This window comes from Streptomyces sp. MBT65 (assembly GCF_016612545.1).
Lineage (GTDB): Bacteria > Actinomycetota > Actinomycetes > Streptomycetales > Streptomycetaceae > Streptomyces.
The window spans coordinates 1-46,046 of the sequence record NZ_JAENRY010000026.1 but is presented as its reverse complement, the minus strand read 5'-3'; the positions used below and the strand labels follow the sequence as shown (position 1 = coordinate 46,046).

Genomic DNA, 46,046 nt, shown 5'->3' with positions numbered 1-46,046 from the left:
TCACGTCACATACCGCCCTCTCAGTCGACAACTGCTGGCTCGATCATTGCTCGTTTGTGGAGGGCGGCTGCTTCGGGAGCGTGGTCTGCCGGGCCACGGCGTTGGCGATGGCGGCTATCAGCTCCTCGTTGTTGGCCCACAGCCAGCGCTTGAACTCCTCGCCGACAGCAGCCCCAAGGGTTTCCGGCACGCTCACCTCGTGCAGGTAGAGCCAGTCGGCGAAGGCTTTCGTCACGCCCTGTTCAACAGCGCGCGTCTCCTTGAAGGAGGCCGCTGCCGATTGCGATGGCCCAGGCTGGGCGGGCTGGCGTACGCGCTCCTTCGCTTCTTGCTGTGTGGCGGAGATCGGTGTGTCCGACGGGACAGGAAGTGGGCCGCCCCAGGCCCGTTCTGTGACCTCACCCCAGACTCCGGGGGCGACGGTTCGGGGGTCCACACCCTCGCTGGGAGTGGCGTCCTTGTAGACCCCGTCGGGGCGTTCGGAGCGGTCGTGCTCTTTGATCCAGAAGATTCGTCTGGTGAACCTGCCAGCCATGTCGTTGCTTGGGGCGTCGCGCTTGAGGGTCGAGTATCCGACTCGGCGACCGGCTCCGTGCCAGGAAACCGGGCGTGCCCGCGTGCCGGCGTCGGTGGTGAGGGACTCACGCACGTAGTCGAATCTGGCGATGTCCTCTGTCCAGACGATGCGTTCCTCGTGCTGGAGGTCGGCTGGGTCCTTGCTCATTCGGATTCTCCCCGGGTGTCTGCTGGTCGTGGTCGGGTTGGTGGGGAACCTCGGCGCTACGGCTTCTGATTCCGGCCTGCGCTGCGTAGATGCAGGCGGAACTGGTCACGCAACTGTCGGAGCGGAGCGTCGCCGCCGAGCCGTCGGAGAAACTCACCCACCTCCCACGTGATCAGGCCGCCCTGGCGGGAAAGGTAGAGGCCGACGTGGTCGATGCCGTACTGGTCGTCGTAGTCGAGGAGCAGGTATCCGGCGATCTGGTAGATCTCGTCGCGGCCCAGACGGCGAGGGTCTTTGGTGGCTTTGCAGTCCAGCAGGAGGCCGTCGAGGATGTAGTCGGCGTCGGCTCCTCCGATGTCGCGGCTGCCGGTGAACACCGGACCGCAGACGCGGGCCTTGGGCGGCAGACCGCGGAAGTCGGCGAAGGGGCTGGTGGCGAGCCGCATTTGCTGGCCGATATCGTCGAGTACGTACGTGGGGACAGCACCTGTGAGGTCGTCCAGGTTGGTCGCGGGGCTGGCCCCGGCGAGCATGCTGAATCGGCGGATCTGACCGGTGCGGGCGATGTCCTCGAAGAACCCGGCGACGAAGCACAGCCGGGTAAGTGCGTCGTCGTCCATGCTTCGCGGGGCGGCGAGGTAGGCGTCGACGGCGGCCAGAAGCTGCTGTCCCGCAGCGTGCAGGGCCTTCCGGCTCTCCGGCCCAGGGGCCCCGCGAAGAGACTCAGCGCCGTCAAGAGCCCAGACGCCAAGGGTCACAGCGGGCCCGAGCCGTCCACCGAGCGACAGACGCAGTCGGTAGTCGATGGCGTGGCCGAGTGCCGACCAGTTCGGATGCTGTACGTCGATGGGCTGGACGGGCTGCGGAAGGCGAGCGATGCGGCCCAGGTAGTCGCGCACCAGGTTTTCGCTGTAGGGGAGGCGGTGCGCCATGAACTCCGAGATGGGCGAGGTGTCGTACTTCAACTGGCCGGTCAGGCTCAGCTCGATCATCGGTCGCCCGGCCACGGTGCCGTCCTGGCCTGCGCCGGCCATGGAGGTCTCGTACGCGTCGATCCAGGTGATCCCGTCGATGTCCAACTGGTGGCGGGCGCGGGTGACCGCGACGTAGATCAGGCGGGCCTCGCTGGAGTTCAGCGGACGCTGCAGGCCGTCGTCGTCGACAGAGGGAGCCATGAAGCCCTTGCCGATCCGGACTGAAGACCACTCACGGCCCTTGGCCTTGTGGGCGGTGGACACGGTGACCTTCGCGTCCTGCTCGGGGGAAAGCCGGTCCACCGCGGAGATGATCTGGTCAGGACCGTAGGTGTCCACCAGCTGCACGATGGCTTTGAGGTCTTGGGCGGCCTTGTCCTGCTCGGCGTACTCCTGCACCTCGCCCCAGGAGCTGAACAGGAACAGCTCGGGGTGGCTGGTGCGCTTTCCGGCCTTCAACTCCATAGCGGCTTCCGCGATGCGGTGGAGTGCGCTGCCGCCGCCGGTCAGTGCCACTGGGATGCCCAGCTCCAGGAAGGCCAGGACCTCTTGCATGGCGTCGGCGTTGCCTCGGCACAACACCGCGTCCGGGTGCGCCAGCTTGTCGATGCGGGAGGAGCTGGGGCCGTGCCCGGTGAGCTGCATCTCGGACTCGGCGTGCCTGAGCCAGCGGTTGGCCACCGTGGCGATTACCGGACCGAAGCGGAAGGACTGGGTGAGGTGGAGGTGATCGGCGGGAAAGCCGGTCATCACGTCCCGCGCGCTGCGCCATCCGTAGATCTGCTGGGCCGGGTCACCGACGCAGATCCGCTGTGCCTCCTGGGCGAGGAAGACCTCCTCCAGGACGGGGTTGGTGTCCTGGGCCTCGTCGAGCAGGACGAAGTCGGTGGGCAGCACCGGCTCGGTCATCGCCCACAACTTCATGTAGTGATCGTGCTCGAACCGCAGCTTGCCCGAGACGGAGCAGATGTCCTGCCAGGCCCGATGCGCATAGGGCAGCAGAGTGCGCGCGAGGAACTCTTGTGCCTGGTCGTCGAGGCCGTTGACCCACTCCATGTGGCGCGCCATGACCTGTCGGTCGGTCGTGTAGCAGAACCTCCGGATCATGCCCATCACGAGGCGTGCCTGGTGATTGACTTTGATACGGCGGGAATTGACGTCCAAGTCGCGGGTGATGCCCAGCATCTGGGCGGTGTACTTGGCGGGGATGCGCGCCGAGTTGTTGAGGCGCTCGCGATAGTGATGCCCCACTGCCTGGAAGGCGAGGGAATGCGCGGTGCGGCATTCCACGTTCGGCCCGAAACGTCCGCGCGCGTCGTCGGCGATCGACCGGTTGAAGGCGACGTACAGCCCACGTTTACGTGTGGCGGCGCCCATCAGGATCAGCGTGGAAGTCTTGCCGGTTCCGGCCCCAGCGACCAAGGCCAGATCCCGGCCCGAGGCGAATAACTCGCGGGCGGCCTGCTGCTCTTGGGTCGGCGCAATGGCCACAGGAGTCCTCTCTGGGAAGCGCGGCCTCATGTACCGCATCCCGCAGGCTGCCCTCTCTCGTGACCAAACGTCAATATGGTCTTACGTTCAGTGCTCGGTGGTGTGTCCTGTGGATGGAGGCCAATAGCCAAGCGGGGTAGAGACGTGGGTCGGGGAGCGCGCGGTCAATTTCGGAGGATCGTCTCTCTTGCCGCGTGTGCCCAGATGGCTTGTTGGCGGGTGGTAAAGCCCATGCGATTCCAGTGGAAGAGGATGTGCCGGGCCAGGATGCTGCGTGTTCCGAGGGTGAGTTGTCCTTCCCGTCCGCAGTGGCCGAGGGCACGGCCACCGCGTTCAAATCCGGCGATCCATTCGGCCGTAGGGGCGAGCGGACCACCGGGCGCGAGGGCGGGCACGGCATCGATTGTGAGGAGCCGGTGCATTGCGCCGGTCATGGCGGTGACACGCTCGACAGGGACGTCGTCGGGGAGGGGGCGCGCTGCTTCGACGCGTGCCCAGACATCGCCCTGCTCGCTCCATTCCTGGTGGGCGGCGCGGAGGAGGAGGCTGATGACGAGGAGCGAGGTTGCCTTAGAATCGAGACGTCCGCGGTCGTCTGTGTTGTCGCGGTGGAGGTAGTCAAGGACGCCGACGCTGTCCGTGTGGAACATGTCATGGGCTATGTCCATGCCGATCGGACCTCCGAAGGCAGTGGTTTCGGGCTCGTACAGGGACGGCCACCAGCGCGTGACCACGCCTTGCGAGACCGCGTTGTCGAGGGCCGTGCTGATCGGCTTCGTCCCACCGTCGATGGTCGTGGGCGGGCCGGGGGTAACGCGAAGGCGCCAGCAGGGGTGCTTGCGGACGAACCACCACGCGACGAGCGTCCCGGTCTCAGTCTCTTGCTGCAAGAGCGGTAGGAGGTAGGCGCCGAAGACGCGCTCGGCAGTCGAGTAGTCGGCGAACTCGATGTTCACCTGGTGCCCCCGGGACAGTTCGGGTTGTGCGTCGAGGGCGGCTCGCCCGGCCGCGCGGTATCGCGCGGCGGCCTCCGTAAGGCGATCCGCGGACGAGCCCACTCGTGCGGCGGCCTCTGCGATCGAAGCGCCGGTGAGAACGGCCAGGATGGCTTGCTCGACGGCACTGTTGCCATGCGGTGGATCCATCCAGAACCCTTCAGCAGCGGGCATCAGATGAGAAGCAGACAGGCGTCCCAGTCGCCCATGGGTGTGCCTGCTTCGGCGTCTTGGAGGGCGAGGTCCGCGCCGGTTGCGCCTTCGAGGAACCCGGACTCTGTGGGAGGACCTACAGAGAGGAAACGGCGGGTGAGCCGGGGCAGGTGGTCGGTGAAGAGGTGTGGTTCGTCGGCGTCCATGGCTACGCGTTGGACGGTACGTAGGAGGCCGCCGACGCCGTGACACAGACCGCGGTTGGTGAGGTGGTCGAGTTGGAGGGGGTCGGACAAGCAGTGAAGGAGTGTTCGTTCGGCCATGCGTTGGCGCTCGGTGTTGCCCAGGGCGAGGGCGGCGAGTTGCTGGGCGCGGGCGAGGCCGGGGGTGCCGTAGCACCAGGAGGGCGCCGCTGGGTGCGCGGGGCTCGCGGTGGTATCGGTGATCCAGCGTGGCCATTGGGTTCCTCGGTGGTCGCTGACGCGTATCCGGTCCAGCCAGTGGCAGATGCGGATCATGGCCTCCTGGTGGCCGGGCACGGTGATGCCGCGCAGGTGGGCGAGTGCGAGGAGAGCCAGGGGTCCGGTGATGCCGTGGGCGAGTCCGGCGTTGGCGTGGCCGCCGGGGGTGGGGGTGCCGAGGTCGACGGGGCTGTGGCCCACCCACCAGCCGGGCCGGGGGCGCCCGTTGGGGCCGGGGAGCGGCTCGGCCAGGCGCACGAGGTATTCCAGGACGGCTTTGATCTCTGCGCCGTCGGGAGCGCGGCGCAGGAGGAGGGCGCCGAGGCCGGTGAGGCCGCGCAGTAGGTCGTACTCGGCGAAGCTGGTGGGTTGGCCGTGGTCGATGCGGGTGTGGGCTGTTTTCAGTCGGCGGCGCGTGTGGGTGGTCACGATCCGGTCGAGGGCGTTCAGGGCGCTGACATACTGGTTGCTGCCGGCGCTGGCTAAGTGCAGGACGTACGTCATCGCGGGTGCGCCGAGAAACAGTCCCGCTGTGTCTCCGTCGAACAGCGGTCCGACGGCCGTGAGTTGGCGGTGGACGTCCTGCCACGATCCATGGCCCCGGCAGGCGTGCTCGATGTGGAGCAGGGTGCCGCCGAGAGAGCCGTGGGCGAGCGACTGCCGGAAGGCGGTGTCCCGCTCGGCGTTGGGTGTGACGGCGGCGGTCACTGCGGTACTCCTTCGGTGCGTGCGTTCCAGGACAGGGCGGCGGTGCGGGCGAGGCGGCGGCAGGTGGCCTCGCTGTCGGGATCGATGCCGGCTGCCCGGTTGTGGTGCATGTGCAGCAGGGAGGGCAGGACGTCGGTGGGTTCGGCGCCGTGGTCGGCGAGGGCGGTCCGGTACGTCTTCAGCGCACGGCGGCGGTGGGCCCAGGCGGCGGCGACGTGTTCGCCGCCTGGCAGGGCTCGCAGGGCGGCGAAGTCGCCGTCTGGGGTGGTCAGTTGTATGGCCTGTGCTTGGAGATCGCGCGAAGGCATCTCGCCCTCTCCCTTGAGCAGGTGCTCGGTCAGCCAGCGGTTCCCGGCCGCCGGGCTGTTGGTGAAGGCGGCGGTGATGTCGACGAAGCTGGCAGCCGTGACGGCCGACTGCAGGTGGGGAGGAAGGCCGAGCCTCAGTTGGGCGACCGCGGCGGTGGAATCAGCGGCGAAGGCTCGTTCGGCGATGGCCAGGGTGTCGCCGGTGCCGTAGCGGCCGGTCTCCGGTTCGTCGGTGTCCCACTGGATGCGGCGGATCAGCCCATCGTTGCGGAGTTCTGCCGCCCAGTCTCCGATCTGCTGCGCGGTGGTGCCAAAGGCGTCCGGGGTCGGCAGCCGGAGCCGTAGGCGCAGGTGGGTGTCCGGATCGCTGTAGCGCGTGTACCACCACAACGGTTCGCCGCTCGCCTGGTCTTGGAACAGGATGGGCAGGTGCGTGGTGAGGATCTCCGGGGCACGTTCGGGGTGGCAGTAGATCTTCAGGTACGCCCATGCGGAGGTGCCCGGCAGACGGCCGCTGTCGCGCCGTACAACCGCCGTCGTTCGGGGGCGGTGAACCGCCGGTGCAACTGTGGAGGCAAACGGCATGGTGATCTCGTGGGCGCGGCCCAGCCAGCCGTACGCCCCCTCCTCGGGCGCCTCGTGCAGCGTCACCCTGCCGGTGCGCCTCAGTTCCATGCGCAGGAGCTGTTGGTGGGTGGGGTGGTCGAGGTCGAGGCGGAGACGCTGGTCGTCGGAGCCGAGGAACACGGTGCGGGTCACGCCGTAGCGACAGCGCCAGGTGGTGAAGTGGCGTAGCCAGTCGGGATGGTCGTCGTGAACGAGGTCGCGCGTCCGGAGGCGCCAGCAGGCGGGCGAGAGGATGGTGCGGCCTATGCGGACCTCGGGCAGGAACGGCAGTCGGGCGGCTGCTCCCCACGCGAAGGGGGCCAGTACCGCGGTGTGCGAGCGGTGCACTTCGGTGAGGAAGCGGACCAACGGGTGGGTGGCGTTGGTGAGTTCGACGGCATTCATCACCGACGGTTCGACGAGCCGGCCGGTGGACAGCGAGACCAGATAGAGGCGCTGGGAGTCCGCGGTCACGGCGAGGTCGTCCAGGTCGAGCGTGGCGGCGGGGTTGTGCTCGCCCAGCGAGAGTACGTGCCGTACGACGGCGGGGGCTCGGCTGACGTTCTGGGTGCGCAGCCGGAGCGGCGGGCTGGAGATCTGTACGCGTTCCGCGGCGGTGGTGAGGGTCGGCAGGAACGCGTACGCGGATGTCATGCGGTCGCGGTCGGCCGACTCCAGCATGGTCAGGAACCGGCCGGTCGTGGTGCCCGCCGCCTGGGAGAGACCCGCGAGGCTTAGCCTGTATCGGCCCTGGGTCAGGGCGCTCAGGGAGGTGGCGAGCACGGAGAAGCACAGCTCGACATGGGCGGGGACCTGGGAGACCTCGCCGACGGCGAGCGCGGCGAGGTCCTCTTCGGTCAGCGTGATCTCGCGTGCCTGATTGATCGCGGCGTCCTGGGCGAGGGCGAGAAGGTGTTCGTCCCGGCGGGTGGTGGCCTGGACGGGACGCTTGAGGAGGGAACCGCGGTAGCCGGCCGGGAATCCGAGGCCGATGTCGGGGTCGGTGAGGTCGCGGACGGGTACGAGGGCGCCCATGCTGTAGCGCTCCAGGAAGCGGACGCGGTAGTCCTGCCAGGCCGGAGGCCCGGCAGGGTAGGGCGAGATACGGGCCATGACCTGGAGGGCTCGTTCTGCTTCCCGTGCGACCTCGGCGGGCAGGACGACATCGCAGTCGGGCCGCAGATTCACCACCAGGGTCCGCCCGTTCACGCCGGTCGCGGCTGTCATGCGCTTCGTGGCCTCGGTGCGGAGGGTCCGCTGCTCGTCGGCCGGAGCGTGGTTGTGGCGGATCAGGAGCTGGTGGATCCGGCGGAGGTGCCCGGCTGTCTCCGTCTGGGGATCTGTGCTGAAAGAGTCGAGTTGGGCCACCAGGTGGCCGAGTGCGTCGTCGCAGGTCATGGGAGCCCGCAGGCTGGTGATGAGGATCCGGTGGGCGACGAGGTCCCGAACCATGTCCTCGATCACCGGTGTGGGTGTGCTGGGGTAGCTCGCGTGCAGCTTGGCGACGATGTCCTCGACGGTGATCGGCGCGCGGGCGAGTTCGAGGACTGCGTCGGCAGCGGGGGTGCGGCGCAGGGTGACCTTGGCAGGACCGTCCCTACCCGGTTGGTGCGGTACGGCGATTCTGGTGCCCCGGACGACGCACGTGTGATCGGCGATCACGGGCAGGTGCCGCAGCAGGTCGGTGTTCTGCTCCAGGGCGGTGACGATCTCCGTGAGCCACTCGGCGTCCGCTCGGACGGACGCCCGGTGTTCGGTACCCCATCGCACCTGGGCGCGGTCTCCGAGTTGTACGGGCGTGGGGCCGGCGAACAGACCGAAGGGCGTGGCACGGTGCTGCATCCGCAACAGGTAGCGCATCAGCGAGATGACAGCGCGCCGGACGGTGCGCGGTCGCTGGTTACGGCCGTCGAGTACGCCGTGCACGGCCTCGACCAGCAGAGGGCTGGCGACCTCGATGGCCGCCACTATGGCCTCGTCCGCCCAGACCTCGCCGATCCACTCCCGCCAACGCTCGACGTCGCCGGAGGTGTTGCCGCCGAGGTCCGGCCAGGGAGGCTGTGGGGCATCCAACGGCCGTGCGGCTGCTCTGATCAGAACCGCGTCGACGGCGTCGTACATCGCAATGCCTCCTTCGTTCGTCGTCTTGTGTGGCGAGGGGCGGGACCGGTGACCCCGGCCCCGCCCCTCAGCGGTTGATCAGCCGCCGATGCAGGTGCTGTTGGAGCAGGCGGACTGGCAGGTGGAGGTGCAGCCGTCGCCGGTGTCGTTCAGCAGGCCGGGCACGACCGGAGCGGACGCGATGGTCTCGATGTCGAGGTCGAAGTCCGTATCGGTGCCGGACGTGAAGTCCGTCGCGGCCTTGAGCGTGGTGCTGCCCTGTGGTGCCATCTCGATTCCTCCTGAGTGAGTGGGATGTGCCTTGCTGTCCTGGCCGGTGGGCGCTCTCAGCTCTACGGCCAGGTGATCAGGACCCGCGTGTGCGGGCGGTCGACGACGCGGCCCGAGGGAAGCTGCCCGTCCGGTGCGCCCGTCGGGTGGATCTCGATCCGTGCTCGGTCGCTGCGGTGCTCGCGGTCCCAGACCTGGATCTCCTCGACCAGGCGCTCGGCGACCTTCTGGCCCTGCGGCCCGTGGCCGATGGCGCCGAGCTCGAACCGGTCCGGGTTTTCGGTACGTCGAACAGTTCGATAGGCGAAGCTGTCGCCGTCGACGAGCGTGGGTACCCCGAGCGGCGAGGCCGAGGCAACCAGGCCGCGCTCGCGGGCGGCCGGGGTCGCGGCCAGGAGCGGCAGATTGTCCAGTGCGGTCGTCAGCCAGAGGTCCAAGTGCTCGCTGGACTCGTCGCCGGCGAGTGTCACTCCGGACCATGCTTTGACGCTGGGGCTGCGAAGGGCGGCCCGCAGTCCGTCGGCGTCCGGCTCAGGGTGACCGTCCAGACGCAGGCCCACTTCTTCGCCTTCGGCGTCGTGCAGGAGGACCAGGCGAACGCGGTTCTCGCCGACGCCCTGCATGGGCACGAAGCCGCACAACTCGACGCTGTCGCTCATCAGTTGGCCGCCGTGGCGGACCAGCGCGACGGTGCGGGTCATGCCACGCATCCGCAGGGGCACGACGATGCGGCCGCCGTCGACGAGCTGCTCGGTCCACGCCGGCGGGATGTCGGCGGCCTGGACGGTGACGAGAATGCGGTCGTACGGAGCGTGGTCGGCCACGCCGTATTCGCCGTCGGCGGTGACGACGCGCACCCGCTGGTCGTAGCCGGTCTCTGCCAGGAACTCCTCGGCGCGTGCGGTGACATCGTGGTCGATGTCCACGGTGACGACGAGGCCCTCGGGGCCGACGATCTCGGCCAGATAGGCGGCGTTGACGCCGCCGGAGCCGATCTCCAGTACCCGCATACCGGGCCGCAGGTCGGCCTGTTCGATCTGCATGGCCTGGATGCGGGCGGCGGACACCGAGCTGATGGCCACACCGTCGGCGTCCTTCTTCGTGATCGCGGCGAACTCCGTCTGATAGGCCGTGGCCAGGTCTAGTTCGGGGGTGGCCAGATGCCGGGGGACCTTGCGGAACGCGGCCACGACGTGCGGGCTACGGGCGGCGTCGACTTCGATCAGTTCTCGGACCATCGCGTCGCGCAATTGCTCAGCGGATGCGGGGGCTTCCTCTTGGTGGGTCGTCATGTCGAGGACGTTATTCACGAGCTCTCTCTTTCTCGGCTGTCTCTGCCGAGCCGGTCGCGACGTGGAGGAGATGTGGGTTGTGTCGGCTGGGGCTAGGGGATGGTTGCGTCGAGGGGTGCCAGCTCGGGGGGCGCGGGTTGGCCCACCTGCGAGGTAGCCACGGGGCTCAGTGATCGGCTGCACCAGACCCACTTGCCCCCACGCCTTCGTCGCGTACGGCATCCCCAGTCGTCGGAGAACGCTTCCACCAGGGATAACCCGCGGCCGGACTCGCCCTCGGTGGACTGGGTGCGGGGCACCGGCAGACTGGGAGAGGCGTCGGCGATCTCGGCCAGGATGGTGTCGTCGCGCTGCTGCAGAACCATCACGATGGGGCCCTCGCCGTGTTGCACGGCGTTCGTGACAAGCTCCGACACGATCAGGACCATGTCGTCGGCCAAGTTGCCCAGGCCCCAAGAGGTCAGGGTGTCGCGCGTCGACCTACGTGCCTTGGACGCCGCGTGCGGATCGGACTCCAACGGGATGGCGATCGCTCTCAGAACGCGGCCGGCGTTCGTGCTCTGTCGGGGAATCGCCATCATGCCCACCTGCGCAGAGCGTCCCGGACCCGCCGTACCGTCGACGTACTGTTGTCGAAGGCGCCCAGAGCAGCATGAACGTGTGCTCCACCGGCCGGAGTTGTCCATGGCTTCGCGGGCAACCGCACGGGCCAGGTCTGGCCGCACGTCCGGTGGGAGAGCGGCCGTCTGTCCTGGAGGGCCGGTGGGGGGCTTTCCTGCTTCACGGCGGTGCTCCTTGGGAAGAGACGGACTGTCCGGGCGGAGACGCCTCCAGCGGCGGGTACGTCGCAGGAGATGGTGTCCTCGCACTAGGTGACGGCGATCAGAGTGAGGCCGGGACGGATGTCGTCACCATGGCCCAGCGGGTAGCGTCTGCCGCTCTTCCAGGTGACGCACGTGGCACGCGGGTAGCTTCGAAGTGTCGTCTGCACCAAGGCGGTTGCGGCTCCCTCGTATGCCGGGGTCCCCTGAATGCGAGGGAGCCGCAGGCCAAAGGCCGACGATGGTTGGTCAGTGGTCTTCTTTGGCCGAGAGGGGCCGATGATGGATGAACGTCCCAGGACGCTGCTCAAGGCCCTGGTGGCCCAACGTCACTGGCGCTACGGCGACTTCGTGGGCCACTTCACCCGCACCGCCGAGAAGGTCATCAGGAAGGGCACCGCGAACCCGACGATCTCCGAGGCGCAGTTCCGCCGTTGGACCGCGGGCACCATCCGGACCCTGCCCGGCCCGGATGCCTGCCGGGTACTGGAGGAGATGTTCGGCGTCAGCGCAACTGCCCTGTTTCAGGCGCCTCCCTCAGCCGAGTCACCCGCACCCGCGTTCAGCCTGAAAGACGAGATCGACATGACCGCACGCGACGCGTCCAACGAGGCCGGTGCTGCCGCCTCCGCGTCCATCTCCGACACCACACTCGACCAGCTGCGCGACGACGTCGCCGAACTCGCCCGCCGCTACCACTTCTTCTCGGCATTCGAAATCCTCCAGACCGCACGGAAGTTGAGGGAGGAAGCCGAACAGCACCGCGACCGCACCCAGGTACCCGCCCAGCAGCAGGACCTGCTGGTCATCGCCGGACAAGCCTGCGCGCTGCTGTCCGCCGCAGCCTTCGACCTCGGCTCGCTCGACGGCGCCACCCGTCTCGCCAGGGCCGCCGCCCTGTACGGCGAGACCGCCCGCTTCACCCCGCTGCGGGCCTTCGCCGGCGGTGCCCTCGCCTATATCGCCTACTTCTCCGGTCGGCCCGCCGAAGCGGCCCAGATCGCCCAGCGCGCGCAGATGTTCACCGGGCTAGGCGATGTCGCACACCGTCGCCTGGCGGCCATCGAGGCACGCGCGCACGGCCACCGAGGCGACGCGGCCTCGGCCCAGCAGGCGCTCAACGCCTCTCGCCAGGAAGGGCCTGGAGACATCGACGACCTGCATGACGGCGCGGCGGGCGAGTTCGGCTTCCCCGACGACCGACTGGCCATGTCCAACGCCTCGACCTGTCTGCTGCTCGGCGACGGCGAACAGGCCGAGGCCGCTGCCCGGACGGCGCTCGACCTGGTGGCCGGCAAGCCCGAGGCCCTCCGCTCCGCACGCGTCGTGGGTGGGGCTGCTGCGGACCTGGCCGCGGCCCGGCTCCTGTGCGGTGACCTCGACGGCGCCGCCGATGCTCTCGAACGCGTCTGGATCGTGCCCGGTGAGCAGCGCGCCACCGGTCTCTTGACCCGTACCGCGCGCGTCCGCCGCGCATTGACCGACGAGCGGTTCCGACGGGCGCCCCTCGCCGACGAAATGGGCGAGCGCCTGGAACACTTCAGTCGCCTCGCCGCTCAGCACCAACTGGGCGTGGGGGTCGGCGCGTTGGCCGTTCTGGAGGGATGAGCCGACTCAGGAGGTGGAGGCCAGAGCAGCGAGGATCTTGGCCTCCTTTTCAGGTGCGATTCCGTGCTCCGCCCAGCGAGGGTGATCCACCGGACGCCCGTCGGCCCGCAGCCAGGCCCACGTGTCCGTGATCGTCTCGGTCAGCGGCCGGCACCGCAGCCCGGCCGCCACCGCCTTGGTGGAGTCCACCGACCACACGCCTGCGTGGGTACGCCAGAGCGGCAACTCGGTCCACTGTCGGACCTTGTGCTCGATGAGCACCTCGGGCTCCACCCACACCGGGTGACCCTTCGACTCGGTGACGGCAAGGCAGGCGAGCAGGAAGTCGCCGAACCCCATTCCCTCCGGATGGGCCAGGTTGTAGGCGCCGCCGGCGCTGGCAGCCGCCTGGTCCAGGGCGAAGGCCGCGACATCGCGCACGTCGACCGGCTGGATGATCCGGTCGGCCGGAGCAGGCGCCAGCATCGGTCCGCCCCGGCTGGCCCGGTTCAGCCACCATGGCAGCCTGCCCACGTATTCACCCGGCCCGAGGATGACCCCTGGCCGCAGGAACACCGCCCCATCGCCGAACGCCTCGGCGACCGCCCGCTCCCCGCCGGCCTTCTGGAACCCGTACTTGGTGGGCGACCCGTCCGCGCCGGTGTAACCGAAGGACTCGTCCGCGTCCGACGGGCACTCCAGCACCTCGGACTCCTCGGTCAACGTGTGGTGCGGCCACCCCGTGTACACCGACACTGTGGACACGTGCACCCACCGCGCCACCGCGTTGCGCAGGGCCTGTGCGGCCAGCCGCACGTCGCGTGGCGGAAACTCGGAACTCGACGTATCGATCACCGCGTCCCAAGGGCCCTGGGTAGCAAGCCGGTTGAGATCCGCCGCCTCCGTACGATCACCGCGGACCGTACGCACCCCCGGCACATCCCGACCGGACCGGCCGCGACTGAACGTCGTCACATCCCAGCCACGGAGCAGCGCTCCTTCGACGACGCACTTGCCCAGGAACCAGGTGCCACCCAAGACCAGAATCCTCATACCCAAGATCCTGCCCTCCCGCAGGACAAAGGGAGAAGAGGGGCGCCCGTTGTCTGTTGTCATCGAACCCAGTCGGCGTGCTATCGAAGACAGTCGATGGGTCGATCTGGTCCCGTAGTAGCCGCAGCGGCATGAGCAAGGCGGTCTGTCGCTCGGCCAGTTGGGATCTCTACGCTCTGCCCATGTCGAAGCAGAAGCGAGGCAGGAAGCACCGCACGCCGCAGAAGCGGGCACCGCGCCGTCCCTCGGCACCGCACTCCCGCGCGGCAGGTCCGGTGTTACCGGGCGGCGGATCGCCGCTGAGGGGGAGTTTGGACATGACCGCGACATTGTTGCAGCACGCGAAGCCGGACCAGTTGGTGGAGCTGTTGTTGCCGCACCTGTGGGTGTCGATCGTTGACGGCAGCGTCCCGGCGAACGTCTGCGTGGACGCGTGCCTGACGTTGCGGAACGCCTACGGGCAGCTGGGGGTACGGGCCGAACTACAGCCGGTAGACCTGGTGATCCGGAGCAGAAACGGCGACCGGATCCGCTACGGCTCGCTGAAACCGTCCTGGACGGGCACATCCTGGAACGGGCACTGCGTGCTGGTCCTGCCCGATTCCGAGCGGATCGTGGACGCCACCGTGGAGCAGTTTGATGAGGTACGTGAGATCGGCGCGGGCCCGATGATCGGCAAGGTGGCCTTGTCGGTGGATGCGACGCAAGACGGCGGGCTCATGGAGCCGGGCGCCCAGGTAGTACTACAGCGCGGGGACCTGGTGCTGACCTACACCGTCGCCGGGCCGGAAGCACTGGCCTCCATCCTGGACCACCCGGAAGTGGTGGCTCATGCGGATGGCCACCGGCGAACCGGGGTGAACGTCGCTTCGCTGGCGCTGGCTGCCTTGCGCGGTGAGGGCGTGCATGAACGGGCGGTGCAGGCTCCCTATCCGAGGTTGCGGGCCCTGCTGCGGGCGGTCGGGGATACCGCGTACGAGCCGGACGAAGGCAGGGACATCCGGTTCCGCCTGCCCGACACTGACGGGCACGAGCGATGGCTGAGGCTGGACGAGATCCCGCTGCCGCCAGGCACCCCGGCCGCCTGGCCACGCTCCTAGGCGGCACCGGCGGCAGGACGGCACGGCGACACGGAGCCTCCGGTGGTATGCCGGGAATGCCAGGGGCTCTGCGTCGTCATCAAATCCAGTCGTCGCAGGTCAAGAGGCTGCAGTCGGCTAACTACGGTGACAAAGGACACCAGTTCGCTCGGGGCAGACAGGAAAGCCCCTGATAGGACTGGTGTGCTGCTGCAGACCATGTCACCGTACAACGCTCTGCCAGAGCACCTACCCCCGAACCCATGGAGGCGCCCCTGTACCCGCACCACTCCAGCGACTCTCTCCACCCCGACTCGCATCAGCCGTTGTACTGGGTCACCCCGTGCCACCTGGCCGGTGACGACGGTGTTCTCGCCGAGCAGGTCGGGGCCATCTTGACCGGCCTCGGCTGGGGCATGTGGCCCACCTCCCGCAACACCTTGATGTACGTCAGTCCGGATGGGCTGTACGGCGCTGAGTGGATCCTCGCGGCCTACCCGTTCGAGTTGGGCGGCCTGCCTGTTGCGTGGCAGCTGAGCTCCCGCTCGCACGCCACGTCCGTGATGACGGAGTGGAACGCCTACTTCACCGCCGGCCTCCCGTACGAGGTCCTTGCTGACCTCCTCGTGGCGATCGACGCCCGTGAGACCCCCGACATCAGCTACGAGGGACCCGCGGCAGTCCTTGATGCGCTGGGTGCTCAGGGCTGGGTCCGTGACGTCGACTGCCCCCACACCACCGCCATGGACCCCGGGTTCTCCGCCACGGTCTCGCTGGGACTGCAGCCACCGCTTGTCCAGGACGCGAATCCGCGCCCTGACTCGGTGGGATGGCAGGCATGGGCGGAACCCGTTCTCGGCGCCCCCTATCTGTGGTGCGCCAGCTTCAGCGCCAGCGTCCCCCATGACATGGTCGCCACCTTCGCATCCTCCCTGGCCTCTCCGGCCCTGGTGTCGCGCCGCACCCTGCCCCAGGGCGCAGAGAACCGGCTCACGGTGGTTCGCCGTAGTTGAGGGCCCGTACCTCGGCAGTACCTGTCGTACTGCTTCTCGCCGATCGCCGATTCCCCCTGAGCGGTTTGTTCGCTGCACCCGCCAGGCGAGAGAGATGGAGACCATATGTTCCGAATATTCACACGGCGTCGTCGCGCCGATCGTGAGTTCCGTGATGCCCAGCGCGCGAGCTACGCGTTGCTCCTGCAGCTACAGGTCACGCGGCCGTGGCCCGAGTTCACCGAGCCGACCACACCGGCTCCGGCTGCGGAGGAAGCGGTGGCACCCGACTTCCTGCCACCGGACTTGCGGGTGCTGTCTCGGCAGGAGGTGGCCGGGTTGATGATGCGCTGGCAGCAGCCGCTCGTCGTCGGCGGAGAGGTCCGTTCGTGCCCTGGGTGCGGCGCGTACCGGGACTGGATCGTTTTCTGCATGAGCGACGACTCGGTGTGGTTGCGCTGCAAGGCCGGCCACGAGACGAAGGAGAGCGGCCTGGATGCGGCCTGGTACAACCGCAACTCCGGTCCGGTGGACGGGTTCCACCCCACCCTCGAAGAGGGCCTGCGCCACCTCGGCCACTGAACCCCGGAATCCCCTTGGCTCCCTTCTCCCTGTCGGCGCTTGGAGGGCCGGCTTGGTCAACCTGTCCGTTTCGCAGATCACCAAGGGGTTCGAATGCGCCTTCACACCACGACCGTCCTCAGCCTCACCGCCCTTGCCCTGACAGGCTGTTCGACCAGCAGTGCTGGTTCCAGCGACCCGACTCCCTCGACGGCTGTCTCGGCACACACGGACGGCGACAATGCCCCGGCGTCCGCTCCGCTGTCCTCGGCCGCGCTGGCCGAGCGGCTCCTGGACGAGAGGGATCTGGGTGAGGACTACATCCGGCAGCCGCAGCGCGCAGAGCGGCACGATGACATCTCCGTGATCGGCTGCCCGGCGCTGGAGAAGCTCGGCGGCGAGGCTGCGGTCGGTGGCAGCCTCGCCTTCTCCCACAAGGCGAAGGTGTCCTTCACCTACGCCGGTGGCGGTGGTTCCCAGGTGAGCGAGGAGCTGTACAGCGACACCGAGGCAAAGCTTTCGAAGGGCGTGGGCCGGATCTTCGACGCTATGACCTCCTGCCCCACGTACCAGGTCCTCGGCGGCAGTACCTCCGTCACTGTCACGGCTCAGAAGGTGCTCGCCGCCCGGTTGGGCGACGAGCAGTGGAGTCAGTGGCTGACCTTCTTCTCTGGAGGGCACAACAGCATCGTCAAGCAGACAGCCGTCCGCACCGGGACGGTGGTCGTCGTGGTCTCCGGTAGCCCCGGTCTTGTCGATGCTTACGTGCGCACGGCGGTCGCCAAGGCCAGGGTGGTGAGGTCTACCGGGCGATGAGGAGGGATCGGCAGGCGAAGCAGCGGCGTGCCACCGGAGTTGATCACGGGCGGGTAACTCCCGCCCGTGGTCACACCCCCCAGTGCAGGTGGTCGACACAGAAACGGCAGAAGCCCATACACGTCGTGCTTGTACTCGGTCACTGATTCAGAACGGGACCTTGATGGAGAAGGTGCCGGGCCGTCCTTGCCGGGCTGTGACCTCGGATGCCCTCTTCTTCATGTCGTCGCGGTTTGTGTCGTAGACCAAGGACAGGGCCTGGTCCAAGAACTCGACTCCCTCCAGGACGTCAGGGATGCGGAGAACGTCCTCGTGGCTGCCGACGTTTCCGATCCACTTGACGGCAAGGAGCAGGTCAGCGGCGTCCGCGTGCTGCGGTAGCGCGGTCTTGAAAGTAGCGATCCGGTTGTCGAGGCTAAGCCTGACGGCCTTCGCCGCGCGATTGAGCTTCGTACGGATGACTCCCTGGTCGTCCATCAGGGCCTCGACCGCCGCCCGGATCCTGTTCGCGGCAGCGTTGGGGTCGAGCCAAAGGATCTTGGCTGCGGCGTCCACGCGCTCCCCGACCTCCGAGGGGCAAAGGCCGCGACTTTCGAGCAGGGGCAGCGCAGGGAAAAACATGGTCGGCGTCCAGTGCTGCTCGTACTGGACGTCGTCCCGGCCTCCCCAGCCGACAGTCATCTCCCCGATGACGCGCACGTGGTCGCAGGTCTCTTTCCTGCACGTGAGCAGGCAGTGGAAAGTACCCCGAATCCACTCGGGTTCCCACGCATCGTGGTCGTGCAAGGACTTGCTGGTTACCGACTCCTCTGCCACGAACGAGTCGGGGACTGGGAGCAAGACCCCTCGCGTGCACGTGGGGCACGGGACGTGGGGCCAGTCATCCAGGCTCTCGGGGAAGCCTTTAGCGATTTCCCGTAGATCCTTAATTAAGAGGTTTGCCATGGTGCCGTATCTTGCCAGCGCCAACGACCCCACGGGAGAGGTTTTCGAGTAGGTCGAATGCGGCTCGCAGGGTGCAGCTGAGCCGCAAGGGCATGATCGTTCTCGTCGGCATTTTCTGTACCGGAAAGACTCACGTCCGGGGCAGGTCAGCAGACAGCAGGTCAGCCGTGAATGGCCCACGGTTGACCTCTCGACTGCCCCTTCGATCACGCGCTCGCTGTTGACCCAGAACGCAACTGGGCAGCGAGCCGGAGTCCCGGCGGCTCCAAATGATCGAACGTCAGATCACCCTGTGGGGCGTGCTGAAGTTGGCGCGTGGCCCAGCTGACATCGACCTCTGCCTGGCCGAAGGAGCGGCGACGAGGTGCCTACCGTCCTCGTGAACATTGACCACGGCCGGGGCGCCTCCCGAAATTGTCCACATATGCCGTGGGAACTCGTGAACAGAACCACCTCGGCGGCAACGCCACCCCAGCGAGGCGGAGCGTGCCGGGTGGCGCTGGAGTGGTCGGCAGCTCGGACCCGACGTCGATCCGACATCGGTCGTGATATTCCGACACGAAATTCGAGATCCAACTGGGTCCCAGGCTATGGCTGCGCCATATCGACGAAGCGCGAGTAGTGACCCTGAAAGGCGACCGTGAGTGTGGCCGTCGGACCGTGCCGGTGCTTCGCAACGATCAGATCGGCCTCGCCGGCGCGGGGCGACTCCTTCTCGTAGGCGTCCTCGCGGTGGAGCAGGATGACCACGTCGGCGTTGTCTTCAAGCGCTCCGGAGTCTCGCAGGTCGTTGATCATGGGCTTCTTGTCCGTGCGCTGCTCCGGTCCCCGGTTGAGAGTGGAGATGGCGACAATCGGCAGCCGCAGCTCCTTGGCGAGCAGTTTCAGGCACCGGGCGATCTCGGAGATTTCCTCGTAGCGCGAGCCGAGCTGCCTCGTACCGAAGGTGAGCATGTGGATGGCGTCGACCACGATGAGCTGGACGCCCATACGGCCGTGCAGGTATCGGCAGTGGGCTCGAAGGTCGTGCAGGTTGGCGTAGGCGCCGTCCTGGATGTAGATGGGCGCGGCGCTGACTTCCGGCATCCGGCGAGCCATCCGGGTCCAGTCCTCATCGGTGCACGTGCCGGAGCGGAGGTGGTGCAGGGCGACCCGGGCTTCGGCTGACAGGATCCGCATGCCGACTTCCTTGCGGTCGGCTTCGAGCGTGAACAGAGCCGTGGGCAGGTTGTGTTGGATGCTGGCTGTGCGTAGGAAGTCCAGCGCGAGTGTGGACTTGCCCATGGCCGGTCGGGCCGCGACGACGATGAGTTGGCCGGGGTGGAGTCCGCCAGTCAGAGCGTCCAGATCGGTGAAGCCCGTGGGGACTCCTGGCAGCGGGGCGTTGCGGCTGCCGGCGGCTTCGATCCAGTCGAGAGTGCCTTCGATGACGTCACTCAGTGGACTTGCTGGGGGCAGCAGGGGACGTCGTGTGGTCGCTGCGAAGATCTCTGCCTGCGCAGCGTCCGCGATCCGGTCTGCGGAGTCCGGCTGCGCATCGGTGGTCAGGTCTTCGATGTGGACAGCAGCGGCCTTGGTGCGGCGCAACAGGGCTGCGTTTTCTACGCGTTCGGCGTCGGCAATCCACTTTCGAGAAGGCGAAGGGCCGTCAATCAGCGCGGTGATATAGGCAGCGCCCCCTGCTTCGTCCAACTGTTCGTGCTCGCTAAGGCGGGCGATCACCGCAGCGGGCTCGGTTGGATGGTTGCGCCCGTACAGGTCGAGGATCGTGTCGTAGAGCAGGGCGTGACCAGGCCGATAGAAGTCGTCACCGCTGAGGACTTCGACGATGTCGGCGATCGCGTCCTTTGACCGCAGCATCGCCTTCAGGACGCCTTTCTCGGCGAGCAGATCGTGTGGGTGGTGCAGCGCGGTATCAGTGTCCTCGACGGTCATTCTGGAATCCCCCTCCTTGTGGCTTCTCCCCCGGGTGACCAGCCAAGTGGTCACCCGGGGAGAGTATCTGCGATGCCCCGGCGGGAGGGGTTGACCGTCTCTATGGCCATCGTGGGGATGAAGCCCCTCACTTCACGTTGCGGTGCTGGGCGAAGAGCCTGATGGTTCACGTCAGGCGAGCAGGTTCTCGCGGAAGGCACTGGTTTTGGCGGTGAACTGCGGCCTGGATGGCCGGGTCGGGAAACGCTGGTACTGGCTGCCATCGCTGTGCCTGAGGGCCGTCCAGTAGGGCGGTGGGTGGTAGAGAGTCGGCTACGTCTTCCTTCACCAGTCGGATCCGGCGCACGGTCTGGGAGCCGAGTTCGTCGTTGATCCGTTGGATAAGTACGTCCGCGAGGAGCTTGAGCTGGGTGATCCAGGCAGTGGAGGATCCGCACAGGGTGAGGGTTCCAGATTCGCGGTCGAATCCCGCCAGGTCCACGTGCCTGGCTATCGGGCCGGCCACGGACGTCCAGCAGTTGAGCAGCGTCCCTTCGGCCTCGCTCCAGAGTCCGTGCTCGGAGAACATGTCCAGCAGCGCTCTTCCGATCTGCACGGGCGGCGTCCGCCCGCGCGGTTGTCTACGGACGGCACGGGAAGAGGATCGCTCGGTGAAACGGTACCGACGGGCGTCCTCTTTGGCTCGTCGCAGCATGAGCAGGGCGAGATCTGGGAGCTGCTCACCGCCCGCCGGCCTTTCCCGAGTCACAGGTCGGCCTGTTGACGGAGGGTGGGGGTGCCCCAGGTGCGCACGACGTTGTGGTCCGTGAACGCGTACACCAGCCGGTAGGCGAGCGCCGGGTTCGGCCCTTGCCAAAGCTGCGCCAGGTACTGATGTGCGTCTGCTTCGCTGCGTCGAGGTGTTCCGCAGACCTGCCAGGCTTGGCCGTTCCACAACTCGGGGATCCACCGCTTTTGCGGCTCCGGCTGTTCGGCGCGCAGCCGGTGCTGAGACTGCACCCGCGCTGCGGGGCCATCGTCATCGCGGTCTGCGGAGCGCGGCCCAGGAGGGGTGTGTCGGCCTGCCCGGCGACGGGTCTCGCAGAGCAGACACAGGTCGGTGGCGTCCTGATCGACCGGTCCGCTCGGATGCTCGGAGCATCGGGTGACTGGCTTGGGTGTGCTGATCGTCTCGTCCAGCTGGGCCACCGCGCGTTCGAGGTCCTGGCGGATCTCCTCCACATTGAGGACGGCCTCGCCGCTGATGAGCCGCTCTTCGTGTTCACCGGCGACGCGCAAGGCACGGCCCAGCGCTACGAGTTGGGCATGGTTCATGGAAGGGCTTCTCTTTCATGTCCGGCACCGACCGGGGATTCGTCGTGCGGCTGTGCGAGGGCTAGTCCTTGGTCAGCTGCTCTTTCGTGGGCTTCGGGCCAGCCGGAGTCGCATCGCCCGCCACAGCTCGCCCGCGCCGGGGCTGCTGGTGGGCGGGCTACTGTGCAGGCCCGGACAGCATGCGTCGTGAGCCACCTGCGCGGTGCCGTAATCACGGTGGTGAGGTCCAGGCCAGGCGATCCCGCCGGCGAGATGGTAGACCTCGACATCGGCGAAGCGCCGTGCCGGGTAATCACCCGGAATCAGGGCGATCCACGCCACCTCCATGTCAGGTTCACTGCCCTCGATCGCGGAAACAGGGGCGGCCCCTGCCTGGGGCCGGTAGATATTGACCCCGTCGTAGTGCAAGGTCCGGTGACGGTGCGTTGGAAGACCACAGGCCGGACACGGCACCGTCAGCCTGCGACCCCACGACGGCACGCGATCATCTGCCGGGCCTTGCTGGGGAGGGACGCTCGTTGCCATCCACCACCTCCGATGCGTGAGGGACCGTAGGGCTGGCTCGCCCCAGGCGGCAACATCCAGATTAGCGGCCCGAGTTGGCACCATTGCGACAATCTGCACGCCCGATTGCGTAGTTGGCCGACTGGCATCAGGAACTGAGCACACGGCGGCTTCTTCGGTAGGGGCGTTGGGCGGAGCCCGACGGGGGATGCGAAGCGCGCTCGGCCGCCGTGGATGGGAGCCGTGCTTATCGTGACCGGTGCACGCGGGGTGGCAGCGGTGTGGAGGTGGAGGGCGCCGCGGTGGTGGTCCGCGCATTGGACGAGACACGGGGAGTGCGGTCCAGCGCGCCCCACCTTCGGGAGCTGGACACGTGCCGGTCGCCGAGGCGTTGGACGCGCCAGACGAGGACTTCGGATACTGACTTCGCGTCGTCCAAGGGGCGGTGCTGGGCTGCCTGTTGGAGGACGGTAGCCGGGTTGTGGCCAGCGGCTTCGACGGCGGCGAGAGTGGCGATGAGCGCGGGCCAGTCGCCTTCGGTGAGGATCTGTTCGGCGTGGCGGGGCAGGACCTCGTGCAGGGTGAGGGCGTACCGGTGCACCGTGCTGTCGGAGGGACTGTGCCTGGCGAGTGCGGCGAGGCTGGCAGGGGCTATCTGGGCGTAGGCGGCTTGCAGGTGCGTGAGCGTCTGACGGGCGGCGGCCACCTGCCGGTCGTGGTGGTGCAGTGCGCTGTGGCGCTGGACTGCGAGGACGACGAGGACGGCGGCGTCCAAGAACATGGCGAGCCCGGTGTGGTCCGCAGGCTGGTAGCGCATGGCCTTCAGCGCGCCCCGCAGTGCGCGGGCGTGCTGGTGGTCGGCGCGGGCGCGGGTGTGGGCGGCGTGTTCGAAGGCGACAGCCGCACGGTGGAGTTCGGCCTGGAGTCGGACAGGAGCATGGGCAGGGAGCGCGTAGAGGACTTCGCCGAAGACGGTCAGGTGGGCCTGGATGGCACCGTCGTCGGCGCGGGTGAGGTGGTGGGGGATGCGTTCGGCGGCAGCGGTTGCGACGTGCCACGGGCTGGGGCGGTGAGGGCGAGCTGATGAGGCTGCGGTGGGCTGTGCCTCGGCGGCGGCCAGGCGCTGTCGGATCTGGGGGAGGGACAGGTCGGTGGCGAGGCTGGAGCCGGAGAACCAGACGGTCGTGCCGGCGTCAGCCAGGGCTACCTTGTAGCCCTGGAGGTCACCGGAGGGCAGGGTGCGGGTCTCGACCTGAAGGCCGGCATCGGCGAGCAGGTTGAAGAACTCATTCAGATCCTTCGCGTGGGACAGCGCGGTACGCACGGCGTGCCGCAGCCGTTCACGCGCGGTCTTGTCGTGGCCCTGCCGCTTGGCTTTCTCCTCCTCGGCCCGGGTGGAGCGCTTCACCGCCGAGGTGCCAGCAGCAGCTTCGGGACCATGCGGAACCTGGGTGAGGCCGAAGTCTTCCTCGACGGCTCTGAGTTCGTTCATGGCGCGGTGGTAGTCGTTCCAGTTCCGCGGCGGGCGCAGATCACCGCGCACCTTGGTGGCGACGATGTGGATGTGGTCCTCCGCGTGCCGCACGGCAACCCACCGGCAGCCGTCCGGGTCGCTGTCGGGTGCGATGCCGGTCGCGTGCAGCACGCGCCGGGCGATGGTGGCCCACTCGGCGTCGGTGAGGATGTGGTCCTGGGGCGCGGCGCGGATCGAGCAGTGCCACACGTGTCCCTCAGGTGCCTTGTCGCCGGCTTGCTTGACCCGCAGATCCAGGGCCTGGGTGAGCTGGCCGAGCCGTTGCTTGTGGCCGGGGGTGTCCCAGGGGCCGGGGTCGGGGACGAAGTCGTCCCAGGAGGCGACGATGTGCTGGTCGGTGTGTTCGTTGGCGCGGCCTTTGTCGAAGAGGTAGGCGAGTACGCCGTAGGTGTGGTTGCCCGGCTTGACGATGTTCGCGATCACCTCAGACCGCCCACTTCTGCCCGGCTGCCCGGAAGGCGGCGTCGTCGATCGCCCGGACTGTGTCGTGGGCGGTGGTGAGCAGGCGGTCCGCCCGGTGGAGGATCGCGGCGTCCACAGGGTGTGGATCGCCGTCCGCATTGAGGCGGCGGGCGATCTGGTTGACGTTGTTGCCGATCCGGGCGATCTGCGCCCGCATAGCGGCGAGCTCGTCGACCGCATCGTCGTAGACCGTGCGCTCGGCAGCGACGGTGATCTCACCGCGGACGCGGGCCATGGTGGCGTCGGCAATGTAGCGGGCCATGGTCACGTGAGCGGTCTTCGCCGACGACTGGATGTCGTGCTTCTCGTGCGGCGCGAAGCGCGCGGTGACGTGCTCGGAGCGCTGCGCATCGAGGTTCGCGCGGCGGTACGGCGCACGCTGCGTGGCCCCAACGGAGGGATCGCGCGGCTGCTCGCCGGCGCCCACCCGTTCCTGCTCCGGCACGCCCTCGTGCCGGAGCTCCTCCTCCGCCACCCCCGGGGCGGAGGGGTCCGCGATGGACCGGCCTATGGACGGTCCATCGCCATTGCTTGCTGGCGTTGAGGCTGGGGTAGCCATCTCCCTGTGTCCGGTGGGGAGTTCGTGGTGCGAGTCGTGCATTGGGCGAGTCTTCCTCGGGCGTTGTGGGTGGGGCGGTTCAGTGGGGGTGGCCGGTGCGAGCGGCCCTCAACTCGGCCTTGACGGTGCGCACGACCTCGCCGGCGGTGTCGCTGGCGACGCTGTAGCCGTCCTCGCGCACGGTGTCCTCAAGCAGATCGCGGGAGAGACGTCCGGTCTCGCCGTGGATGCGGTGGGCGTAGGCGGTGAGAGCTTCCCGTGTCGCCCGAGGTTTGGGGCCCGGGCGGTTCGGCTTCGCCCGTGCGGCCTTGCCCGGATCGGCATCGGGCTCTTCCTCGCCCGGTTCCGGTGCGGGGCTCGTGGGGGTGTGGGCGGGCGTGTGCGGGCGGGTTTCGGGCTCCTGGTGGGCAGCCCGGTGGGCCGTGTCATCGCCCGCGTCGTTCTCGGGCGGGCGGCCCGGATTCTCTGCCCGCCTCGTCGCTGTGGCGCGCGGGCGGGCAGGTGCGGAACCGCTCGGCGTGCCCGCGGTAAGGGCGGGCCAGCGCCGGGGCAGCGGAATGGAGGCCAGAGTGAGGGCCTGTTGCCGGGTGGCGAGCTTGCGCAGCAGCAGCTCGTCCTGGCGCTTGTCGCGGTCGACGTCGGCCTGCTCCAGTGCCTGGTGCAGACGGCGGGTGAGGCGCCGGCCTCGCGGCTTGTCGCGTTTCTCGGGCTTCATGACCTCTGCCCGGAGGATCAGGGTCACGGCCCGGTCGAGGGCGCGCTCGCGGATGATTCGGGCGGCGTCCGCGTCCTGGTCGGCAATCCCCAGACGGGCCAACAGCCGTTCCCGCATCTGTCGGGCGAGGACGGCTGTGAGGCTGCGGGAGTCGGCGTGCGGGCTGCGGTTGCGCAGCTCGATGCCCATGGCCAGGTGCCAGAGCACGGCCGCCAGGACCGGGCCGACGAAGGCCCGCACGGTTCCGCCCACCAGACCGGACTCGGCGTAGGCGGGCACGATCTGCACGCCGGTGATCACCCAGGTGAGGGTGCCGGGCGCCCCGGGCGCCTGCTTCGGGCCGTTGAGGTTCTGCCGGGCCATCAGCGCGGTGGCGAACAGGGCGAGTTCCGCGACGGCGAACATCGCGGCCCGTTCGATGGTGCCGCCCATGTCGAGGTAGTCGGCGGCGAACCGCCAGCTGGTGTCCGCGCTGTAAGCGGTGCAGCCGATCGCGGCGACGGCGGCGACTGGGATGGCGGCCGTGCCACGTCGCCGCCCGGTACCGGGCTTCTGGGCGCGTCGGCGTAGCAGCCATGCAGCGAGCAGGGCTACGACGAGGGGCAGGACTACGTCGGCCGCAGACGAAGTAGTCCAGTCAGGCAAGAGCGACATGGTGTCGATGGCGGCGTCTATTTGTGCGGTGCTGCCGAGCGTCATGCAGACGGTCTCCAAGGGGAGGAAGGGGAGGGAGTGAGGGGTGTTCAGGGAGGGGGCGTACACGCGGGGCCCCTTCTAAAGGGGGCCCCGCGCGTGATCGCTTGGACGCGTGTACGGCGTGGACGCTCGCGTGATCGCTTGACCTGCGGTTTTGCGGTGAGCGTGCGCGCTGTGAGCGGTTCACGGCGGTGTCTGCGCGCAGGGGCCGCGTGTACGGTCGCGTGATCGCTTCGCGAGGGCCCGTGGGGCTCAGCCGACGGCGGTGAGGTGGCGTGCGGAGGCGTAGTAGCGGGTCTGCTGTCCGCCTCCGGCACCTCCGGCGATCCCGTCGGCTTTGGTGGCCAGGCCGCTATCGACGAGGCGGCCGAGGTGGCGGCGTGCCTTCTCCACGTCGGCGCGGTCGGGGTCGCCTCCACCGAGCAGGGCGACTGCCAGGTCTCGGGCGGTCATCCCGTTCGGGGCGTTGCCGATCAGGACGGCGGGGTCCTTGGTGGGGTCGACCGTGGTGGTGCCACGCACGTGGTCGTGGGTGACGTCCAGCGGGCCGACCTCGCCGGTGGGGGTCTTGAGGTGGTGCAGGGTGACGGCGGGGTCGCCGGCCTTGCCTGTGACGAACAGGACGCTGCCTGCGCCGGAGACGTACCAGGTGGAGCCGTAGACCTGGTCCAGGCTGGGGCGTTGACCGTGCGGGGCGTCGGCGGTGGCCTTGCGCTGGTGGTGCAGCTCCAGGATCTCCACGCCGCCTCGCAGGGCGCGGTTGCGGGCGTTGTGGAAGGCGACCGCGAGGCTGTCGTCGACCATCGTGCTCACGGCGTCCTTGAGGCTGTCGATCACGATGGTGTCGGCCCGGTGGGCGGCGGCGAGGTCGGCGAGGAGGTCCGGTTCCTTGTCCAGGCTGGCGGGCAGCGGGCCTTGCCAGACGACGAGTCCGTCGCGCAGGATCTTCTCGTCGGTGTCGAAGACCCGACGGGCCATGGCCTTGGCGATCTGCTTAGGGCGGTCCATGGCCAGATAGAGCACCCGCCTGCTGGGCGCGACCGGCATCTCCAGGACCGTCTCCTGCAGACCGAGGCGGGCGAAGATCACCTGGTGGGCCAGGGTGGTCTTGCCGACCCCGGGTGCGCCGACGATCATCAGGCTCTCGCCAGAGGCCCAGACGGTCTTGTCGCGCGTTCCCCACAAGGGTTCGGTGTCGGCGCCGGTCTCCTTGACGAAGACCCACCCGTCGACAGCGAAGCGGGACAAGCGGCCCTGTCCCGATGCGAGGGCACGCTCGCACTCGGCGCGCACCTCCGCTTCGATCTCGCTGCGTATCTCGTCGGGGTCGGCGCCCGGCTCCTGGGCACGCTGGACGGTCCGCACGGCCGAGGCGAGCAGGCGGCGCAGGTTGGCCTTCTTGCGGATGATCTCCGCGTGGTGCTGCGCGCTGCCGGCGTCGTAGAGCGCACTGGCGAGCTGGTGCAGGTAGGCGGCTCCGCCGACACGCGCCAGATCGCCCTGCTCCTGGAGCAGCTCGCTGAGGACGATCGGGTCGGTCGGCCTGCCCTCGCGGTGCTGGGCGAGCAGCGCGCGCCAGACCGTTTCGTGCGCGGGCCGGTAGAAGGCGTCCTCGCCGAGGATGGGTCGAACCGTGTCGATGACGTCGCTGTGGTGCATGCAGGCGCCGAGCACTGCGCACTCGGCCTCCAGGTTGAAAGGAGTCTGCGCCGGCTCGTCCGGATACGGCGCGGACCGGTATCCGGAGTGGGATGGCATCTCGTGCATGTGACCCGTATTCTGGGTCAATAGGACTCCTCTCCCGGCAGGCTACATGGAGCGCCAACTCCGGCCACCGGTCCAGATCGTCATGGTTGGGCGGTTGAGGGTTTCCGCTTCGCCCCCGGTGTTCACAGCACCGGGGGTTTCTGCTTGTCCAGCCGCGTTCGCCGCCGGACGCCATAAGTCTACCCTAGGCATTTGAGAGACGTCTAGTTGCATTCGTCTTCCAAATGATGTTAACTAGTTCACCGTAGGCCGCAGCTGTACGGCAGGCCCGCCCGACGAGGAGGTGAAGATGGCCAACGGCAAGGGCGACGACGACGCGAGCGCCACGAACGCGCGGCCACCGGTCGAGGACAACATCGCCGAGCGCGTGAAGCTGGAGCGCGAAGCGCGCGGCTGGAGTTCGGTCACCCTGGCCGAGAAGATGGCCGAGGTCGGCCACCCCATCGGTCAGTCCGCTATCTGGCGCATCGAGAGTGGCAAGCCGCGCCGCCGCGTCAACACCGACGAGGCGCTCGGCTTCTGCAAGGTCTTCGACATGACCCTCGACGAACTGGCCAGTCCGCCAGGGCAGATGGCCAACCCGATCATCCGTCGGCTGGTCGGCGAGTACGTCGAGCTGTGGAAGGAATGGCGTTCCCTGGGCAAGTCGATGGACGCGATCCAGGACCAGCTCCGGGAGTACACCAAGGCCAACCCGGACCAGGACACCATGGTCCGCAACCTGCTTGCCTACGAACTGGACGCGGCCTCCAACGGCGACTTCCACCGCCACAAGGGAGCCCGCTCCCGGCTGATCCGCTGGCTCGGCGACGCCTTCAATCCGTCGACCACCGACGCTCCCGTCGACGTCGACGAGTAACCCCCCCCGCCGCCGGGCCCTCGGTGCTGCGAACACCCAGGACCTACCCCTGCGGCACCTTCGCGCGTCTGCGCAACCGCCCAACCACCACCCACACCACCATGACCGGTCCGACCGGAGTTGGCGCTCCGTACGTGACCGGGTGAGGAGCCCTCTTGCCCGAGTTTCCCCTGCCCGTAACCCAGATCGCCCAGCTGCTCGGCATCTCCGAGGGCGCCCTGCGCGCCCTGATGCCCGCGCGGGACGACGTACCAGGCGATCCCACCCTCGTCGGGCTCACCGTCGAGGAGGCCGGCCGCCGTCTCGGCATCGGCCGGACGAAGATGTACGAGTACGTCTCGTCCGGCGAGATCCGCTCCGTGAAGATCGGCAGCCTGCGCCGCATACCCGCCGAGGCGGTCGGAGAATTCCTGGCCCGCCGCTACCGGCCCTCGGACTTCGGCACCGCGGCCTGAGTGGGGCGCGCATGACGCAGCCGAAGAAGCCCCGCACGTCCCGGCAGCCCAACGGCGCCTCCACCATCTACCTTGGCAAGGACGGTCGTTGGCACGGCCGCGTCACCGTCGGCGTCAAGGACGACGGCAGCCCGGACCGCCGTCACGCCAGTCGCAAGACGCGCGCCGAGATCACCAAGGTCGTACGCGAGCTGGAACGCAAGCGCGACGCCGGAAGCGTCCGCAAGGCCGGCCAGCACTGGACGGTGGAGACCTGGCTCACGCACTGGGTGGAGAACATCGCCGCACCGAGCGTTGGCGAGTACACGATCGACGGCTACCGAGTCGCCGTCTACCGCCACCTCATTCCCGGCTTGGGCGCCCATCGCTTGGAGAAGCTCGAACCCGAGCACATCGAGCGGTTCTACAAGAAGATGCAGGAGGCAGGCAGCGCCGCCGGCACCGCACACCAGGTCCACCGCACCCTGAATACCTCCCTCAACGAGGCTGTGCGGCGGCGGCACATCACCCTCAACCCCGTCTCGATCGCCAAGGCGCCGAAACTGGAGGAAGAGGAGGTCGAGCCCTACACGATCGAGGAGGTCCAGCGGCTCCTGCTCGAAGCGGACAAGCATCGCAACACCGCCCGGTGGGTCATCGCCCTGGCCCTCGGTCTGCGCCAGGGCGAGGTCTTGGGCCTGAAGTGGGAGGACGTCCACTTCGACGCCGGTGTGATTCGGGTACGACAGAGCCGCCTGCGGCCTCGCTACAAGCACGGCTGCGGCAACCGCTGCGGCCGTATGCCCGGTTACTGCCCGCAGAAGATCAACACCCGCAAGGAGACCAAGGGAACGAAGTCCAAGGCGGGCAAGCGCCCGATCGGTGTCCCCGAGGAACTCCTGAAGCTGCTCCAGCAGCACAAGGAGGAGCAGGCCCGCGAGCGCACCCTCGCCCGCAACCTGTGGGTCGAGAAGGGGTACGTGTTCACCTCGCCGACCGGCGAACCGCTCAACCCCAACACCGATTACCACCGGTGGAAGGACCTGTTGAAGGCTGCCGCCGTCCGCGACGGCCGCCTCCACGACGCTCGCCACACGGCCGCGACCGTGCTGCTCATCCTCGGTGTCCCCGATGCCGTGGTGGACCGGATCATGGGCTGGGAGCCCGGCAACTCGGCCCGGATGCGCCGCCGTTACCAGCACCTGACCGGTCGCGTGCTGAGGGACACGGCCGCCAAGGTCAGCGGACTGCTGTGGCCTATGGCCGCTGGCCGAGGAAGGGAGGCTACCGATGAGGCGGGTGCTTCCGCCGAGGTGTTGGTGTACGTCGCTCGCATCGGCGAATACCTCGTCCCCTTCCGCGACCGTGGGCACGCCGACTCCCTCGTGGAACGCTGGCGCTCCGAACGGCCAGGTCAGATGGCTGAGGTTGAGGAGTGGGACCGGTGGAAGTGGGAGCGGGAAGGGGCTGGTGGCCCGGGCTCCGTCCGCGACCGCCTTCCCGACCGCCGCGTCGTTCACCATGCCCACGCAGCCTTCCTGCCCGGCGGCGCGCGTGAGTCGGCTACTCGTCCCGATCCGTGGTCGGTGGATGCCTGGGAGTTCGAGACGGATCTCTACACCGACCAGGTGGTGCGCTGGAGCACCGCTCGCCGTCTGGGAGGAGAGATCGACGTTCGGGCGAGCGGCACGGACGAAGGAGCGGTGACGGCGGCCTTTGCGGCGGCCTGCGCACAGGCTGCGGATCGCGCGAAGGATCCGGGAAAGTACGGCGACAGTGAGAAGCGGTAGCCGTAGATGAGTTAGGTGGGCTGTTCCGGGAACGGTGCAGCCCACCGGCCATTACGGGCTCGTAGACGTCCCGTCGGCACCGTGCTGTGAACGGCTCGGGGTCCCTCCAGCCACGAAGAGGGCTGCCGCGACGGAGGCCAACGCAAGCACGATGAACAGGCGGGGATACCCGCCGAGCGGTCCGGCCAGAGCGGCTCCCGCGAACGGCGCCAGAGCAGACGCGATGGTGGCAGGCGCAGCCAACAGCCCGGATAGGCGCCCGTAGTGGGTCGTGCCCCAGCGGTCGGTGACGGCGGTGGCCTGGAGCAGGGTGAGGTTGCCCCGCACTATTCCGGCCGCGATCGTGATGCCCATGAGCAAGGGGAAGGGGCCGGAGACCATCGCGAACCCGGCGGTCGTGATCCCGCCGAGCCCGATCAGGGCGACAGCGCGGGTGGTGACGCCGGTGCGGCGGGCGAGGGTCGCGTACAGGGTGCGGCCGAGGGTCTGGCCCAGGCCGCCGAGTCCGAGGGCCCAGGCAGCGGCGGTGGGGCTGGCGCCGCGTGCGATCAGCAGAGGGACGAGGGCGATGACGACCGCGTACATGGCGAAGCTGTTCAACGTGAGTGCGGTGGCGAGCATCAGGAACGGCCGGCTGCGGGTCACTGAGCCGCTGTTGGTGGCCTGTCGGGACGGCGGCGCCGGGGCGGATGGCCAGGGTCCTCGGAGCGCGAGGGCATGGGCGGGGATGGTCACGAGGGCCAGGATCACCGCGAGTACGGCGTACGTGCTGCGCCAGCTCAGGTGCTCGGCGAGCGTCGCGGTCAGGGGTGCGAAGGCGGTGGAGGCCAGGCCGCCGGCGAGGGTGACGATGGTGAGCGCGCGGACGCGGTCCTCGCCCCACCATCGGGTGAGGGCGGCGAAGGCAGGCTGGTAGAAGGTGGCGGCGATGGCGAGGCCGGCCAGGAGCCAGGCGGCAGTGAAGGCGATCAGGTTGGGCGCGAAGGCGATGGCCAGCACGGCGACGACGCCCAGGACGGAGCCGGTGGTCATCACAGCGCGCGGGCCTCGGCGGTCGATGATGCGGCCGATGGGTATGCCGGTGAGGGCGGAGATCAGGAGCGCGCCCGAGAAGGCGGCGGTGGTGGCGGTCGTCGACCAGCCGGTGGCGGCGGTGATCTGCGGATTGAGGACCGGGAAGGCGTAGTAGACGATGCCCCAGCTGGTGATCTGGGTGGCGCACAGGGCGGGCAGGGCGGCGCGGGGCCGTGACCGGTCTCCCGTCCCGGTCACGGCCCCGCTGGTGTGAAGGTGGGTCATCGGCGGATCAGCAGCAGCCGCCCGCGGCGACCGGTTCCTTCGCCCCGGTGCCGGCTGCGGAGTCGGCTGTGCCGGTGCAGCAGGTGCTGCCTCGCTGCTTGGCCAGGGAGTCGGCGTCGGCCTTGACGACGTAGACCTCCCAGGATTCCTGGCCGGGGCCGTGGACCCAGACCTTGTCCTGGAGGGCGTAGCAGCAGGTGGTGTCGTTCTCCACGTCGGTGGCCAGACCCGCCTCGCCCAGGAGGGCGGTGGCTGCCTTGACCGCCTCGGTCGTCTCGACTTCGACGCCGAGGTGGTCCATGCGGGTCGCCTCGCCTGCGGTGCCTTCGATGAGGACGAGCTTGAGCGGGGGCTCGGTGATGGCGAAGTTGGCGTAGCCGTCGCGGAGTTTGGCGGGCTCGGTGCCGAAGAGCTTCGTGTAGAAGGCGACGGACGCGTCGAGGTCGGGGACGCGCAGAGCGAGCTGTACGCGGGACATGGCGAATCTCCTGGGGTGGATGGGGAGTTCAGCAGCCGCCGGACGCGGTTGCGGGAGTGCCGATGCCGATCTGCAGGGTGGCCGGGGCGGCGCAGCAGCCGCCGCCTTCGCTGCTCTGGGCGGCGTCGGGGTCGTCGAACAGGCCCGCGCCGCCGCAGACGCCGGTCTCCGGCAGGGTCAGCTCGACGCGCTCGGCGGCCTCGTGGTCGCCGGCGAGGGCGGCGGTGATGGAGCGGACCTGCTCGTAGCCGGTCATCGCGAGGAACGTGGGCGCGCGGCCGTAGGACTTCATGCCGACCAGGTAGACGCCCTGCTCCGGATGAGAAAGCTCGTTCACGCCGTGCGGGTAGACCGTTCCGCAGGAGTGGACGTTCGGGTCGATGAGCGGGGCCAGCGCGGTGGGGGCCTGGAGGCGCTCGTCGAGGCCGAGGCGGAGTTCGGAGAGGAAGGACAGGTCGGGGCGGAAGCCGGTCAGGACGATGACCTCGTCGACCGGGTCAAGGCGGCGGCCGTCCTCAGCGACGAGGACCAGCAGGTCACCCTCCCGCTCCACAGCCTGTGTGCGGAAGCCGGTGACCGCGCTCGCGTGGCCGGCCTCGACGGCCGCCTTGGCACGCAGGCCCAGCGCGCCGCGCGCGGGCAGCTCGTCCGCCTCGCCACCGCCGTACGTGCTCGCGCCGATGCCCCGGCGCAGGATCCACACCGCGTGGGTCCCCTTCTCCTCCTTGGCGAGATCAGCGAGGTAGGCGAGGGCGGTGAAGGCGGAGGCACCCGAACCGATGACAGCGGTGCGCCTGCCCGCGTACCGGGCGCGGACGGCCGGGTTGCCCAGGTCGGGGACCTGGTAGGAGATGCGCTCGGCGGCCGTCTTCTCGCCGAGGGCGGGCAGGCCGTCGGCGCCCAGCGGGCTGGGGGTCGACCAGGTGCCGGAGGCGTCGATGACGGCGCGGGCGGCAAGCAGTTCCTCGCGGCCGTCGGCGAACTGGAGGTGGACGGTGAAGGGCTGCTCGTCGCGGCCGGAGTCGACGATGCGGTCCCGGCCCGCGCGGGCGACTCCGGTCACCTGCGTGCCGTAGCGGACCTTGTCGCCGATGACGTCGGCGAGCGGCTGCAGGTACTTCTCGGCCCAGTCACCGCCGGTGGGGTAGGCGGCGCCGTCCGGGCGGACCCAGCCGGTGGGGGCGAGGAGCTTCTCCGCGGCCGGGTCGGTGACCTCGGCCCAGGGGGAGAACAGCCGCACATGCGACCAGGCCCGCACCGCGGTGCCGGCGGACGGCCCGGCCTCCAGGACGAGCGGTTCGAGCCCGCGCTCGATGAGGCGGGCGGCGGCGGCCAGGCCAATCGGGCCGGCTCCGATGACCACGACGGGCAGCTGGTCGGTGGTGGGCGCGTTCACGAGACTCCCCTTTGTTTCGACGTTTGTCGATGTCTTCTCCGCCCAGGGTGACACCTGATTAGACAGCAGTCAACATAGACATTCATCGAATCTGGACCGTCGGCACACTCTCGCCAGCCTGGTTCGATGTGTGTCAACATAGATGCATGTCTAATACGAAGGTGCTGCCGCTGCTTGAGCCCGAGGTCTCCGAGACCGTGGCGCCGTGCTGCCCTCCGCTGACCGAGCGCCCCTTCACGGCCGGTGAGGCCGAGACGGCCGCGCGGATGTTCAAGGCACTCGGCGACCCGGTGCGGCTGCGGCTGTTCTCGTCGGTGGCCTCGCACGAGGGCGGTGAGGCGTGCGTGTGCGACATCTCCGACGTCGGGGTGTCCCAGCCGACCGTCTCCCACCACTTGAAGAAGCTCAAGGAGGCCGGGCTGCTCTCCTCGGAGCGGCGCGGCACGTGGGTGTACTACCGGGTGGAGCCGGCGGTCCTCGCTGCGATGGGTCAGCTGCTGACCAAGGCCGCGCCAGCCACCTGACCTGCACGGATCAGCTCGCCCGCATCCTGAGGTTTCACAGCTTGCTGGTGCGGGGGCTCAGTCGTGGCGGGCGAGCTTGACCGCGGAAACGACCAGGATCAGGGCCAGTGCGGGAATGAGCACCAGGTCCGGGAAGACGCCGAGCAGCAGGCCGCCCAGCAGCGCACCTGCGACCGAACCCGCGGCCATGACCCCGGTGAAGCGCAGATTGGCACCCAGCACGGCGAAGCTGCCGTCACTGCTGTAGCGGGCGAAGGCCACCAGCATCGTCGGCAATGACACCAGCAGGGGCAGGCTGCCCGCGGTCTTGATGTCCACCGCGAACAGCAGCACGATCGTCGGGATCAGCAACTCACCCCCGGCTACGCCCATGACCGCCGCGACCACCCCGATCCCGAAGCCCGCCACGACCCCGCAGGGCACCCGGGCCCACAGCGGGAGCGCGAGCGTCCCCACGGTCGCGAGGTGCGTAGCCATCAGGGCCGCGGCCATCAGCACCATCAACGCCGCCAGCACTTTGTACAGGGTGGAGCTGCGCATCCGCACCGCCCACGAGGCCCCGGCCCAAGCGCCCAGCAGACTCCCGGCCAGCAGGTTGACCGCGACAGACCAGTGCGCGGCCACTTCAGAGGCGGAGACGGCTGCCAGGCGGGCGGGCAGCGCGGCCAGGACCACGACCAGGCTCATCGCCTTGTTCAGGATGACCGCGGCGAGCGCGGCGAACCCGAACAAGCCGATCAGCAGCGGCAGACGGAACTCCGCGCCGCCCAGACCGATCATCCCGCCCAGCACGCCGATGCCTGCTCCCGCGCCGAACACCAAGGGCGTCGCGTGTATCGAACGTGCGGGAGCGAGATCCCTGCCGGTGGTCATGATGGGCATCTTTGCTGGCAGCGACCCCTGCCCGCTACGGCGCCTACTCACCTTTCAGGGAAACGCACCAGCCGCACTCCGTGCGGTGGACGGCTTCGAGCCGGCTGGCCAGCTCCTGGCGGGCGGTCGAGGCAGGGGCATATCCGATCCGGTTCCGAGAGGACTTCAGCCAACGGCGACCTGCGGAAACGTGATCACTCCGGGGCCCGCGCGCCCGTCCCGTCCCGGGAGTCGCGGAACATGACCGCTTACTGCCGGACCGCGGCCGGCGCCGCTTCGGCCGCGGGGGCGTCGCGCAGGCCGAGTCGTAGGTGCTCGACGTGGAAGAGGGCCTGTTCCAACAGCTCGGCGACGTGGTTGTCGTAGAGGGCGTAGACGATGGAACGGCCGTGGCGTTCTCCGGTGACGAGTCCGAGGTTGCGCAGCAGGCGGAGCTGGTGGGAGCAGGCGGAGGCTTCCATGCCCACGGCCTCGGCGAGGTCGCCGACCGCGCAGGGGCCTTCCTGGAGGCGGGCCAGGATGTAGAGGCGCGAAGGGGTGGCAAGGGCCTGGAGGGTGGCGGCGACGTCACTGGCCCCCGCCGCGTCCAGGCGCTCGCGGGGGGTGACGTGGTTGTTGTTGTCCTCGGCTCCGTGACCCATGCCGCCCATCCTACCGGCTACATCTGAAGACCTGTTCAGGTGTTCCTGTACGGTGGATGTATTGCCGCCTTCCATCCCTGAAGGGTTGTTTTGTCATGCCTTCCGACCTGCTCCAGCGCCCCGAAAGGGCAGCTCCGGCCGCCCTCCGTATGGCGCCGAAGCGCCGTACCCGGGTGTTCGCCCTGGCCGAGGCCCGCTGGGCCGCCGCGGCGCTGGTGCTGTTCCTGACCGCGCTGCCCCTTCAGCTGACCGGCGCTCCCGCCTGGGTGTGGAGTCCGCTGTACGCCGCCGCCTACGTCACCGGCGGGTGGGAACCGGCCTGGGCGGGCCTGACGGCGCTGCGGGAGAAGACCCTGGATGTGGACCTGCTGATGATCGTGGCCGCGATCGGTGCGGCGTCGATCGGGCAAGTGATGGACGGCGCGCTGCTGATCGTCATCTTCGCCACCTCCGGCGCCCTGGAGGCGCTGGCGACCGCCCGCACCCAGGACGCGGTCCGCGGTCTGCTCGACCTCGCCCCCGCCACCGCGACCCGGCTGGCCGATGACGGGAGCGAGGAGAGCGTCGCGACCGGGGACCTGGTGGTCGGCGACATGATCCTGGTCCGGCCCGGGGAGCGGGTCGGTGCGGACGGCCGGGTACTGGAGGGGGCCAGCGACGTCGACCAGGCCACCATCACCGGCGAGCCGCTGCCGGTCGCGAAGGAGATGGGGGACGAGGTCTTCGCCGGGACGCTGAACGGCACCGGTGCCGTGCGGGTCAAGGTCGAGCGGGACGCTTCGGACTCGGTGATCGCCCGTATCGTGGCGATGGTCGAGGAGGCTTCCGTCACCAAGGCGCCCACCCAGCTGTTCATCGAGAAGGTCGAGCAGCGGTACAGCCTGGGCATGGTCGTCGCGACTCTGGCGGTTTTCCTGGTCCCCCTCGTGTTCGGCGCGGACCTCACCGGCTCGTTGCTGCGGGCGATGACCTTCATGATCGTGGCCTCGCCGTGCGCGGTGGTCCTGGCGACGATGCCGCCGCTGCTCTCGGCCATCGCCAACGCCGGACGTCACGGCGTCCTGGTGAAGTCCGCCGTGGTCATGGAGCGTCTCGGGCAGGTCGACGCGGTCGCACTCGACAAGACCGGCACCCTCACCGAGGGCACCCCCCGCGTCACCGACATCCGCCCCCTGGACGGCTCCGGCCTGAACGAGGACACCCTCCTGGCACTCGCCGCCGCAGCCGAGCACCCCAGCGAACACCCCCTGGCCCGCGCCGTCGTCGACGCCGCCCGCACCCACGGCCTGGCCATCGCCGAGATGCGGGACTTCACCTCCACCCCCGGCGTCGGTGTCACGGCTGTCGTCGACGGCCGCATGGTTGCGGTCGGCGCCCCCGCCCGCCTCCTCGACGGCAACGACGACACCGCCTCGGTCCGTGCCGCCGACGTCGCGGCCGAGCTGGAGGACGGCGGCCGCACGGCCGTCCTGGTCCTGCGCGACGGCTCTCCGGTCGGCGTGCTGGGCATCGCCGACCGGCTGCGTCCCGACGCCGCCGCGACCGTCGCCGCCCTGACCACCCTGACCGGCAGCATGCCGATGCTGGTGACGGGCGACAACCCGCGCGCCGCCGCCCGCCTGGCCGCCGAGGTCGGCATCCCCGGCGACGAGGTCCACGCCGGCCTGCTGCCCCAGGACAAGGTAGAAGCCGTACGGCGCCTGGAGGCCCGGGGGCGCAAGGTCCTGGTCATCGGCGACGGCGTCAACGACGCCCCCGCCCTGGCCGCCGCCCACACCGGCATCGCCATGGGCCGCGCCGGCTCCGACCTCGCCCTGGAGACCGCCGACGCCGTCATCGTCCGCGACGAACTCGCCACCATCCCCACCGTCGTGAGCCTGTCGCGGGCCGGCCGCCGCCTGGTGGTGCAGAACCTGGTCATCGCCGCAGTGTTCATCTCCGGCCTGGTCATCTGGGACCTGGCGGGCCACCTGCCGCTGCCGCTCGGTGTGCTCGGCCACGAGGGCTCGACCGTCATCGTCGGCCTCAACGGGCTGCGCCTGCTCCGCGACGCCGCCTGGAACCGCGCCGCGAAGGACGTGCGGTGAGCCGCCGCAACAAGAAGGCCGCCCCAGCCCGGGGGCGGCCCGGCCCACCGTCACAGTCTGCCGAGGCTGCTGCTGCGGCACCCCGGCCAAAGTGCCGCGCCTGGACCACGAAGCCCAGCTCACCGACCTGCGCGCTCAGCTGGCCGCAGTCGCCATGGTCCGGCGAACCGACTGCCTGGACGCATGCGAGCGCGCCAACGTCATCGTCATCCAGCCCTCAGCCGAAGGCCGCAGAGCTGGCGGACGCCCGGTATGGCTCGGGCAGGTCAACGACCCCGGCGCCGCTGCCGACATCGCTGCCTGGGTCAGGGACGGCGGCCCCGGCCTCGCCGAGGCGCCCGGCATCCTCGACCTCTACACGTTCAGCCCGTCCCGACGCGTCCGCCACGAACTCGAAGACTGACCCGACCCCAGCCGGGGTGCTGTCGCCTCCAGCCGCACACCGGCGGCGAGCCTGACCTGGCCGCCGCCGATCACCACCACCTTGGTCGTGCTGGTCACTCGGCCGATCGTCCGGGCATGAAGATGAGCGCGACCAGCGCCAGCCCGACCACGCCGCCGACGACCTGCATGCCGATGAACCCCGCAAGCGAGCCGGGGGCGATGCCAGCGAACGTGTCGGTGAACGCGCGGCCGATGGTCACCGCCGGATTCGCGAAGGACGTGGACGAGGTGAACCAGTACGCGGCGCCGATGTAGGAGGCGACCGCGACCGGCGCGAAGCGCAGCTGGTCCGCCCTGGCCAGGCCGAAGATCAGCAGGATCAGGCCGGCCGTCGCGACGACCTCGCCCAGCAGCAGATGCCCCGCCGACCGGTCGTGGGTGGACCACTTCACCAGCGGCTCGCTGAACATCGCGTCCGCCAGGATCGCGCCCGCGATCGCGCCGACGATCTGCGCGGGCACGTACACCGCCACCTCGCGCGGGGTGACCCCGGGACCGCCGCGCCGGGCGGTCCACCACTCGGCGAGCGTGACGACCGGGTTGAAGTGGGCGCCGGAGACCGGGCCGAGCAGGAGGATCAGGATGCCGAGGCCGAAGACGGTGGCGGTGGAGTTGGCCAGCAGCTGGAGGCCGACGTCCTTGGTGAGTTCGGTGGCCTGGATGCCGGAGCCGACCACGACCGCTACGAGCAGGGCGGTGCCTATGAGTTCGGCGGCGGCCCGGGCGACCAGCGGGGTGCGCGGCGGAGTGGCGCCCGGCGCGGACCCGACGGTTGCGGGTGCTGGAGCGGGTGTCGCGGACTCCGCGGTCGGGGCGGCTTCGGCGGCGGTCATGGACAGGCCCTCTTGTTCTCTGCGGCGGCGCGCGCGGACTCGGCCAGCTCGGCGAACTGGCCGGCGAGTGAGGCGAGGACGTCGGGCTTGAGCCGGTAGTAGATGTACCGGCCGCACGGCTCCGTCTCGACGAGCCCGGCCTCGCGCAGCACCTTCATGTGGTTGGACAGGTTGGTCTGCTTGGCACCGGTCTTTTCCACGAGGTGGGTGGTGCACAGCGTCTCTTGGGCGAGCAGGGTCACGATCTGGAGCCTGAGCGGGTCGGCCAGAACCCGGATCAGATCAGTGTCGACTGACGTCAGCATGGACTGATACTTTCATATCAGTGGTGGCTGACACCACCAGGTACTGATGTCATTCGCACCTGATGCCGCCTGATCCCGTCGTGAGACAAGAGAGACCTCTGATGTCCGACAAGCCCTCCGTGCTGTTCGTCTGCGTCCACAACGCCGGCCGTTCCCAGATGGCCGCCGCGTGGCTGACCCACCTGGCCGGTGACCGCGTCGAGGTCCGCTCCGCCGGCTCCAACCCCGGCGCGGGCGTCAACCCGGCCGCCGTCGAGGCCATGGCCGAGGTCGGCATCGACATCTCCGCCGAGGTCCCGAAGATCCTCACCGTGGACGCGGTGAAGGAGTCGGACGTCTGCATCACCATGGGCTGCGGCGACACCTGCCCCGTCTTCCCCGGCAAGCGGTACCTCGACTGGCAGCTGGAGGACCCGGCGGGCCAGGGCGTCGCGGCGGTCCGTCCGATCCGCGACGAGATCAAGGTGCTCGTCGAGGGCCTGATCAAGGAGATTGCGCCCGAGCCGCAGGCATGAGCACCGCGACCGACACGGTCGGGGACGTCCGCAACGTCATCGTCATCGGCTCAGGTCCGGCCGGATACACCGCCGCCCTCTACGCCGCCCGTGCCTCGCTGAAGCCGCTGGTCTTCGAGGGCGCGGTCACGGCCGGCGGCGCGCTCGTGCAGACGACCGAGGTGGAGAACTTCCCCGGCTTCCCGGGCGGCATCATGGGCCCGGACCTGATGGACAACATGCGGGCCCAGGCCGCACACTTCGGCGCCGAGCTGATCCCCGACGACATCGTCGCCGTCGACCTCACCGGCACCGTCAAGACCGTCACCGACTCGGCGGGGACGGTCCACCGGGCGAAGGCCGTCATCGTGGCGACCGGCTCGCAGCACCGGAAGCTGGGACTGCCCGGCGAGGACGCGCTCTCCGGCCGAGGTGTGTCGTACTGCGCGACCTGCGACGGCTTCTTCTTCCGCGAGCACGACATCGTGGTGGTCGGCGGCGGCGACACGGCGATGGAGGAAGCCACCTTCCTCTCCCGCTTCGCCCGCTCCGTGACGATCGTCCACCGCCGCGACACCCTGCGCGCGTCCAAGACCATGCAGGACCGCGCGCTCGCGGACCCGAAGATCTCCTTCGCCTGGAACAGCGAGGTCGCCGCAATCCGCGAGGACGGCGGCAAGCTCGCCGGGCTCACCCTGCGCGACACCGTCACCGGCGAGACCACCCGCCTCCCGGCTACGGGTCTGTTCGTCGCCATCGGCCACGACCCGCGCACCGACCTGGTCACCGGCCAGCTCGACCTGGACGACGAGGGCTACCTCAAGGTCGCCTCCCCCTCCACCCGTACCAACATCACGGGCGTCTTCGGCGCGGGCGACGTGGTCGACCACACCTACCGCCAGGCCATCACCGCGGCCGGGTCCGGCTGCGCCGCCGCCCTCGACGCCGAGCGATACCTCGCCGCCCTGAGCGACACCGACACCGCCGACGAAGCAGTCACAGCCGCTGTCTGACGCTCCCTGGAGAAACACCATGGCTCTCAAGAACGTCACCGAGGACTCCTTCGACCAGGACGTCCTCGCCAGCGACAAACCCGTCCTGGTCGACTTCTGGGCCGCCTGGTGCGGCCCCTGCCGCCAGATCGCCCCGTCGCTGGAGGCGATCGCCGCCGAGCCCGGCGACAAGATCGAGATCGTCAAGCTCAACATCGACGAGAACCCGGGCGTCGCCGCCCGCTACGGCGTGATGTCCATCCCGACGCTGAACCTCTACAAGGGCGGCGAGATCGTACAGACCATCGTGGGCGCGAAGCCGAAGGCCGCCCTCGAACGCGAACTCGCCGACCACCTCGCCTGACCCGCAACGCCGGTGGGGGCGCGAACAGCAGCCCCCACCACCTCCCCTTCTCCGATCTCCGACGGAGGTTTCCCGATGGCCAGCAAACGCATCGTCGCCATCGGCGGGAGCGACGCAGGCATCAGTGCGGCCCTGCGCGCCCGCGAGCTGGATCCCGAGGGCGAGGTCACCGTGGTGGTGGCCGACGCCTACCCGAACTTCTCCATCTGCGGCATCCCGTACTACGTCTCCGGCGAGGTCGACCACTGGAGCAATCTGGCCCACCGCACCCTCGACGACCTCAAGGCCACCGGCATGCAGGTGCGCACCAACACGCTCGCCACCGGCATCGACGTGACCGGCAAGCGCGTGATGGTGCGCGACGCGGACGGATGGATCGGGGAACTGCCGTACGACGCACTGATCGTGGGCACCGGAGCCGTCAGCTCCCGCCCGCCCATCGAGGGGCTGACAGGACCCGACGCGCTCGGCCCGCAGGACGGCGTCCATCTCCTGCACAACATGGGCGACACCTTCGGGGTCATGCAGTCCATCGCCGCGCGCCACCCCAAGTCGGCCGTCGTCATCGGCGCCGGCTACATCGGCCTGGAGATGGCCGAGGCCCTCACCACCCGCGGCCTCCAGGTCACGCAGATCGAGGCTCTCCCCGAGGTCCTGCCGACCGTCGATCCTGAGCTGGGCGCGCTGGTTCACGCCGAGCTGGAAGCGCACGGCGTCGAGGTCATCACCGGTACCCAGGTCTCCGCGATCACCCGCGACCCCGCCGGCGACGCCCTTCACGTACAGGCCAGCGGACCAGACGGTCAGCCGATCAGCCGCAGCGCCGACCTCGTCCTGGTCGTCGTCGGCGTACGACCCGACACCACCCTCGCCGCCACCGCCGGAGCCCGGCTCGGCGTGAAGGGCGCGATCGACGTCGACGAGTACATGCGCACCTCCCTGCCCGACGTCTACGCGGCCGGAGACTGCGCCGTCACCCACCACCGCCTTCTCGGCAAGACCTGGCTGCCGCTCGGAACGACCGCCCACAAGCAGGGCCGGATCGCCGGCGAGAACACCCTCGGCGGCAGCCGCTGGTTCGCCGGCAGTCTCGGCACGCAGGTGGTCAAGGTCTTCGACCTCGTCGCCGCTCGCACCGGCCTGCGCGACCACGAAGCCGCCGACGCCGGACGGGGCTGGGCACCGGCGACCACCGCGAGCCACCCCGACGACCACAAGGCTTACTACCCCGGCGCCACCCCGATCTCCATCCGCATCACCGGCGACACCGAAAGCGGCCTCCTGCTCGGCGCCCAACTCGTCGGACGGCGCGGCGCCGAGATCGCCAAGCGCGTGGACACGTACGCAACCGCCCTCTTCCACGGCATGCCGGTCGACAGCCTCAGCGAACTCGACCTCTCCTACACCCCACCCCTCGGCTCACCCTGGGACGCGGTCCAGATCGCAGCCCAGGCATGGATGAACGAGCACCACCTCGACGTACAGCGCCGCATGCTGGGCGTCTTCTGACACTGGGCATCGCCCTCTGGCTCTCATGGAACCCTTGACACCAAGGCATTAGCTCAATGAAAATTGAGTCAATGAATACTGAGTGGTCTGCATCGGTGGTGGCGCGAGCACAACGGCACGCGGCCCTGGGGGAGCCCGCACGTCTGGCGATCATCGACCGGCTGCTGCTGAGCGATGCCTCGCCCGGCGAACTGGGCCAGGAACTGGGCCTTCCCAGCAATCTCCTGGCCCACCACCTCAAGCTGCTCGAACAGGTCGGCCTGATCGAGCGGTCCCGCTCCGAGGGAGACCGGCGGCGCACCTATCTGCGTCTGCGCGTGGAAACCCTGGCCGACACCATGCCAGCCCTCCTGCGGACAGCGCCCCGTGTGGTGTTCGTCTGCACCCACAACTCCGCCCGCTCGCACCTCGCCGCCGCCCTCTGGAAACGCCACAGCACCATCCCGACCGCCTCGGCGGGAACAGAGCCCGCACGGCGCATCCACCCCCGCGCCGTCGCGACCGCCCGCAAACACGGCCTCTCCCTGACCCCGGCTTGCACCGCCCACATCGACGAGACGTTGCGCCCGGACGACCTCGTGGTCGCCGTCTGCGACAACGCTCACGAGCAGCTCGGCCCCCGGGTCCCCGACCGCCTGCACTGGTCGGTCCCCGACCCCACCCGCACCGGCACCGACGACGCCTTCGCCGACGCCCTGAGTGATCTCGCCGACCGGATCGACCGGCTGGCGCCCGCCGTCCGACCTCCTGGAGGCACCGATGACTGAGACCGCGCCCACCCCGCACCGCGACCTGAGCATCGACCAGCAACTCGCCCTGCGAACCGCCGCCACCCACCTGAGCCGCGAGTTCGACGGCGTCTTCGGCCACGAGACCATCGAACGATTCCTGCACACCAGCTACGACCAGTTCGCCGGCCGCAGCACCATCCCCAACTTCCTCCCGCTCATGGCCGAACGCTTCGCCCGCCAGCGCCTGCGCGCCCTCGCCAAGGTCGAAGGCCACCACGCCGACGGCAAGCCCGTCGTGCTCTTCCTCTGTGTCCACAACGCCGGACGCAGTCAGATGGCCATGGGCTTCTTCCAGCACCTCGCCGGCGAGAGCGCCGTCGCATGGTCGGGCGGCTCCGAACCCGGAAACGAGGTCAACCCGGCCGCCATCGACGCGATGAGCGAACGCGGCATCGACATCTCCCGCGAGTTCACCAAGCCCTGGACCGACGAGATCGTCCGCGCCGCCGACGTAGTCGTCAGCATGGGCTGCGGCGACGCCTGCCCCGTCTTCCCCGGCAAGCGCTACCTCGACTGGACCCTGGACGACCCCGCGGGCGAAACCGTCGACAACGTCCGCCCCATCCGCGACGACATCGAGCGCCGCGTCCGCGGACTTCTCGACGACCTCGGAGTTCCGGCACAGCATTGAAGGGAGACGGTGAACCAGATCACTGTTCACCGGAGTCCGTCCGGGTCCAATCACAGGAACTGAGACCAAAACTGAGACCACGCACGACGAAGGGCCCCACCACGAATGGTGGGGCCCTTCGACATCGTGCCCGGTGAGGCACTGGCGGAGGATACGAGATTCGAACTCGTGAGGGGTTGCCCCCAACACGCTTTCCAAGCGTGCGCCCTAGGCCACTAGGCGAATCCTCCGCGGCAAACAATACAAGACGTTGAGGAGTGCTCGCGAACTCGTTCCCCCCGCTCAGATCCTGTAGCCTGTGCGGAGCCCCTCACGCGGCGCTATCTGACTGAACTCCCCCAGGGCCGGAAGGCAGCAAGGGTAGGTTGGCTCTGGCGGGTGCGTGGGGGGCGCTTGCGTTCCCGGCGCCCGTGGCCGTGGCTGCGCCCGTAGCCGTAACCGCGGTTGCGGCCGAGGTTGCGGCAAGCTCGCCACCGGCCCCCGTTGTCAGTGCGCGCCTATAACCTCGTACGCGTGTCGTCTCTCGCGCTGTACCGCCGTTATCGCCCGGAGTCGTTCGCCGAGGTCATCGGGCAGGAGCATGTAACCGACCCGTTGCAGCAGGCGCTGCGGAACAACCGGGTCAATCACGCGTACCTGTTCAGCGGGCCGCGAGGCTGCGGCAAGACCACGAGCGCGCGCATCCTGGCCCGCTGTCTGAACTGCGAGAAGGGCCCCACCCCCACCCCCTGCGGCGAGTGCCTGTCCTGCCGCGACCTCGCGCGCAACGGACCCGGTTCCATCGACGTCATCGAGATCGACGCCGCGTCGCACGGTGGTGTGGACGACGCCCGTGAGCTGCGCGAGAAGGCCTTCTTCGGGCCCGCGAGCAGCCGTTACAAGATCTACATCATCGACGAGGCCCACATGGTCACGCCGGCCGGCTTCAACGCGCTGCTCAAGGTCGTCGAAGAGCCGCCGGAGCACCTCAAGTTCATCTTCGCGACCACCGAGCCCGAGAAGGTCATCGGGACGATCCGGTCGCGCACCCATCACTACCCCTTCCGGCTCGTGCCGCCCAGCACCCTGCGCGACTACCTGGGTCAGGTCTGCGGGCAGGAGGACATCCCCGTCGAGGACGGCGTACTGCCGCTCGTCGTGCGGGCGGGTGCCGGTTCCGTGCGTGACTCCATGTCCGTCATGGACCAGTTGCTCGCGGGCGCGAGCACCGACGGTGTGACATACGCCATGGCCACCTCGCTGCTCGGCTACACCGACGCCTCGCTCCTCGACTCCGTCATCGAGGCCTTCGCCACCGGTGACGGCGCCGCCGCCTTCGAGGTAGTCGACCGCATCATCGAGGGCGGCAACGACCCGCGCCGCTTTGTCGCCGACCTGCTGGAGCGCCTCCGCGACCTGGTGATCCTCGCCGCCGTCCCCGACGCCCTCGACAAGGGCCTCATCGACGCCCCCGCCGACGTACTGGAACGCATGCAGGCCCAGGCCGGCACCTTCGGCGCGGCCGAGCTCAGCCGCGCCGCCGACCTCGTCAACACCGGCCTGACCGAGATGCGCGGCACCACCTCCCCCCGCCTCCAACTCGAGCTCATCTGCGCCCGTGTGATGCTCCCCGCCGCCTACGGCGACGAGCAGTCGGTCATGGCCCGCCTCGACCGACTGGAACGGGGCGTCAACTTCTCGGGTGGCGGCGCAGCGCCCGCCATGGGCTACGCCCCCGGACCCGACGCCCACGCCCACAACCCGGTCCACACTCCTGCCCCTGCCCACGCGGGTGCCGCACCCGTCCCGCCGGGCAGTGGCGCCGCCGCCGCACGCGCAGCCGTACGAGGTCCAGGGGCACCCGCGTGGGCAGGGGCAGG

42 protein-coding genes, 1 tRNA gene and 1 other RNA gene are annotated in these 46,046 nt (G+C 69.2%); 19 read left to right on the top strand and 25 right to left on the bottom strand.

Annotated features, from left to right (window positions below):
- Positions 1 to 43: 43 nt before the first annotated feature.
- The 8 genes from JHN63_RS08655 to JHN63_RS08620 all read right to left on the bottom strand — a co-directional run bounded on the left by JHN63_RS08655 (position 44) and on the right by JHN63_RS08620 (position 10,684).
- Complete coding sequence (locus tag JHN63_RS08655; protein WP_200678516.1) at positions 44 to 724, bottom strand: DUF6009 family protein; 681 nt, start codon at positions 722 to 724, stop codon at positions 44 to 46.
- Positions 725 to 780: 56 nt separating this feature from the next.
- Positions 781 to 3,219 (bottom strand): UvrD-helicase domain-containing protein, encoded by a 2,439-nt coding sequence (locus JHN63_RS54210; RefSeq protein ID WP_200678515.1) that lies wholly within the window; start codon positions 3,217 to 3,219, stop codon positions 781 to 783.
- A 134-nt stretch (positions 3,220 to 3,353) separates the two neighbouring features.
- The gene (locus JHN63_RS08645) at positions 3,354 to 4,334 is read right to left on the bottom strand and encodes a thiopeptide-type bacteriocin biosynthesis protein (RefSeq protein ID WP_200678513.1); all 981 of its coding nucleotides are present in this window, start codon (positions 4,332 to 4,334) and stop codon (positions 3,354 to 3,356) included.
- Positions 4,335 to 4,357: 23 nt separating this feature from the next.
- The gene (locus JHN63_RS08640) at positions 4,358 to 5,506 is read right to left on the bottom strand and encodes a lanthionine synthetase C family protein (RefSeq protein ID WP_200678511.1); all 1,149 of its coding nucleotides are present in this window, start codon (positions 5,504 to 5,506) and stop codon (positions 4,358 to 4,360) included.
- The gene (locus JHN63_RS08635) at positions 5,503 to 8,541 is read right to left on the bottom strand and encodes a lantibiotic dehydratase (RefSeq protein ID WP_200678510.1); all 3,039 of its coding nucleotides are present in this window, start codon (positions 8,539 to 8,541) and stop codon (positions 5,503 to 5,505) included. Before JHN63_RS08635 ends, JHN63_RS08640 begins: the two co-directional genes overlap by 4 nt.
- A gap of 78 nt (positions 8,542 to 8,619) precedes the next feature.
- The gene (locus tag JHN63_RS08630; protein WP_200678509.1) at positions 8,620 to 8,811 is read right to left on the bottom strand and encodes an FxLD family lanthipeptide; all 192 of its coding nucleotides are present in this window, start codon (positions 8,809 to 8,811) and stop codon (positions 8,620 to 8,622) included.
- A gap of 62 nt (positions 8,812 to 8,873) precedes the next feature.
- Entirely contained in the window at positions 8,874 to 10,103 is a 1,230-nt protein-coding gene (gene fxlM / locus JHN63_RS08625; RefSeq protein ID WP_234476312.1) for a methyltransferase, FxLD system, read from the bottom strand.
- A 92-nt stretch (positions 10,104 to 10,195) separates the two neighbouring features.
- Positions 10,196 to 10,684: an ATP-binding protein gene (locus JHN63_RS08620; protein WP_200678507.1), complete on the bottom strand. Its 489-nt coding sequence runs from the start codon at positions 10,682 to 10,684 to the stop codon at positions 10,196 to 10,198.
- 519 nt (positions 10,685 to 11,203) lie between these two features.
- On the opposite strand from JHN63_RS08620, the gene JHN63_RS08615 reads away from it, so the two are divergent.
- Positions 11,204 to 12,532, top strand: coding sequence for a DNA-binding protein (locus tag JHN63_RS08615; RefSeq protein ID WP_200678506.1), 1,329 nt, complete (start codon positions 11,204 to 11,206; stop codon positions 12,530 to 12,532).
- Between the two features lie 6 nt (positions 12,533 to 12,538).
- On the opposite strand, the gene JHN63_RS08610 is transcribed toward JHN63_RS08615, so the two are convergent.
- Positions 12,539 to 13,564 carry an NAD-dependent epimerase/dehydratase family protein gene (locus JHN63_RS08610; protein ID WP_200678505.1) on the bottom strand — a complete coding sequence of 342 codons (1,026 nt, stop codon included), beginning with the start codon at positions 13,562 to 13,564 and terminating at the stop codon, positions 12,539 to 12,541.
- A gap of 317 nt (positions 13,565 to 13,881) precedes the next feature.
- On the opposite strand from JHN63_RS08610, the gene JHN63_RS08605 reads away from it, so the two are divergent.
- From JHN63_RS08605 to JHN63_RS08590, 4 genes are all read left to right on the top strand, one after another.
- Positions 13,882 to 14,664: a hypothetical protein gene (locus JHN63_RS08605; protein ID WP_200678504.1), complete on the top strand. Its 783-nt coding sequence runs from the start codon at positions 13,882 to 13,884 to the stop codon at positions 14,662 to 14,664.
- A 242-nt stretch (positions 14,665 to 14,906) separates the two neighbouring features.
- On the top strand, positions 14,907 to 15,656 hold the full coding sequence (locus JHN63_RS08600; RefSeq protein ID WP_200678502.1) for a DUF317 domain-containing protein: 750 nt from the start codon (positions 14,907 to 14,909) through the stop codon (positions 15,654 to 15,656).
- A gap of 105 nt (positions 15,657 to 15,761) precedes the next feature.
- The gene (locus tag JHN63_RS08595; protein WP_200678499.1) at positions 15,762 to 16,217 is read left to right on the top strand and encodes a hypothetical protein; all 456 of its coding nucleotides are present in this window, start codon (positions 15,762 to 15,764) and stop codon (positions 16,215 to 16,217) included.
- Between the two features lie 93 nt (positions 16,218 to 16,310).
- Positions 16,311 to 17,012: a hypothetical protein gene (locus JHN63_RS08590; RefSeq protein WP_200678497.1), complete on the top strand. Its 702-nt coding sequence runs from the start codon at positions 16,311 to 16,313 to the stop codon at positions 17,010 to 17,012.
- Between the two features lie 147 nt (positions 17,013 to 17,159).
- Here the strand turns inward: JHN63_RS08590 and JHN63_RS08585 are convergent, their stop codons facing one another.
- The 8 genes from JHN63_RS08585 to JHN63_RS08550 form a co-directional block, all read right to left on the bottom strand.
- On the bottom strand, positions 17,160 to 17,957 hold the full coding sequence (locus JHN63_RS08585) for a DUF4145 domain-containing protein (protein WP_200678495.1): 798 nt from the start codon (positions 17,955 to 17,957) through the stop codon (positions 17,160 to 17,162).
- Positions 17,958 to 18,545: 588 nt separating this feature from the next.
- The gene (gene dnaB, locus JHN63_RS08580) at positions 18,546 to 19,892 is read right to left on the bottom strand and encodes a replicative DNA helicase (RefSeq protein ID WP_200678493.1); all 1,347 of its coding nucleotides are present in this window, start codon (positions 19,890 to 19,892) and stop codon (positions 18,546 to 18,548) included.
- 166 nt (positions 19,893 to 20,058) lie between these two features.
- A complete protein-coding gene (locus JHN63_RS08575; RefSeq protein ID WP_200678491.1) occupies positions 20,059 to 20,487 on the bottom strand; it encodes a DciA family protein in 429 nt (142 codons plus the stop codon).
- A gap of 149 nt (positions 20,488 to 20,636) precedes the next feature.
- On the bottom strand, positions 20,637 to 21,206 hold the full coding sequence (locus tag JHN63_RS08570) for a hypothetical protein (RefSeq protein WP_200678489.1): 570 nt from the start codon (positions 21,204 to 21,206) through the stop codon (positions 20,637 to 20,639).
- A gap of 751 nt (positions 21,207 to 21,957) precedes the next feature.
- Positions 21,958 to 23,667, bottom strand: a complete 1,710-nt coding sequence (locus JHN63_RS08565) for a relaxase/mobilization nuclease domain-containing protein (RefSeq protein WP_200678486.1) — start codon at positions 23,665 to 23,667, stop codon at positions 21,958 to 21,960.
- Position 23,668: 1 nt separating this feature from the next.
- Positions 23,669 to 24,181 (bottom strand): plasmid mobilization relaxosome protein MobC, encoded by a 513-nt coding sequence (gene mobC, locus JHN63_RS08560; RefSeq protein ID WP_307781849.1) that lies wholly within the window; start codon positions 24,179 to 24,181, stop codon positions 23,669 to 23,671.
- A 163-nt stretch (positions 24,182 to 24,344) separates the two neighbouring features.
- Positions 24,345 to 25,634, bottom strand: a complete 1,290-nt coding sequence (locus tag JHN63_RS08555) for a hypothetical protein (RefSeq protein WP_200678517.1) — start codon at positions 25,632 to 25,634, stop codon at positions 24,345 to 24,347.
- A 294-nt stretch (positions 25,635 to 25,928) separates the two neighbouring features.
- Complete coding sequence (locus JHN63_RS08550; protein WP_200678482.1) at positions 25,929 to 27,443, bottom strand: DnaB-like helicase N-terminal domain-containing protein; 1,515 nt, start codon at positions 27,441 to 27,443, stop codon at positions 25,929 to 25,931.
- Positions 27,444 to 27,732: 289 nt separating this feature from the next.
- Between JHN63_RS08550 and JHN63_RS08545 the strand changes: the two genes are divergently transcribed.
- The 3 genes from JHN63_RS08545 to JHN63_RS08535 all read left to right on the top strand — a co-directional run bounded on the left by JHN63_RS08545 (position 27,733) and on the right by JHN63_RS08535 (position 30,526).
- The gene (locus tag JHN63_RS08545) at positions 27,733 to 28,302 is read left to right on the top strand and encodes a helix-turn-helix transcriptional regulator (RefSeq protein WP_200678480.1); all 570 of its coding nucleotides are present in this window, start codon (positions 27,733 to 27,735) and stop codon (positions 28,300 to 28,302) included.
- Positions 28,303 to 28,457: 155 nt separating this feature from the next.
- Positions 28,458 to 28,757 (top strand): helix-turn-helix domain-containing protein, encoded by a 300-nt coding sequence (locus JHN63_RS08540; RefSeq protein WP_200678478.1) that lies wholly within the window; start codon positions 28,458 to 28,460, stop codon positions 28,755 to 28,757.
- Between the two features lie 11 nt (positions 28,758 to 28,768).
- Positions 28,769 to 30,526 (top strand): tyrosine-type recombinase/integrase, encoded by a 1,758-nt coding sequence (locus JHN63_RS08535; protein WP_200678476.1) that lies wholly within the window; start codon positions 28,769 to 28,771, stop codon positions 30,524 to 30,526.
- 51 nt (positions 30,527 to 30,577) lie between these two features.
- On the opposite strand, the gene JHN63_RS08530 is transcribed toward JHN63_RS08535, so the two are convergent.
- From JHN63_RS08530 to JHN63_RS08520, 3 genes are read right to left on the bottom strand one after another with little or no spacing between them, the layout of a single operon-like run.
- A complete protein-coding gene (locus JHN63_RS08530) occupies positions 30,578 to 31,825 on the bottom strand; it encodes an MFS transporter (protein ID WP_200678474.1) in 1,248 nt (415 codons plus the stop codon).
- A 7-nt stretch (positions 31,826 to 31,832) separates the two neighbouring features.
- A complete protein-coding gene (locus JHN63_RS08525) occupies positions 31,833 to 32,303 on the bottom strand; it encodes an ArsI/CadI family heavy metal resistance metalloenzyme (RefSeq protein WP_200678473.1) in 471 nt (156 codons plus the stop codon).
- Between the two features lie 28 nt (positions 32,304 to 32,331).
- The gene (locus tag JHN63_RS08520) at positions 32,332 to 33,699 is read right to left on the bottom strand and encodes an NAD(P)-binding domain-containing protein (protein WP_200678471.1); all 1,368 of its coding nucleotides are present in this window, start codon (positions 33,697 to 33,699) and stop codon (positions 32,332 to 32,334) included.
- Between the two features lie 146 nt (positions 33,700 to 33,845).
- Here JHN63_RS08520 and JHN63_RS08515 point away from each other — a divergent pair, with 146 nt between their 5' ends.
- Positions 33,846 to 34,223 carry a helix-turn-helix transcriptional regulator gene (locus JHN63_RS08515; protein ID WP_200678470.1) on the top strand — a complete coding sequence of 126 codons (378 nt, stop codon included), beginning with the start codon at positions 33,846 to 33,848 and terminating at the stop codon, positions 34,221 to 34,223.
- A 57-nt stretch (positions 34,224 to 34,280) separates the two neighbouring features.
- Here the strand turns inward: JHN63_RS08515 and JHN63_RS08510 are convergent, their stop codons facing one another.
- Positions 34,281 to 35,096 (bottom strand): sulfite exporter TauE/SafE family protein, encoded by an 816-nt coding sequence (locus JHN63_RS08510; RefSeq protein WP_200678469.1) that lies wholly within the window; start codon positions 35,094 to 35,096, stop codon positions 34,281 to 34,283.
- A gap of 248 nt (positions 35,097 to 35,344) precedes the next feature.
- Positions 35,345 to 35,737, bottom strand: a complete 393-nt coding sequence (locus tag JHN63_RS08505; RefSeq protein ID WP_200678468.1) for a metalloregulator ArsR/SmtB family transcription factor — start codon at positions 35,735 to 35,737, stop codon at positions 35,345 to 35,347.
- Positions 35,738 to 35,832: 95 nt separating this feature from the next.
- On the opposite strand from JHN63_RS08505, the gene JHN63_RS08500 reads away from it, so the two are divergent.
- Both JHN63_RS08500 and JHN63_RS08495 read left to right on the top strand, forming a co-directional pair.
- Positions 35,833 to 37,824, top strand: a complete 1,992-nt coding sequence (locus JHN63_RS08500; RefSeq protein ID WP_200678467.1) for a heavy metal translocating P-type ATPase — start codon at positions 35,833 to 35,835, stop codon at positions 37,822 to 37,824.
- Between the two features lie 91 nt (positions 37,825 to 37,915).
- Complete coding sequence (locus JHN63_RS08495; protein WP_374222904.1) at positions 37,916 to 38,227, top strand: (2Fe-2S) ferredoxin domain-containing protein; 312 nt, start codon at positions 37,916 to 37,918, stop codon at positions 38,225 to 38,227.
- A 94-nt stretch (positions 38,228 to 38,321) separates the two neighbouring features.
- On the opposite strand, the gene JHN63_RS08490 is transcribed toward JHN63_RS08495, so the two are convergent.
- Together JHN63_RS08490 and JHN63_RS08485 are read right to left on the bottom strand one after the other, a co-directional pair.
- Positions 38,322 to 39,101, bottom strand: a complete 780-nt coding sequence (locus JHN63_RS08490) for an aquaporin (RefSeq protein WP_200678466.1) — start codon at positions 39,099 to 39,101, stop codon at positions 38,322 to 38,324.
- Positions 39,098 to 39,406: a helix-turn-helix transcriptional regulator gene (locus tag JHN63_RS08485; RefSeq protein ID WP_200678465.1), complete on the bottom strand. Its 309-nt coding sequence runs from the start codon at positions 39,404 to 39,406 to the stop codon at positions 39,098 to 39,100. The genes JHN63_RS08490 and JHN63_RS08485 overlap by 4 nt, the downstream gene beginning before the upstream one ends.
- A gap of 101 nt (positions 39,407 to 39,507) precedes the next feature.
- Between JHN63_RS08485 and JHN63_RS08480 the strand changes: the two genes are divergently transcribed.
- The 6 genes from JHN63_RS08480 (at position 39,508) to JHN63_RS52485 (ending at position 44,187) form a co-directional block, all read left to right on the top strand.
- Positions 39,508 to 39,921, top strand: coding sequence for an arsenate reductase ArsC (locus JHN63_RS08480; protein ID WP_200678464.1), 414 nt, complete (start codon positions 39,508 to 39,510; stop codon positions 39,919 to 39,921).
- Positions 39,918 to 40,913: a thioredoxin-disulfide reductase gene (gene trxB, locus JHN63_RS08475; protein WP_200678462.1), complete on the top strand. Its 996-nt coding sequence runs from the start codon at positions 39,918 to 39,920 to the stop codon at positions 40,911 to 40,913. The genes JHN63_RS08480 and trxB overlap by 4 nt, the downstream gene beginning before the upstream one ends.
- A gap of 19 nt (positions 40,914 to 40,932) precedes the next feature.
- Positions 40,933 to 41,256: a thioredoxin gene (trxA, locus tag JHN63_RS08470; protein WP_200678460.1), complete on the top strand. Its 324-nt coding sequence runs from the start codon at positions 40,933 to 40,935 to the stop codon at positions 41,254 to 41,256.
- 75 nt (positions 41,257 to 41,331) lie between these two features.
- A complete protein-coding gene (locus tag JHN63_RS08465) occupies positions 41,332 to 42,765 on the top strand; it encodes an FAD-dependent oxidoreductase (protein ID WP_200678458.1) in 1,434 nt (477 codons plus the stop codon).
- Positions 42,766 to 42,836: 71 nt separating this feature from the next.
- Positions 42,837 to 43,532 (top strand): helix-turn-helix domain-containing protein, encoded by a 696-nt coding sequence (locus JHN63_RS08460; RefSeq protein ID WP_200678456.1) that lies wholly within the window; start codon positions 42,837 to 42,839, stop codon positions 43,530 to 43,532.
- Positions 43,525 to 44,187 carry an arsenate reductase ArsC gene (locus tag JHN63_RS52485; protein ID WP_200678454.1) on the top strand — a complete coding sequence of 221 codons (663 nt, stop codon included), beginning with the start codon at positions 43,525 to 43,527 and terminating at the stop codon, positions 44,185 to 44,187. The genes JHN63_RS08460 and JHN63_RS52485 overlap by 8 nt, the downstream gene beginning before the upstream one ends.
- Positions 44,188 to 44,329: 142 nt before the next feature.
- Here the strand turns inward: JHN63_RS52485 and JHN63_RS08450 are convergent.
- Positions 44,330 to 44,417, bottom strand: a tRNA-Ser gene (locus tag JHN63_RS08450).
- Between the two features lie 71 nt (positions 44,418 to 44,488).
- Between JHN63_RS08450 and ffs the strand changes: the two genes are divergently transcribed.
- An RNA gene (gene ffs, locus JHN63_RS08445) (signal recognition particle sRNA small type) lies at positions 44,489 to 44,587 on the top strand.
- Between the two features lie 113 nt (positions 44,588 to 44,700).
- Positions 44,701 to 46,046 (top strand): DNA polymerase III subunit gamma and tau (locus JHN63_RS08440; RefSeq protein ID WP_200678451.1); only part of this gene is annotated, 1,346 nt, incomplete at its 3' end.

Excerpts from the sequence above, each read along its gene's own strand:
- JHN63_RS08655 (WP_200678516.1), bottom strand. The coding sequence starts at position 724 with ATGAGCAAGGACCCAGCCGACCTCCAGCACGAGGAACGCATCGTCTGG.
- JHN63_RS54210 (WP_200678515.1), bottom strand. The coding sequence starts at position 3,219 with ATGAGGCCGCGCTTCCCAGAGAGGACTCCTGTGGCCATTGCGCCGACC.
- JHN63_RS08645 (WP_200678513.1), bottom strand. The coding sequence starts at position 4,334 with ATGGATCCACCGCATGGCAACAGTGCCGTCGAGCAAGCCATCCTGGCC.
- JHN63_RS08635 (WP_200678510.1), bottom strand. The coding sequence starts at position 8,541 with ATGTACGACGCCGTCGACGCGGTTCTGATCAGAGCAGCCGCACGGCCG.
- JHN63_RS08630 (WP_200678509.1), bottom strand. The coding sequence starts at position 8,811 with ATGGCACCACAGGGCAGCACCACGCTCAAGGCCGCGACGGACTTCACG.
- fxlM (WP_234476312.1), bottom strand. The coding sequence starts at position 10,103 with ATGACGACCCACCAAGAGGAAGCCCCCGCATCCGCTGAGCAATTGCGC.
- JHN63_RS08620 (WP_200678507.1), bottom strand. The coding sequence starts at position 10,684 with ATGATGGCGATTCCCCGACAGAGCACGAACGCCGGCCGCGTTCTGAGA.
- JHN63_RS08615 (WP_200678506.1), top strand. The coding sequence starts at position 11,204 with ATGATGGATGAACGTCCCAGGACGCTGCTCAAGGCCCTGGTGGCCCAA.
- JHN63_RS08610 (WP_200678505.1), bottom strand. The coding sequence starts at position 13,564 with ATGAGGATTCTGGTCTTGGGTGGCACCTGGTTCCTGGGCAAGTGCGTC.
- JHN63_RS08605 (WP_200678504.1), top strand. The coding sequence starts at position 13,882 with ATGACCGCGACATTGTTGCAGCACGCGAAGCCGGACCAGTTGGTGGAG.
- JHN63_RS08600 (WP_200678502.1), top strand. The coding sequence starts at position 14,907 with ATGGAGGCGCCCCTGTACCCGCACCACTCCAGCGACTCTCTCCACCCC.
- JHN63_RS08595 (WP_200678499.1), top strand. The coding sequence starts at position 15,762 with ATGTTCCGAATATTCACACGGCGTCGTCGCGCCGATCGTGAGTTCCGT.
- JHN63_RS08590 (WP_200678497.1), top strand. The coding sequence starts at position 16,311 with ATGCGCCTTCACACCACGACCGTCCTCAGCCTCACCGCCCTTGCCCTG.
- JHN63_RS08585 (WP_200678495.1), bottom strand. The coding sequence starts at position 17,957 with ATGGCAAACCTCTTAATTAAGGATCTACGGGAAATCGCTAAAGGCTTC.
- dnaB (WP_200678493.1), bottom strand. The coding sequence starts at position 19,892 with ATGACCGTCGAGGACACTGATACCGCGCTGCACCACCCACACGATCTG.
- JHN63_RS08570 (WP_200678489.1), bottom strand. The coding sequence starts at position 21,206 with ATGAACCATGCCCAACTCGTAGCGCTGGGCCGTGCCTTGCGCGTCGCC.
- JHN63_RS08555 (WP_200678517.1), bottom strand. The coding sequence starts at position 25,634 with ATGTCGCTCTTGCCTGACTGGACTACTTCGTCTGCGGCCGACGTAGTC.
- JHN63_RS08550 (WP_200678482.1), bottom strand. The coding sequence starts at position 27,443 with ATGCACGAGATGCCATCCCACTCCGGATACCGGTCCGCGCCGTATCCG.
- JHN63_RS08545 (WP_200678480.1), top strand. The coding sequence starts at position 27,733 with ATGGCCAACGGCAAGGGCGACGACGACGCGAGCGCCACGAACGCGCGG.
- JHN63_RS08535 (WP_200678476.1), top strand. The coding sequence starts at position 28,769 with ATGACGCAGCCGAAGAAGCCCCGCACGTCCCGGCAGCCCAACGGCGCC.
- JHN63_RS08530 (WP_200678474.1), bottom strand. The coding sequence starts at position 31,825 with ATGACCCACCTTCACACCAGCGGGGCCGTGACCGGGACGGGAGACCGG.
- JHN63_RS08525 (WP_200678473.1), bottom strand. The coding sequence starts at position 32,303 with ATGTCCCGCGTACAGCTCGCTCTGCGCGTCCCCGACCTCGACGCGTCC.
- JHN63_RS08515 (WP_200678470.1), top strand. The coding sequence starts at position 33,846 with ATGTCTAATACGAAGGTGCTGCCGCTGCTTGAGCCCGAGGTCTCCGAG.
- JHN63_RS08510 (WP_200678469.1), bottom strand. The coding sequence starts at position 35,096 with ATGACCACCGGCAGGGATCTCGCTCCCGCACGTTCGATACACGCGACG.
- JHN63_RS08505 (WP_200678468.1), bottom strand. The coding sequence starts at position 35,737 with ATGGGTCACGGAGCCGAGGACAACAACAACCACGTCACCCCCCGCGAG.
- JHN63_RS08500 (WP_200678467.1), top strand. The coding sequence starts at position 35,833 with ATGCCTTCCGACCTGCTCCAGCGCCCCGAAAGGGCAGCTCCGGCCGCC.
- JHN63_RS08490 (WP_200678466.1), bottom strand. The coding sequence starts at position 39,101 with ATGACCGCCGCCGAAGCCGCCCCGACCGCGGAGTCCGCGACACCCGCT.
- JHN63_RS08485 (WP_200678465.1), bottom strand. The coding sequence starts at position 39,406 with ATGCTGACGTCAGTCGACACTGATCTGATCCGGGTTCTGGCCGACCCG.
- JHN63_RS08480 (WP_200678464.1), top strand. The coding sequence starts at position 39,508 with ATGTCCGACAAGCCCTCCGTGCTGTTCGTCTGCGTCCACAACGCCGGC.
- trxB (WP_200678462.1), top strand. The coding sequence starts at position 39,918 with ATGAGCACCGCGACCGACACGGTCGGGGACGTCCGCAACGTCATCGTC.
- trxA (WP_200678460.1), top strand. The coding sequence starts at position 40,933 with ATGGCTCTCAAGAACGTCACCGAGGACTCCTTCGACCAGGACGTCCTC.
- JHN63_RS08465 (WP_200678458.1), top strand. The coding sequence starts at position 41,332 with ATGGCCAGCAAACGCATCGTCGCCATCGGCGGGAGCGACGCAGGCATC.
- JHN63_RS08460 (WP_200678456.1), top strand. The coding sequence starts at position 42,837 with ATGAATACTGAGTGGTCTGCATCGGTGGTGGCGCGAGCACAACGGCAC.
- JHN63_RS52485 (WP_200678454.1), top strand. The coding sequence starts at position 43,525 with ATGACTGAGACCGCGCCCACCCCGCACCGCGACCTGAGCATCGACCAG.